This window comes from Zhongshania aquimaris (genome assembly GCF_019312595.1).
Lineage (GTDB): Bacteria > Pseudomonadota > Gammaproteobacteria > Pseudomonadales > Spongiibacteraceae > Spongiibacter > Spongiibacter aquimaris.
Map to the genome: position 1 here is coordinate 173,015 of NZ_JAHWDQ010000001.1, position 57,671 is coordinate 230,685.

Sequence of the window (57,671 nt, forward strand, 5' to 3'; positions counted from 1 at the left end):
TTGCCGATCTTTCTTGGCTTGCACACGCTCTGCAATTAACGCCTCAATAGCGTCAGCCGCTAACTGATCACCGCTACCCGCCTGTAAAAACTCATCGGCTGATAACTGTAAAATACCGAGCACGGCCGCCATGGATTTTAAATTGCGAGCCAAACACGCAACGCGATCCGTTTCGAGTGCTTCTTTTGCGCTATTTAACTCTCTTACCATATCGTAAAGCACCGCCAAGGCAACGGGTGCATTAAAATCGTCTGCCATAGCGGCATCAAATCGATTAACGTAAACATCGTCCTTATCTAGCTCTGCATAAGGTCGCGCGATGACAACATCCAATCCTTTAAAGGCGTGATAAAAACGCTCCAGGTTTTGCTTGGCAATAAGTAAATTATCTTCTGAATAATTAATAGCGCTGCGGTAGTGGCTGGAAATAAGAAAATAACGCACCACTTCCGGATGATAGCGATCGAGAATTTCACGAATGGTGAAAAAATTCCCCAACGATTTCGACATTTTCTCATTATCGACCCGCACCGCGCCGGCATGCATCCACGTTTGCGCGTAGCGCTGTCCTGTTGCCGCCTCAGACTGCGCTATCTCGTTTTCATGATGCGGGAAAACCAAATCCGGCCCACCACCATGTATGTCGAAGGTATTTCCCAAGCAGCAAGTAGACATAGCTGAACATTCAATATGCCAGCCCGGGCGGCCCTTCCCCCAAGGCGACGGCCAGCTCACTCCATCGTCTTTAACCGCTTTCCACAATGCAAAGTCACGGGGGTCATCTTTGGCTTCATCGACCGCAATACGCGCGCCAGATAACAACTCATCCGGGTTTTTACCCGATAACTTTCCGTAGTCGGCAAATGCAGTGACCCGATAATACACATCGCCATTTGCAGCGGTATAGGCGAAGCCCTTTTCTATCAACGTGGCGATCATGGTCAAGATATCAGCGATATGAGCGGTCGCTCTGGGCTCCATATCTGGCGGCATAATATCCAGCCGCGCGGCATCTTCGTGCATGGCCTTAATAAAACGCTCAGTTAACGCTTCAAAGGGCTCATTATTTTCATCCGCCCTGCGCAATATTTTGTCGTCGATATCAGTGATATTGCGCACGTAGTTGACATCAAAACCCTTGCCACGCAAATACCGTGTAATGACGTCAAACGCCACCAACACCCGCGCATGTCCGAGATGACAGAAGTCGTATACCGTCATACCGCAGACGTACATATTAATTTTGCCGTCCTGCAATGGCACAAGAGGCTGCTTGCTACGGCTGAGGGTGTTGTAGATTTGAATCGTCATAAATGATCGCTTAATGCTGGACGGGGGACGGGAAATGCAACGTCAAAATCAACCCAAGCCCGTTATAAAAATTTGATTATATCCATCAGCTGCCAGGCTTCAGACTCGAAGCGGGAAAACAGCTTTTGCGTCTCCCCTCTCCGGTCTAGCATCTAGCGCCATCGCTTTCGACAGACATCCGACCTCAGACGTCCGACTCCTTGCCCCACGTATCACGAAGGGCAATCGTGCGGTTAAATACCGGCGCACCGCTTGTGTGCTCAAGCTTGTCGGCAACAAAATAGCCCGTTCGCTCAAATTGAAAACTCGCCTCTGGCGCCGCGTCGGCAAGGCTCGGTTCAATCCAACAATGCTCAATGATGCTCAATGACGCTGGATTAACATGATCAAGAAACTCTTCCCCGCCTCTATCTGGCGATTCATGAGTAAATAGACGATCATATAAACGCACTGTCGCCTGCTTACCGTGACTTGCCGATACCCAGTGAATAACGCCTTTTGGCTTTATACCGTCTTCTGGGTCAGCACCGTGGGATGCGGCATCGTAGCTGCAATGCACTTCTACAATATTACCGGCAGCGTCTTTAACAACGGATTCAGCCAACAGTACATAAGCACTGCGCAAACGCACTTTTTTACCTAATACCAAACGTTTGAATTTTTTATTGGCCTCCTCGCGGAAGTCTTCGCGCTCTATATAAACTTCGCGGCTGAAAGGCAGGCTGCGCTCACCCAAATCATCACGATTGGGGTGACCCGGCGCATTTAACCACTCGACTTTGTCGTCGGGATAGTTAGTAATAATAATTTTAAGCGGGTCCATTACGCACATGGCGCGCGGTGCATTTTTATCAAGATCATCTCGGATTGCGTGTTCGAGCATGGCGACATCTACCACACCTTCACTGCGTGCAACACCGACCATATCGCAGAAATTTCTGAGCGCAGCCGCCGTAAATCCGCGGCGGCGCATTCCCGCGATCGTCGGCATTCGGGGATCATCCCAACCGTCTACCACGCTCTCATCAACAAGCATTTTTAATTTACGCTTGCTGGTCACCGTGTAATTTACATTCAAACGCGCAAACTCATACTGCTTGGGCTGCGCTGGCACTGGCAAGTTGGCGATAAACCACTCATATAAAGGACGGTGATCTTCAAACTCCAAGGTGCAGATTGAATGCGTAATGCCTTCCAGCGCATCTGACTGGCCGTGGGTAAAGTCATATGTCGGATAAATACACCATTTATCACCTGTCTGGTGATGACTCACCTTGCGAATACGATAAATGATGGGGTCGCGAAGGTTGATATTTGGCGCTGCCATATCAATTTTTGCGCGCAGTACCCTGCTGCCCTCATCAAATTCGCCATTGCGCATACTGTCAAACAAGGCGAGGTTCTCTTCCACACTGCGGTCGCGATACGGGCTATTTTTACCGGCTTCGGTCAAGGTGCCGCGGTACTCGCGAGCTTGATCCGCACTTAAGTCGCACACATACGCGTTTCCGTTGCGAACCAAATGCAGTGCGTAGTCGTACAAGGTGTCGAAGTAATCCGATGCATAGCGAATCGGACCCGACCACTCAAACCCCAACCAGCGGATATCTTCTTGAATAGCATCTATATATGCCTGCTCTTCTTTTGCCGGGTTGGTGTCGTCAAAACGCAGATGGCAGCGCCCGCCAAACTGCTTGGCAAGACCAAAGTTCAGGCAGATCGATTTAGCGTGACCGATATGTAAAAAACCATTTGGCTCTGGTGGAAAGCGCGTGACGAGCTCACCGCTCAAACGACCCGAGGCGATGTCTTCCTTTACGATAGTACGTAGAAAATTATTGCCGGATACTACATTGTCAGTCATTGATGGGTTCCAAATGTCCAAAATCGGCGAATTACTGCAAACCGCCGCGGCCGCAAGAATCCGCGCGCGATAAACACAAAGGTTTAGCGCCGGTTTCGCCCCGCAGCCAAAAGCCGTATTATAGCGGCTTTAATTTCCGGTTATAAGCGAGATCAGCGTAAATGATTATCTTCACTACAAATTTCGGCGACATTAAGGTTGAGCTGGACTTCGAAAATGCACCAAAAACCTCAGAGAACTTTAAACAGTATGTGCTTGACGGCTATTACGACGGTACTATTTTTCACCGTGTTATCGACGGTTTTATGCTGCAAGGCGGCGGTTTTGAGCCCGGCATGAAACAAAAAACGACCCGCGCCCCTATCGAAAACGAAGCGGATAACGGCTTAAAAAATGATGTAGGCACCCTGTCTATGGCCCGTACATCTGACCCCCACTCAGCCAGTTCACAATTTTTTGTTAACGTGAAGAACAATGACTTCCTAAACCACAGCAGTAAAACCATGCAAGGCTGGGGATACGCGGTATTCGCAAAAGTCGTAGACGGAATGGACGTTGTAAACCAAATCAAAGGCGTTAAAACCACTAGCGTAGCCGGCCATCAAGATGTACCAGCAGAAGATGTGATCATTGAAAAAGCGGTTTGGATAGACTGATATCGCTATGAGCACTTTATTTATCTCAGACCTCCATCTGGATGAATCGCGCCCGGAAATCACCCGGGCGTTTTTTTCATTTTTAAAAACCACCGCCAGCGATGCCAGCGACCTCTATATCCTTGGGGATTTTTTTGAAAGCTGGGTCGGTGATGACGACGAATCACCATTTATTAACTCGGTAAAGCAAGCCCTCAAAGATTTTACCGATCACGGCGCGTCACTCTATTTTATGCACGGCAATCGCGACTTTTTAATCGGCGATACATTTTGTCGCGACGTCGGCGCCGAACTTCTCCCCGACCCAAGCGTTATCTCTCTAGCGGGAGAACAAACCTTATTAATGCACGGCGATAGTTTATGTACTGATGACAAGGACTATATGCAGTTCAGGAAAATGGCGCGAGACCCTCTCTGGCAGCAAGATGCACTCAGGAAATCCCTTGCGGAACGCCGTGCGATAGCCAAACACATGCGAATGGTAAGCGGCGAATCAAATAGCAATAAAGCCGAAGATATAATGGATGTGAATGCGTCTGCAGTTAACACCGAAATGGCGAAGCACAGCTGCACAAGACTAATCCACGGACACACGCATCGCCCTAATCGTCACTCGATTACCACCACAAAAGGAATCGCAGAGCGCATTGTCCTCGGCGACTGGGGTCACCAATTGTGGTATTTAAAAATAGACAACGACGACATCAACTTAAACTCCGCAGCTATTTAAGCTAGTCCATACCCTTCACTTAGAGAAGGCTCGCACCAAATCAAAGCAATCTTGTGCAAATGAAATAGCGCACCATACCCGAAATCCGCCTCAGAGCAGTGCACGGACGCCCCTCGCCAATAAGCAAAAAATCACGCTAAGACTATGATATAAATAGACTTATTCCTTATGGCATAGCTATTGCTATTAACTCCTCAGAACGTTCTACGCCCCTTGCATCGAGCATATATTCGACATGCATAGAACCGATGGCAAGCATCAATGCTGATCACGTCGATGCCTGGCATTAACTACTTTGGAGACGAACCGATGCCTCGGTATCACAGCCTGTTTACCCGCACCATAAGCGCAATCGCATTAACAACAAGTTGCGTTGCCATAGCAGCAGAACCGGAAAAAGAAGAGCTAAAATTTGGCTTTATTAAGTTAACAGACATGGCTCCGCTGGCTGTCGCTTACGAAAAAGGCTACTTCGAAGACGAAGGTCTGTATGTGTCCCTCGAAGCACAAGCTAACTGGAAAGTATTGCTCGACCGCGTAATAGACGGTGAATTAGACGGCGCCCATATGCTAGCGGGACAGCCGCTGGGTGCCACCATTGGCTTTGGCACCCAGGCACATATCATCACTGCCTTTAGCATGGATTTAAACGGCAATGGCATCACCGTCTCCAATAGCGTTTGGGAGGAGATGAAAAAGAATATTCCAAGGCAAGCTGATGGCAAACCTGTTCACCCTATTAAAGCTGACGCCTTAAAGCCGGTTATCGACAAGTACAAAAGTGAAGGCAAGCCCTTCAAGATGGGTATGGTATTCCCAGTCTCCACACACAACTATGAATTGCGCTACTGGCTAGCTGCGGGCGGCATTCACCCCGGTTACTACGCGCCGTTGAAAGGCCACACCAGCGGCACTATCGACGCTGAGGCCCTACTGTCGGTCACTCCGCCGCCGCAAATGCCAGCCACCCTAGAAGCCGGCACTATTTATGGCTACTGCGTAGGCGAGCCCTGGAACCAGCAAGCCGTGTTTAAAGGCATTGGGGTACCGGTTATTACCGACTACGAGATTTGGAAAAACAATCCCGAGAAAGTGTTTGGCGTTAGTAATGAATGGGCGGAAAAATACCCCAATACTCACATTGCCGTCGTCAAAGCGATGATTCGCGCCGCCAAATGGCTGGATGACAACAACAACGCCAATCGCCCTGAGGCAGTAAAAATTCTATCAAAGTCGAGCTACGTTGGTGCCGACTACGATGTGATCGCCAACTCTATGACAGGCACATTCGAATACGAAAAAGGCGATAAACGCGAAGTCCCCGATTTCAACGTGTTTTTCCGGCACAACGCGACTTACCCCTACTACTCAGATGCCATTTGGTACTTAACCCAGATGCGCCGCTGGGGACAGATTACCGAATACAAGCCTGACAGCTGGTATATGGACATCGCCAAGAAAGTGTATCGCCCCGATATCTATCGACAAGCTGCTGAAGAGCTAATTGCAGAAGGTAAAGTCAGCACCAGCGAATTCCCAAACTTCGCATCTGAAACTGGTTACAAACCACCTCAATCAGAGTTCATAGACAACATCACCTACGACGGTCGCAAGCCCAATGAGTACATCAGCAAATTTAGCATCGGCTTAAAAGCTAAAGACCTACTGAAGTAATCATCCTGCCCCGCCGTGGCGGGGCAATTTTGGAGCACATATGTTGAAACAAAATACCCTACATTACTTGAGTGTGGCGGGCTTTCGCTGGATGGTGCCGGTAATAAAACTCGCCTTCTGGGAAAACCCTCGCGAACAAGGGCAGGAAATCGTTAGATTAATTGCATTACCGCTATTTGCCATTCTCGTTTTTTTAGCAATCTGGTCCACTGCCGCTTCAAAAATCGATACCAGCCTCGGTAGCTTTCCAGGGCCAGGTGTTGTCGCATCAGCCGCCAGTGGCTTATATCAGGAACATTTAGCGGAACGAGAAAAAGCCGAGGCGTTTTACCAGCGACAAGAGGACCGCAACAAAGTCAAATTGGCAAAAAATCCCGACGCAGAAGTTAAAATTCGTGATTACACTGGTAAACCAACCTACTTCGATCAAATTTTTACGAGTTTAATCACTGTTTTCACGGGCTTCCTTGTCGCATCTATTATCGCCATTCCCATTGGGATCGCCTGCGGACTTAGCCCGCTGCTCAATACAGCGATTGCACCAATTATCCAAATATTAAAACCGGTGTCGCCACTGGCGTGGTTACCACTGGTTACCATGGTTGTCAGCGCTGTTTACGTGAGTGATGATCCCGCGTTTTCCAAATCGTTTATCAACTCAGCGATTACCGTCACGCTGTATTGCATGTGGCCAACTCTCATTAATACTGCCGTTGGCGTTGCCAATATTGATAAAGACCTCATCAATGTCGGCCGAGTCATTCAACTTGGCTGGTTTACTCAGGTAACGAAAATCGCCATACCAGCCGCACTACCAATGATATTTACTGGCCTTCGAATTTCATTGGGCATTGGCTGGATGGTCCTCATCGCAGCTGAAATGCTCGCCCAAAACCCCGGCTTGGGAAAGTTTGTTTGGGATGAATTCCAAAATGGCAGCTCCGAATCCCTCGCCCGCATAATGGTCGCTGTTGTGACCATAGGCTTTATAGGCTTCATATTGGACTCGTTCATGCATACCCTCCACAAAATGATAGCCCACGACGACGCTGGCGCTTAAGGAATACGACATGTCTACCTATTTAGATATTTCACAAATTAGTATCGACTTCCCCACCAAAACAGGCCCCTTTAGAGCATTAGAAAAAGTTGACCTTAAAATAGCCAGAGGGGAATTCATATCACTTATCGGCCACTCGGGCTGTGGTAAATCAACCGTGCTAAATATTGTCGCCGGCCTTTATCAAGCTACCGAAGGCGCTGTTGTTTTAGAGTCTAAAGAAGTCAACCAACCTGGCCCAGATCGTGCTGTAGTGTTCCAAAATCATTCTCTATTCCCATGGTTAACGGTTTACCAAAATGTCGAATTGGCGGTCAAACAAGTGTTTAAGGGCAGAAAGTCCAAGGCTGAAATACGACATTGGGTTGAGTACAATCTAGGCTTAGTACAAATGTCACACGCCAGCCACAAGCTGCCTGGAGAAATCTCTGGCGGAATGAAACAACGAGTCGGAATTGCTAGGGCACTGGCGATGGAGCCCAAAGTGCTGCTTATGGACGAGCCTTTTGGGGCACTAGACGCACTTACGCGAGCACACTTACAAGACGCCCTAATGGAAATTCAAGCCGAATTGAACAATACCGTTATTCTCATCACTCACGACGTCGACGAAGCCGTTTTACTATCTGATCGAATTGTAATGATGACCAACGGCCCTGCCGCTACTGTGGGGGAGATACTCAGCATTGATTTACCGCGTCCAAGAGAACGATTGACGCTAGCAGACAACGTAGATTACAACCACTACCGCGCAGCAGTACTGACATTCCTGCACCAAAAGCAAGCGAAGTCAGATCACAAAGCGAGCACAAAAAAGCCGCATGAATTACGGCTAGCCGACACCAACAAACCAGCAGAAGTAGCACTTAAAAAAGCAACAGGAGCTTAAAATGCCCGCAATCAATAATAAAAACGGTATTCGCCTGGAAAAAACCGACATTAGTCTCGGCTTTATTCCGTTAACGGATTGCGCACCATTGGTAATCGCTCTCGAAAAAGGCTATTTCCGCAACGAAGGACTGAATGTAACCCTCTCTAGGGAAGCATCTTGGGCGGGCATTCGCGACAAAGTGGGCCTAGGTATACTCGACGGCGCACAAATGCTCGCCTCTATTCCGGTCGCCTCCCGCCTGGGTGTTGGCGGGCCAAAAATAGATATGATCAGCGCCATGGTTCTGGACTTAAATGGCAATGCTATCACTGTCAATAATGACCTATACGACCACCTGTTTAGCATTGATCCGCGCAGCGAGTTCAGCCCATTGATTGCCGCCCAGGCACTGCAGTGCGTCGTTGAAGAAAATAAACGCGCCAAGCGGCCAAAGTTACGTTTCGGCGTCGTTTACCCCTGCTCCACCCAAAGTTATGAACTGCGCTACTGGTTAGCTAGTGCCGGTATCGACCCAGATAGAGACATCGAGATTGTGGTCATTCCGCCCTCAAAAATGGTAACCGCCATGACCGATGGTGATATACACGGATTTTGTGTCGGAGAACCCTGGAACACCTTAGCGGTGCAGCAACAACTTGGTCACGTGGTAGCTACAAAATACCAACTTTGGAATAACAGCCCTGAAAAAGTGTTTGCAGTTAGCGAGAGCTGGGCAAATGAAAATCCTGCCACCCATCAAGCAATTTTACGAGCCTTAATCAAAGCGTGCATTTGGCTCGATAAAAAAGAGAATCGTAAAACCGCAGCAAAAATGATCAGCCAGGCACCTTATATTGCCCTACCCGAAGAAACCGTTGCGCTCTCCCTTATGGGCTTGTCTTTGAAGCATTTTGGACAGATGCCAGAAAAAGTTGACGATTTTCATGTCTTCCACCGCTACTCAGCAAACTTTCCATGGCTCAACCATGCCGAGTGGTTTATTTCCCAAATGTACCGCTGGGGCCAGCTAACCACACCGATTAACATCGAGGAGACCGTTGCCGCCGTATACAAGCCATCGCTATTCCGCATCGCTGCCGAAGCCGTTGGTTTAGAAAGCCCAAGCATAGACCGAAAAACCGAAGGCAATTTACATGAGAAAAACATGCTAATGAAGTCGCTACAAATAGGGCCTAATCAATTTTTAGATGGTCAGGTAATTAGCGTTGGCGGCATTATTAAATACCTTGAACAACAAAGCCTATCGAAGGCCGACATCCCCGCGCTGCGACTTATTAATGTGCAAAAAGAGGCCTGAAAGCGCAAATGAAAGTATTACTGATTGATATTGATGATAGCCGCGCGAATAAAATTGACTCTATTTTGGCATCGGCCGGTATCGAGTTAATCAATTTCAACAATCAACATGCCGACATCTATCACATTGTGGGTGAAATGCACCCGGAAATCATTTTAGTCGATACCAACTCAAGCAATCGAGACACACTTGAGCATCTAGCGCAGCTGAACAAAGAATATCCGCGTACAGTAATTAAACTCGGTAATAATCGCTCCGAAAGTATTAATCGACTTGCGGCTGACGCGGGCATCAGCATTTACGCCATAGACAATATACCGCCGCGCTTGCTGCAGTCACTTATCGATATTACCTTGAGCTTTTTCCACAGTATTGATCGCTTGCGGGCTGAGGTGCTGGCACTGAAACCTGAAATAGATGCGCGCCAAATTTTAAACAGTGCCAAAAAGTTCATCGTTGACACGTATGGCCTTACCGACGAGCAAGCCACCGACCTACTCAATAAGAACGCCAATCGCCAAGGGCGCTCTATTACTGATGTTGCTCGCCAGCTAATGGAGACGGGGGCTTTTGTCTAACAAATATAGCAGCGAGCAAACTTAAGCCGCCAAGGGCCCACTGTGGAAACGAAATATCTCGTCAGCGGTTTCAATCAACTCTTGTTCTTTTTGTTTAAACACCGCAATTCGCGGCGTAATATCTTCGGTAGCGTAGCGCTCAGCCAAGTTCAAATAATCTTTGAAATGGCGACTTTCAGATTTTAATAAGGAGTTATAAAAGGCGCTTAACTCGGTATCTAACAGTGGCGCAATGCGGGCAAATCGCTCGCAAGAGCGCGCCTCAATCAAGGCGCCAATAATTAAAATATCGATGAGTTTATGCGGTTCGCTAGTGCGTGCCTCAGCGCGTAAACCGTTGGCATAGCGTGCCGACGATAAATGCCGGTATTCAATCCCACGCTTCTTCATAATGGCCATGACCTGTTCAAAATGACGCAGCTCTTCACGCGCGAGCTTAGACATGCGATTCATTAGGTCAGGCTTGTCGACATAGCGAAAAATCAAATTTAATGCAGTGCCCGCTGCTTTTTTTTCACAATTGGCGTGATCAATCAGCATTTCTTCGGGATGAGCCAAGGCAGCGTCAACCCATCCCTGTGGGGTTTCACAGGGCAAAAACGCTAAAATTTCGCTAATATCAACTGACATTGAAGTGTATCCGGCTTAATAAAACCGCCGCAGTATACCAAAATCCGACGCGGGATCAGAACCGGGTAGTGCTCGCGTCACCAAAAAGAACTACTTCTCGGCGTGAAGATACATGCCTATATAGCGCTGATAATGCGCTTCCGAAAGAAGATAAAACTCTTTGTCTATCATGTCTCGCAGCTGTAAGAGGGGCACATCCCGATACTGCGAATCAAGTACAAAGCCAAACTGCGCAGGGTCGCTAATCTGGCCAGCGCCGGCCCGAAGTAACTGGAACAGCCAAATATACGGGCTCTTATGAGCTGGATAGCGAACCCGCTGAACCTGGCACTGCCACAGCAAAATACGGGTATCGCGAATACTTAATTTATTCGACATCACCTGTATTAAGAACCCATCTAGGCGTTCATCAATAATCTGCTTCTGCTGATCGGTATAACTATTCCAGTCGATTACCTCGTGACTATATCGTTTGCAGCCGCGACACACATCATCGCCCAGCGCGGTAGAACAGACGCCGGTACAGGGTGTAATGACACGGGGAATAGCGGTCGACAAATCTAGCTCCAATTCTGACAGCAGGCTTAGGCGCAAAGATTAAGCTACCCTCAAAGCACAGGCAAGCGCGCTTATTCACTTAAGGCAACTGTGATTAATTCGGTGACGCCTCAGGCTTAGCCAAAAATGGCTCGGCAAGGCGCCGTACCCACAGCACTCGCTACGCTCATGGGGCAGGCTCTCATGCAGGAAGGCTGGCTGCCTTTCAAATGGCGGCAACACAGCGGAGTCCTTTTTGGCTAAGCCCCGAAGGGCGGGCCTCTGGCGCACACTGGACTGCGTTGCGACGCCGAAACGTCGGACCGTCATCAAGGACAAGCAGCCTTGATCTCGGCAACTGCTCCTGCGTTGCTCTACCTCCTGCATCCCTGCAGTCGTTCGCGTCGCGCCTTACCAGTGCGCGCCAGAGGCTCCGCTAAGACATTACCGAATTAATCACAGTTGCCTTAACCTATGTAGGGTTTTTCAGTATACTTGCAGCCCCCTATTTCGCATCGATGATGGGCATCGATAGCCCCGGCCCCGGCGATCCCGGTGGATACGGGTACCGAAACTGAAAAGAGGAGTTACACTGTGCTCGAAGCATATCGGAAACACGTCGACGAACGCGCCGCGCAAGGCATTGTTCCCCAGCCACTCAACGCTGAACAAGTCGCGGGCCTAATCGAGTTGCTCAAAAATCCGCCTGCTGGCGAAGAAGCAACCCTTGTTGACCTGATCTCCAACCGTGTACCACCAGGCGTTGACGAAGCCGCCTATGTTAAAGCAGGTTTCCTCGCCGCTCTGGTAAAAGACGAAGCAAGCAGCCCGCTAATCAGCAAAGAAGTTGCCGTTAAGCTCTTAGGCAATATGCACGGCGGCTATAACATTATCACCTTGGTAGAACTCCTCGACCACGCTGATTTAGCTAAACTCGCCGCCGAAGAACTCAAGCACACCCTGCTGATGTTTGATGCCTTCCACGATGTAGAAGAAAAATCGAAAGCCGGAAATGCACTGGCGAAAGAAGTTATACAAAGCTGGGCCAATGCTGAGTGGTTCACGAATCGCCCCGAAGTACCAGAAAGCATAGTAAATACCGTTTTTAAAGTCACTGGCGAAACCAATACCGATGACTTATCACCAGCACCAGACGCATGGTCACGCCCAGACATCCCGCTGCACGCATTGGCGATGTTCAAAATGGAACGCGACGGCATCAAGCCAGACGTCCAAGGCAGTGTTGGCCCACTAACGCTGATCAAAGAACTAGAGAAAAAAGGCCACCCTATCTCCTTCGTTGGCGATGTTGTCGGTACGGGTTCTTCGCGTAAATCAGCAACCAACTCGGTACTGTGGTTCTTCGGCGACGACATGCCCGGCGTACCTAACAAGCGCTCTGGTGGTGTTTGTATTGGCAGCAAAGTGGCACCGATCTTCTACAACACCATGGAAGACGCTGGTGCATTGGTTTTCGAAGCTCCGGTTGACGACCTAAGCATGGGCGACGTCATTGAAATCCGCCCATACGACGGCGTGATCAAAAATGTTGAAACAGGTGCGACACTGAGCACCTTCGAACTGAAGTCGCCTGTACTGTTAGACGAAGTTCGCGCTGGCGGCCGTATCAACCTGATTATCGGTCGCGGCCTAACGGCTAAAGCTCGCGAATCACTAGGCCTTCCTAACTCTACCCTGTTCCGTCTGCCAGAGCAGCCCGTCGACACAGGTAAAGGCTATACCTTAGCGCAAAAAATGGTTGGTCGCGCTTGCGGTCTGCCTGAAGGCGAAGGTATTCGTCCAGGCACGTACTGCGAACCGAAAATGACCACCGTGGGTTCACAGGACACCACTGGCCCAATGACCCGTGACGAGTTGAAAGATCTGGCCTGCCTTGGCTTTTCTGCCGATCTGACCATGCAGTCTTTCTGCCACACCGCGGCCTACCCCAAGCCAATCGATATCGACACCCAGCATAATCTGCCTGACTTCATCATGACCCGTGGCGGTGTATCGCTGCGCCCAGGCGACGGCATCATCCACAGCTGGCTGAACCGTATGCTGCTGCCTGACACGGTCGGTACCGGTGGCGACTCACACACTCGCTTCCCCATGGGTATCTCTTTCCCGGCGGGTTCTGGTCTGGTTGCCTTCGCTGCAGCTACCGGCGTTATGCCACTGGATATGCCTGAATCTGTATTGGTTCGCTTTAAAGGCAAAATGCAGCCCGGTATTACCCTGCGCGATCTGGTTCACGCCATTCCTTACCAAGCCATTAAAGAAGGTCATCTGACCGTTGAGAAAAAGGGCAAGAAGAACATCTTCTCTGGCCGTATTCTCGAAATCGAAGGTTTGGCCGGTCTGACCGTTGAGCAGGCATTTGAATTGTCTGACGCCTCTGCAGAGCGCTCTGCAGCCGGCTGTACTATCAAACAAGGCATTCCAGAAATTTCTGAATACCTACGCTCGAACATCACCCTGCTTCGCTGGATGGTAAGCGAAGGCTACGGCGACAAGCGTACCTTGGAGCGTCGCGCTGCCAATATGGAAGCGTGGCTGGCCAACCCGAGCCTGCTTGAAGGCGATGCCGACGCCGAGTACGCCGCGGTTATTGAAATCGATCTAGACCAGCTAAAAGAGCCCGTTGTGTGCTGCCCTAACGACCCAGATGATGCGAAATTATTGTCTGAAGTTGCCGGCGACAAAGTCGACGAAGTTTTCATCGGTAGCTGCATGACCAACATCGGTCATTTCCGCGCCGCCGGTAAACTGCTAGACGCTAACAAAGGCAGCTTGTCCACCCGTTTGTGGTTATCACCACCAACTAAAATGGACCAGCACACTCTAATGGAAGAAGGTTATTACAATATCTTCGGCGCATCTGGTGCTCGTATGGAAATGCCTGGTTGCTCATTGTGCATGGGTAACCAGGCACGTGTGGCCGACGGCTCAACCGTACTTTCTACGTCTACGCGTAACTTCCCCAACCGTCTCGGTAACGGCGCCAATGTCTACCTAACCTCTGCTGAATTGGCATCAGTTGGCGCAATCTTGGGCCGCCTGCCAACACCGGCTGAGTATATGGAATACTGCAAAGATCTGGATGCGATGTCTGGCGAAATTTATCGCTACATGAACTTCGATCAAATTGCGTCTTTCCAGAAAGGTGCGGAAGAAGGCAAGCGTATTGCATCGGTAGAAATTACTGAAGTAACTATGTGAGTGCGATGCAAGTCTTTGACTTAACTCGTTAAAAGGAAGCCGCCTTCGGGCGGCTTTTTAACGTCTGCGATTTATATAAACTCAAACAACTAAAAAAATGATGTCTTTCTAAAGGATTGAACGATAAACACGCCAGCTAAACTTCATGTGTTTTTTTAAAAATCCTTCTAAACAAGCATAAAACACAGCCCTAAAAAATACTCAAAACGTCATTATTATCTTGGCAATTGTTAGAATGACTTAGGTGCGTAACCGGTAACTTCCGTTATGCCCATCTCCTTACCTAATGCCGTCAAAGGATGAACAACGATAAGGCCGCGTATAGACTTTTTAAACTTGCCCATATCGGCCTGCTCGACTTTAGTAAGCACTCGATTAAAAGCCAGCGCCTTCAAAGCTTCAACCTGAGCAGAATTATTACGACTCTGCATACCTTTAATACTGGCGATCTTCTTGTTCACTGTTGCCAGCTCACGCTTAAACTGAAGAACCAGAGGCTGATTATCCTTGGCCTTCGCGTCATCTAATTTCCGTCGAAGAAGGTCTAATTTATTGTTTAACTGCTGGATATCTTTGTTTAAATTCATTGTCCGCTCTCATTAAATTTTTACATGACACAGTGAACGCACTTTCGACATGTATCACTAATGGCGGCAGTATAACAATATCCAGGAAACAAACCGCGATAAAGCACCGAGGTTATCGTAACGTTCGCCCATGTCGCTAAGGAGCCTAGCCGAAAAAGTTCGATATCGGTGCTAGAAATGCAAACCAGTACTTACACGCTTGAGAAGCAAACTAACTGGCATCGGCACCCGATCTTTGCGGCAAGTACTTCAGCACGTAAGGCTTTCGCAGCACCAAAAACGCGGCGGGCACAAAGAACAACGACAAAATGGTGGTTAACACCGTACCGCCTGCGAGTACCACGGCAAACGGTGGCCAAAAACCGCCGCCTGACAAAATCAAAGGAATCAGTCCCGCAACGGTGGTAATTGTTGTCGAACTAATGTGCTTCGTGCACACCGACACAATATCTACAATCTCAGCCTTATCGCCAGCCATAGCCAAAGGCGACGCTTTGAGCTCGGTCAAGATCACAATGGCAGCGTTCACTGCCAGCCCCATCAAACCCATCAAACCGATAATTGCTGTAAAGCCAAAAGGATACTGGCCAATCCACAAACTTAGCATCCCCATTCCCGCCGACTGAAACGCGACCGCGAACACCAAGGCCGATAATCGGAAGGAGTCAAACGCCATCACCACGGTAACTATGAGCAGAACAAAAATGATACCAACGCTGCCCATGAGGTTACCAACTGCCTCATTACGGCTTTCCGATTCACCACCAATTTCGAGTGTGTAGCCCGTTGGTACTTCAAAATTTTCCACCGCTAATCGCGCTTTTATGCGATCCAGAACCTCTGAGGGGAGTACATCATCTCGAATAAATATCCCCACCATATTTACCCGCCGGCCATCGCGTCGAGATATTTTAGCCTGCGCGGGCCGCAACTCCACATTGGCCAGCGCTGATAACGGCCTTGGACCCGTTGGCAGTGCCAGTGGAAAGGTCATCAATCTATCGATACTGGTGGCTTTCACACCAGCACCGGATACACGTACCGGTAACTGCTGAGTACCGTCCAACATACTACTGCTCACCACGCCGTCAATACTCGCTGCGAGTAATGATGACACATCTTTCAGCCCAACTTGGCTACGCTGAGCTTCACTCTCGTCAATATCCAACCACACTTTCGGCACTACTTGGCCAAGTGTGTCCTGCACGTGAACAACACCTTCGGTCTCCTGTGCGATTAGGCGTAGCTCATCACCCAGGGACTTTAAACGCGGTAAACTGCTGCCATACAAACGGAGCTCGACCGGGGCATTGGCCGGCGGGCCTTGAGAAAGACGCTGCACGATAATTTGATAGTCGGGAAAGGCCTCATCCAGCTCCCCCTGCAATACGGCGATTAGGCGGTTGGCCTGTGCAAAGTCCACCATCGTCATCATGCTCTGCGCATAGCTAGATTCGCCGTCTTTGGTATTGGTTAAATTGTAATAAAACGACAATGCACTGCGGCCGATAAACCAATGCAAGGAAGTCACTTCCGGGTGGCGATTTATCACTTCAGCCACTTGCTCTGTCGCCCGCCGCGTATGCTCAATACTACTGCCAGCTGGCAGGTAAATTTCGAGGTTTATCATGTCGCGGTCCGACGGCGGAAAAAACTGTTCTGGCAGAGTTTGAATGGTAATAAAGCCCAGCACAGGTAATATGCAAGCCACGATCATCATCCGTCGAGGCCGGAGTAACACCCACGACAATAAGCGACGGAACCAAGTATTTAAGCGCGGAGCAGCTATTCCGCTGGCCTGATTATTTGATAGCCATTTTCCTGCCACGGGCGCGATAATGAAGAGGGAAATTACCCAGGAACCAAGCAGTGAAAATATAACCGCGCGAGCTAATGGCCCGATAAATTCACCTGCCGGTCCCGGCATCAGGACCACCGGCATAAAGGTTAATATCGTTGTTAACGTTGACCCAAGTAAAGGAACCCATAGATGACGGAGCGCTTTTGTGGCTGCTGCTGCAGCGGAATAACCATCGCGGCGATAACGCATTACGGTATCAGCTACGACAATCGCATTGTCGACCATGATCCCCAAAGCCACTATCAGACCTGTCACCGACATCTGATGGATAGGGAGGTCAGTCATCCTCATACAAGCCAGAGAAAACAGCATCGTCAATGGTAGAGACAGGGCGACAATCACAGCTGATCGCCAACCTAGGGTGACAAGCAGGATAGCGAAAATGAACACAAAACCGAGCAAGATATTATTTATTAAATCGCCCAAACGCACATAGTTATAGCGCTCTTGAACAAAAAGCTCTTTTAGTTTGACCTCATCCGGCAATGTTGTCGCAAAATTATCGACCTCTGCTTGCAGCGCGGCGGTCCAGCGATCACCCCGCATATCAGGCAGCATCCGAGACCCAATTGCGATGGCACGCTCGCCACTCACTATTGCCATATTCCTCGGGACGTCTGGCTGCCCATGGTAAACCTGGGCAATATCCTGCAGCTGGAGGGATCCGCCACCAGGAAAGGTCAATATTGGGGTGCGCTTAATGCGCTCAACGGCATCAAACCCGCCAATTAACTCAATAGAGATACGCTGCTGGTCATTGGTCAGCTCGCCGGCCGCCGTTTTCGCGTCACTGTCACGCAGTATTGCTGCGATTCTGGGTACATCCAAGCCAACCGCCGCCGCCTTAACAACATCTACCTTGACTTGTACTTCTTCTGCCGGGGCACCAACAATCTCCACAATGTCTGTACCGGTCAAGTTTCTCAACCTGCTCGCCAACTCATCGGAGTAGCGGCCCAAGCGTAATAAATCTGCCGGCCCGCTTCCCTCCCACATTAACGCGCCAATCCACGTAAACGCCGAGTGGCGGTCGGTGTCTAAATACGGCTCGCCCGCGCCATCAGGGAGTCGACGTGCAGTCTGTTGAATTTTGTCTCTTAACTCCGCCCAGAGTTGATCTCCATCCTCCTGCATTACAGCATCTTCTAGCTGCACAACAATCACAGACACACCGCCACTAGAATGGGCGGTGATATGACGCACCTCAGGCACCGTACGAATAGCATTTTCAAGTGGTTCAGCAATCAGACTTTCCACGCGCTCTGCGCTGGCGCCGGGAAAGGGTGTCACTAGTATTGCGTGACGATTTACAAGATGGGGATCCTCAAGTCGCGGCAAACTGGCCACAGCAGCAAGGCCAGCCACCAGAATCAAGGCGATCAGAAGCGCAACCATGCGAGGATTAGTCAGCATTTTAGAGATCATATCGAATTACTCAGCCGCTAAACTGACATGCAGCCCCGGCGAAAGGCCGTGTAGACCTGCCGTAACCACCCTATCGCCGGTCTGTAACTCACCATCGACGTAGACCCGACCTTGGTATTGAAAGACCGGCTGCACCGAACGCTTTCTTAATTGATACAAACCGTCATCTGCGGGAGCGAGAAAATAGACGGCCCAGGTTCCCCGGACGTCTTCTAACAGAGCCGACAATGGCAGCCAAAATCCAGCAACCTGCCTCTTTTCAGGGAAATGCAAATAGGTAGTATTGCCATCAACCGCTGACGTCTCGGGCGGTAATTGAACCCGCACGGTACGTGTCTGAGTTCGCCAGTCTAAATTTTGAGCTACGGAAATGACTGATACCGGCCACCGGCCAAAGTCACCAGAAATCACTAACTGTTGACCATAGGTAAGGTTTCGACCTAAACGATCTGAGATACCAAACACCGCCTCGGTACTACCAGTAACAACTACCTGCATCAAGGGCTGTCCGGCGCTGACCAACACACCCTCGTCTAAATTCTGAGTAGATACCTCGCCGCTAAAGGGTGCCGTCATGCGAGACTTTTTCATTCGCAAGGCCACACCTCTTAGACGCGCATCAACCTGTGACAACTGAGCCTCGGTCGCACTGCGCCTAGAAGTTAACTCATCAAGCTGGCCTGCCGATACGTAGCCACTCTCACGCAAATTACGAAACCGAGTAACGTCTTTATCTAATTGTTCTAATCTCGCGCTAACTTCTCGTTGCGCGGCAAGCAATTCTGACTTTTCTATTTCTAGAGATCGAGTATCAAGGCGCGCAAGGACATCCCCTGCCTTTACTTGTTGGCCGTCTTCCACCAAGACCTCGGCAACTTTCCCGTCGAGCTCAAAGCCAATATCAGCCCGCTGACTGCCCACTACTCTGCCTGCAAATAAGCGCTGTGCCTCGTACGCCGGTAGCCGCTCTATTACTTCGCTACTAACACGATGAACGGTGATTTCAGCGAGTGCGCCGGGTGGCGTGAGCCAAGCTGTCGCGAAAAAACACGCCAACATAATAAAACGCTGCATAAACAAAACTCGATATAGTGTGAACCGCTCGAATATAAATAAACCATACTGGACTGTCTAGTCTATTTTAGATAAATTAGTATTACAGTTCAGCAACATCCGTCGTCGCGCAACATATTGAAAGAAGGCAAACAACACCGTGCAAGAAAAACGCGTTAGACTAAAAAGCGAAGAAAAGCGTAATCAGATTATTGACGCTGCAGGAGCGCTATTCATCGTGAATGGCTTTGAAAAAGTAAGCATGGAGGAAATCGCCAAATCAGCGGGCGTATCAAAGCAAACGGTGTACAGCCATTTTGGAAATAAACAGCAATTGTTTACCGCCGCCATTGACTGTAAATGTGAAGAATACGACCTTGCGCCCAACAAAATACCAAGCGCAATGCACTGCGAAGAATACTTGCGTTTTTTTTGCACTCACCTCGCCGCCCTACTCATAAGTGACGATGCAATCGGTATGTTTAGGGTTTGTGTCGCCGAGGCCGGACGTTCAGAAGTGAGCGACTTATATTGGCAGGCAGGACCTCAAAAAATAAGAAGCCAGCTCAGCGCCTATTTAGCGGAGCAAAACAAATTATCAACTTTAAAAATCGACGATATTGACACGGCGGCAAGCCAACTTATCGCCATGGTGGTATGTGAGTCTCAATTTCGCAGTCTACTTGGCTTAGAAAGGCTAAATTCAGATTCCGACCTACATCACTACGCGGAAAAGTGCGCAGATATGTTTTACAAATCCTACCGAGCATAGCAAGCACAAGTGAGGTTATCAGAGTGGCCACCACAGCATTACTCGGGACTCATAGCGAGTATCAATAAGCCGTTAATGATTAACACTTATCTTCGCTGAAAGCTTCAACCTCAGTACTTTTAGAACCGTTTAGCTGAATCACAGCCTTTTGTAGAATAATACTATTTGGATAGGTTACTGTGCTGCCGTCATCTCGGCGAATCAGCACATGAAACAGCGCTATTTCCACAATTTTGCCGCTAATATCATCATCCTTGTCGACAACTTTGATTCGATCGCCGATACGATAAGGGAAGGCAAAAAAGATAATCACACCTGCCGTAATATTGCTGAGAATCGACCATTGCGCTACGAGAGCAATACCCAACACAGCCAAAAAAGACGACATAAATATAAAAACTTGTTGATAGCCCAAGCCAAAAAGAAAACAAGTGAAAATAAAGCCCATCAGTAAAAAACCGATGTTCACCGCTTTTCTCACATAGCCCAAACGCAGTGCAGATATTCGATTTTTATTTGCAAACTGCAGCAGTATACCGGTCACAATTCGATTTAAATAAATCATCAGCGCAACAACGACGATAACAAGTACTACTTTGGTAATCACTTCACTCACCCTCTAATGCTTTAATAGCTGACTTGTCCAACCATTTTCGCGGACGTCGATATGTTTTCAACTTTCGCAAACTCCGCTGATAATTTTCACCACCAGCTAAAGAATAACTACACTCACTAAATAAACGTGTTTGCACCGCCAGCCATTCATACCAAACGGGATGTTCAAGCATCACTCTGCGCAAAAAATCCTCGGGGGTTTCGCCAGCCAATCTTGGAACACCACGTCTCGCCAAGGCCCTGCAGCTCGCCAAGTAATATCGCGCAGCCAAATCCTCACTCTGCCTCGTAGGTAGGCGCAAACTGAAAAAGGCGACAATCGCTAACGGTAAACCACCCACTAGCATAACCGCAATCAACATACGCTGGGGACTAATTTCCCCAAGCACTCCCCGCAAAAAATTGTTTTGGATATTGCTGTCAAAATTCAACACCCATCGGGCCCAAGCATAATTCATATTATCGACAAAATAACGCAGGCGAGTGGCCCACTCAAACCGTCTTAGCGACAACGGTGAGTCTTGTAAATAGCCGCTCTGTCTACTCAATAGTGCTTCGGCACCGAGGCGTATTCGAGAAGGGGCAACTGTCGCCGTAGGGTCAACTCTCACCCACCCTTCGTCCTCGTACCAAACCTCAGCCCATGCATGAGCGTCAGATTGATGCACCAGTAAATAGCCATCGCGCTTATTGAACTCACCGCCGTGATAACCAACTACAATCCGTGCAGGCACACCCGCAGCTCGCATTAAATAGACAAAGCTGCCAGCAAAATGCTCGCAATAGCCCTGCTGAGTATTGAACAAAAACTCATCAACGTTATTTTGCCCCAACAACGGCGGAGTCAGAGTATACACAAAGGGAGTTGCTTTATAGAACGCAATCGCGGCACTCACTCTACCCCTTGGGTCGGAAAATTCTTCTTGCCATTGCGCAGCTAAAGCACGCGCTTGAGAATTGTCTGAACGGCTGCCCAGCTGTAAATTTTGACGCTGACCGCCCGAGTCATCCATAAGCGGCTGATCAAAATTACTCTTAGCAGAATATTCTACGCGACCGTTAATAGGCTTTTTACTTAGCCACTGATGCTGAGCTGAATAGTACACGTCGTCGCGATCAATCTTGCCTAATGGTAAGACGTAAAACCACTGGTGCAAGGCAGATTCCAGGGTCACTGTGTAAGATACAAAAGATTCTGAGAGAGCAGCTTGCGACATTTTATTTCGGGCTGACCATGTATTTCGGCTCCAGCGTCGACCATCAAACTCATCAAGAACCAATCCACGCCAATACAGCGATGCTAAATCCGGCAGCTCTCCGTCAAAACGAACTCGAAAAGCCAACTCGCCAGACTGACTTAATTTTGCGATGTCACCAAATTCTAAGGAGTCTGACATACCGACTTTGCCCTGCCCTCCGGGCAATGGCATTGTCCAGAGCGGCCCGATGCGCGGAAAAATCACAAATAGGAGTAACATCAACGGCAGAGATTGCAGCGCCATCAGCCCTACCGATCGCAACATCGTAGTGACTGCTGTTTTATCTCGATTCATAGTTTGCTGAGCAACGAGTAAGGCCGCGACCTGTAGCAAACTGAGTAAGACATCAATTATTTGCTGGGAAAATAGCAAATTGCAGGCAACTACAAAATAACTGAGCATAAGCACTAGCCAGTGATCTCGCTCGGTTTTGAGTTCCAGCAACTTTAAAATGACAGCGAGGACAAGTATTGCCACCATCGCCTCAATGGCAAAAAGCGACGCAAACGAAAAATAAACACCGGCGATGGCTGCGAGAGCCAACAAGCCTTTCACTGCCCCTATGGGGAACGACCACCCCGCCGAAATTATCCGCCAATACCACCACGCTGACGCCACCCACACGGCAATAATCCACAGCGGCAGTACCGCGACTAAAGGAAGTATCGCCAATAATTGTGCGAGCAATAACCAGACAACAGCATGACGATTTTCAGCTGCGTTCATGGTCTTTGCCTCGTTCCAGTTAAGGTATTCACGCTAGTACAAAGCCAATGCACGTAAAACACGGGTCAACTGGTCGCCGCCACTTGCTGCCGAGATCTTTACTCCAGGCATTTGCAGGCCGAACGATAGCCCTCGGGTATTACAATCCAGAGCCCACGCACACAAGGTACTCAATCGCTCCTCTACCCCAAGGCCGTCAAGCTCATTCCAATCCAGTATTAATTCATCAGATTGCGATTGTTCAAACTGCTTGGTCTGCAAAACCTGGCCTTTGGCATAAGCCTTCCAAAAAATTCGGCGGGGTGGCTGACCGGGCTGATAAAGCTGGAAGCCAGTAAATTCATCTCCGTCTCGGCTAATATCGGGAATACTGCCCTCACCTTCTGTAGCGCTATTCACTAAAGGCCGCAACAGCCGCGCCTGGGGATAAACAAGACAATGCCAGTCAAGTTTAGGCGCACTCCAGCAGCGCAATATACCTAAAGGATAACGGGTGGTAATAGTCATACGACTCGGCCGCATGGCACCGCGTTTAAGCGCTGGGTACTTTAAAATTACACTGCTCCCCCCTTTTTTGGCATCGAGGCTACACGTCACCGCTGCCTGCTCGGTAAACCCCAAATGTAATCGATGCCTATCCCGCCCGCCCGCCTCCAGATGTAAGTGAAACGAAGCTAATTGACCGGCAAACACCGGCTCCGCTGCTCCGGCGCGCAGGGTTATCCCAGATAGATTCGCAAAGGTGTGAAGAATCGCGACCAGAAGAAGACTGAAGAGCCAGAAGGTCAGCGCAAAAATCAGATTATTTTGGTAGTTGATAGCCAGTATAAGGAGGCAGAGAAGCATAAGCAGGTAGGCAGCGCCGCCGCGGGAGGGAATAATAAAAATTCGGCGTTGATTGAGCTCTACGTGACTACAAGGTGGGCTGCGCTTTTCTAACCAAGCGTCAAAGCGGCGACGAACAAACGCTGTCATTTTGCCCGCCATAATTACACCACTACCGGCACCTGTGACAACAAACGCCGTATTAAATCAGGGCCATCATTTTGATTGTCCGCCGCTGGTTTTAAACGGTGAGCGGCGACCGGTTCCAATAAAAATTGAATATCATCCGGCAAAACGTATTCGCGCCCCTCTAACATTGCCCACGCTTTTGCCGCTTGTATCAATGCCAGTGCGGCGCGAGTAGAAAGCCCGAAAGCATAATGGGAATCTTGCCGAGTGAACGCGATTAGCCTCTGTACATAGGATATAACACTATCGCGAATCTCAACTTTATCGACCATCGCCTGTAGGGTAATAATTTTTTCTGCGCTGAGTAAGGCCCGCAATTGGCCAATAATGGCACGGGGGTCACCACCTGCAAGTAACTGTCGCTCTGACAATTCATCCGGGTAACCCAGCGAGATGCGCATTAAAAAACGATCTAGCTGAGATTCCGGCAATGGAAATGTACCCGATTGAAACCACGGATTTTGCGTTGCCATAACGAAAAATGGGGCAGGTAAAATTCGCGTCTCGCCTTCAATGGTAACCTGCTTCTCAGCCATTGCTTCTAGCAGAGCACTTTGGGTTTTCGGGCTTGCGCGGTTTATCTCATCGACTAATAGAAATTGGGTAAAAACCGGGCCTGCATGAAAGTGAAAGGCGTTGCTGTTTCGATCAAAAATAGACACCCCAAGAATATCAGAGGGCAATAGATCACTGGTAAATTGCATACGCTGATAATCTAGCCCCGTCACTTTAGCGAAAGCTTGCGACAAGGTTGTCTTACCTACACCAGGCACATCTTCTATCAGTAAGTGCCCTCTCGCCAGCAGACAGCAAAGTGCCTGGCGCACCTGCCTATCTTTGCCCAGCACAACTTTAGATATCTCTTGGATAACCTGCGCAAAGATATCCATGTATTACAGCGCGCCCAAACCGCGCTGCATATCTTTTCGCAAATCGTCAATATCTTCCAAACCGACGGACACTCGAATCAAATTATCAGCAATGCCAGCCTGCTGACGCTGCTCGGGACTAAGGCGCCCGTGAGTGGTTGTTGCCGGATGAACAATAGTGGTCTTCGCATCCCCCAAATTAGCCGTTATAGAAACTAAACGGGTCGCATCTATAAATCGCCAAGCGGCATCTTTGTCACTGCCAACTTCAAAGGACAGCACACCGCCAAACGCCTTTTGCTGCGATGCCGCAAGCGCATGTTGAGGATGATCGGGCAGTCCGGAGTAATACACTTTTTTGACACCAGCTTGCTCTTGCAACCACGTCGCCAATGCAAGTGCACTAGCGCTGTGTGCCGTCATTCGCAAGCGCAAGGTCTCTAGACCTTTTAAGAAAACCCATGCATTGAATGGGCTCATACTAGGACCGGCTGTACGAATAAAACCAAGCACTTCATTCATCTGTTCTCGGCGACCGACGACCGCACCACCCACAGCGCGCCCCTGCCCATCGAGATACTTGGTCGCAGAATGCACAACGATATCAGCACCCAGTGCCAAGGGTTGTTGCAGTGCCGGAGTACAAAAACAATTATCAACGACTAGCCACGCGTTGTGTTGATGAGCTACGTCCGCCAAGGCGCGGATATCAGCAATCTCAGACAGCGGGTTGGAAGGCGTTTCCAACAGTAATATTTTAGTGTTCGGGCGTATCGCATCGCGCCATTGCTGCACATCAATCGGCGACACAAAGCTCGCGTCAATACCTAACTTAGCAAGATACTTTGTCAGTAAAACGGTGGTCGTACCAAATACGCTGCGCGAACACACTATATGATCGCCTGACTGAAGCAAGGCCATGCAGGTACTTAGTATTGCGGCCATACCCGAGGCAGTGGCGACGCCCATTTCCGCGCCTTCCAAAGCGGCTATGCGCTCTTCAAACGTCCGCACGGTAGGATTGGTATAACGCGAGTAGACGTTGCCGGCTTGTTCGCCAGAGAATCGTGCGGCCGCCTCAGCTGCTGATGCGAACACATAGCTTGAGGTCATAAAAATAGGCTCAGCGTGTTCGCCCTCGGCGGTGCGTACCTGACCTGCGCGCACCGCGCGCGTGTCAAGCTCAGCCTCTGCCAATACCGCTTGGCGCTGCGCCAGATAGTCTTGCTCGGTCATTATTGTTGCTCTCTCCGCCACTCAGCTCGCAATATTACGTCGTCTCTTATGATACGTCGTTGTGCAGGCCAATCAAGGCGCCTTCACCGATAACCGCATTTCGCTCACTTTGAGAGTCGTCATTGCGATCTGCTGCAAGCTTATCCAAATAGGCCTGATCAACATCACCGGTGACGTAATTGCCGTCAAATACCGAACACTCGAAATGCGTAATTTTGGGATTACCTTCCGAGGAACAACTCACCAAATCATCAAGGTCCTGATAGAGCAGCCAGTCGGCGCCAATTTCCGTCTGCACCTCTTCTGGCGTGCGGCCGTGTGCAATGAGCTCCTCAGCTGAGGGCATATCAATACCGTAAACATTGGGGTAACGCACCGGCGGCGCGGCGGAAGCAAAATACACTTTGCGTGCGCCCGCATCGCGTGCCATTTCTATAATTTGCTGGCAAGTCGTGCCGCGGACGATAGAATCATCTACCAACATGACGTTCTTGTCTTTAAACTCCAAACCAATGGCGTTCAATTTTTGTTTGACTGATTTTTTGCGTGCACTTTGGCCTGGCATGATAAACGTGCGACCAATGTAGCGATTTTTCACCAGACCTTCGCGGAATTTAACACCTAACTTTGCCGCCATAGACTGAGCAGCGATACGACTGGAATCTGGAATCGGCACGATAACATCGATGTCATGATCCGGATATTCGCGCAAAATCTTCTCTGCTAAACGCTCGCCCTGACGTAAGCGAGACTTATAAACGGAGATGCCATCCATGATCGAGTCTGGTCTTGCGAAGTAGACGTGTTCAAAAATACAGGGGCGGTAATCGCTAATTTCTGCGCAACGGCGAACATGAATTTCCCCATTGGTTTCGATATAGACCGCCTCGCCGGGTGCAACATCGCCAATTAATTTATAACCTAGACCATCGAGAGCCACACTCTCAGACGCCAGCATATACTCTTTACCTAGCGCAGATTCGCGCACTCCATAAACCAAGGGGCGAATACCATTGGGGTCCCTAAAGCCAATAATGCCGTAGTTTGCGATCATCGCGACAACCGCATAACCACCTTTACACCGATAATGCACACCACTAACCGCAGCAAACACATCGTCAGCAGTCGGCACTAACTTACCCAATTTTTGCAGCTCATGAGCGAACACGTTCAGCAATACTTCAGAGTCAGACTCGGTATTCAAGTGGCGCAAATCAGATTGGAATAATTCTTTTGACAGCTCAGCGGCATTGGTTAAATTGCCGTTGTGGGCAAGGCTGATTCCATATGGCGAGTTAACGTAAAAAGGCTGCGCCAAGGCGGGACTTGAACTACCCGCAGTTGGATAACGCACATGGCCAATACCGATATTGCCCAATAGACGCTGCATATGCCGCGTGTGAAAAACATCTTTAACTAAACCATTGCCTTTGCGTTGATTTAATTTCCCATGCTCAAAAGTCACGATGCCAGCAGCATCTTGACCACGGTGCTGCAGCACCGTTAATGCATCGTACAAATCCTGGTTTACATTAGTCTTAGCGACTATACCCGCGATGCCACACATGCAGTACTACCTCATTAGGACGAAGATCAAACGCGATTAATTACTCTGACTGGCCAGTAATGACGAGCCCCAGTTAACCACATCATTGAAGCTCTGCTCTGACCAGTCCTTCATCAACAGAAACTCGGGGACCAGCTGAGACTCCTTCCACCACTGATCATTTTCAACACCCGTCAACAGCGACGGTAATAAAACCAAGACTGCCAACACCACAATTAAACCTCGGGCGGTACCAAAGATCATGCCGAGCAAGCGATCGGTACCACTTAAACCCGTGCGTTTCACCATGACAGCAATTATATGAGTGATTAAACTGCCCACCACTAAGGTGGTAATAAAGACGAGAATATAGGCGAGTATTTCGCGCATATATATTTTGTCGATTAAGGGCTCGAGCAAAGCAACTGCTTGAGGATGAAAGGCAACAGCGACAAAAAATGCGATAGCCCAGGTCAACAAAGACAGCGCTTCTTTTACAAAACCACGTATCAAACTGATAAGTGCCGAGGCTGTCACAATGCCAAGAATGGCCCAGTCAGCCCAGTTAAACGTGCTTAGCACTGTAAGCGGCTCCCGCAAGAATTCGAGACGCGAATTCTAACAAGCCCAGCGCCGCATCCCAAGTAAGATTTTGCTTTAAGTACCAACTAAGGCTCAAAACGGTTAACAATTGACTTAACATTAAAGCGCTTATTGATAGCAGCTTGCTGCGATACAGCTTTCTCGTTGCTAATTACCGGCCCCACTAACACACGATAGAGCGGCTTTGAATTTCGCTGAATTTTATCAATAAATGCCTTGTAGCCTGCGCCCTGCAGGGATTTCAGTAACGCTTCTGCATTCGACTCGCTGCCAAAAACCCCAACCTGCACGACCCATGCCGGTGGCAAGCCATTAGCGTCTAACTTTTCCTTGCCAAGCGGCGTAGGCGCTGACTTTTTCACCGCAACAGGTTTCGGCTTAGCAACCACAGCTGGTGATGCCGTATCGCTAGCACTAGGTTCAGGAACATTCGCCGCTTCCGCCCGCACTGCAGCCCCCTTTTCGGAGTCTTCATCGGCAATAGGCATATTTGGCTGTTCCGGCACCAGCTGAGTATCTGCCGGCATAACGCCGTCGGGTTTCTGCGGCGGCGTATCGATTACCGGGTCAACCAAGGGTGCGTCTGGAATCTGCGTATCTCTGTCTAATTTGTACGCTGCAGGGCCTGTAAATAACAGTGACCAAAGTATCACCCCGCCACATAGCAAAACGAGTGCACCGACCAAGCGTTGTCTCATCATGTCGTATCCCCTACTACTTATTCTGCGCTGAGCCGGTCAGCGAATTCTGCCATGGCAGCGGCCACAGTGAAAAATGAACCAAAAACCACTAAGCGATCACCTGCCGACAGACTCGACAAAGCGCTATCCAAGTTTTCGCCAAACGAATCGCCAACTGACACCTGAGCAACCCCCTGCGCTTGCAGCGCCACTTTTACTTCTTCAGCTGTTGCCGCTCGATCATTCCCTAGCAGCGGCACCAAAGTCCAGTGTGCAAAACAGGGTTTGACTATGGCTATAATCTGGTCAATCGCCTTGTCTGCCATCACGGCAAACAAACACGTCGTCCGACCGCCAATAGGATTGGCAACCAAGTGATCGTAAAGTATTTGCACCGATGCGGGATTGTGCGCCACATCCAACACAACATCGATACCGCGATAATTGATATGCTCGCAGCGGCCGGAAATGTTAACCGTGCTCAACCCCTGCCGTATGGCTTCTTCAGATAGGGGTAAGTCAATATATTGCAAGGCCTGCAACACGGTCGCAGCGTTGTCTATGAGCAAGGTCGAACGAGGTAAGTCCTTATATTCACAGCGCTCACCATTTTTTGCTAGGCCTTGCCACGACCAGGTGGAGCCAGTCTGCTCTGTAATGCTAAAATCGTCGTCGCGACAAACGAGCGTTGCCCCCAGCTGCAAGCCATAATCTAAAAGGGCCCGCGGAGGCTGAGGATCACCAATAATTGCCGGCCGGCCAGATCTAAAGATCCCCGCCTTTTCACGGCCAATCATTTCTCGATCAGAGCCCAACCAAGCTTCGTGATCGATGGCAATAGAGCTGACTATGGCAACATCAGCGTCAACTATATTCACGGCATCTAAACGACCGCCCAAACCAACCTCAAGCACCGCAACGTCCACAGCCTGCTGCTCAAAAATGAGCAGCGCAGCCAAGGTGCCGAACTCAAAGTACGTCAGCGAGATCTCGCCTCGGGCTTCATCTATCGCAGCAAACGCACTGCACAGGGTCTCGTCGTCGACATTGTTACCTGCGACAACAATGCGCTCTTGATAATGAATGATATGGGGGGAAGTATAAGCGCCGACTCGATAGCCCTGCTGACCAAGTATCGACGACAGCAGAGCCACACAGGAACCTTTGCCATTAGTACCGGCAACGGTAATTACCGGCATATTAAGCGTGATATTAAGTTGCTGTGCGACTCGCGCGATGCGCTCAAGACCGAGATCGATATCGCGGGGATGCTGAGTTTCCATCCACCGCAACCAATCGCCGACCTGTGTGTACCTCATATAGTGTAATTAGCGCTGATAGTGCATCAAGCCGCCCAGCACCCGACCGAGGGTGTCACGCATATCCGCGCGACGAACAATCATATCGATAGCGCCATGTGCCAGCAAAAACTCGCTGCGCTGGAATCCCGGCGGCAATTTTTGACGGATCGTTTGCTCGATAATATTAGGACCAGCAAAGCCCGCACGCGCACCAGGCTCCGCAACATTTATGTCGCCCAGCAAGGCCAGACTCGCGGAAACCCCACCGTAAATTGGGTCGGTCATAACCGATATATAGGGAACACTATTTTGCTTCAACCGCTCCAGTACCGCGCTGGTTTTAGCCATCTGCATAAGAGAGATAAGCGCTTCCTGCATACGAGCACCACCCGACGCAGAAAAACAAATCAGCGGGCAGCGTTCCTTAAGCGCAACATTTGCCGCTTGCGTGAATTTCTCGCCCACCGCAGACCCCATCGAGCCGCCGTGAAAATTAAACTCAAAGGCAACAACCACTACCGGTAAATCTTTTACCTTACCTTTAAAAGCAATTAGGGCGTCTTTCTCGCCTGTCGCTTTTTGCGCCGCGGTTAAACGATCGCGATACTTCTTTTTGTCTTTGAATTTGAGTCGGTCTACGGGTTCGATATGGCTAAGAATTTCTTCGCGGCCCGTCTCGTCTAAAAACAACGCAATTCGACGTCGCGCGCCAATACGCATGTGATGATCACATTTAGGGCAAACGTCTTGGTTACTTTCTAGTTCGGGACGATAAAGTACCGCTTCACACTTAACGCATTTCTTCCAAAGCCCTTCGGGTACAACACCTTTTGCACCTCGACGCTCATCCGAATCAACACGTCGCACTCCCGAGGGAAGAATCTTATCAACCCAACTCATAATCCATTCCTGTAGTCATTTTTAATCTGTTTATAAAATGCACGCAGGCATTAGCTGTGCATTACTTTACCCTATAAACCCTGCCAACATACAATAGGCTAAGGCGATAATTCTCAGGCATCGATTGCTGAGCGAATCTCGGCGATCAATGCAGCAGCCAATGCTGCTCGCTGCTCTACTGTCTTGTCGGCATCCGTCGCAACCAACCGCTCGATTAGCGCGCTTCCGACAACCACACCTTCACATAACGGCGCTAAGGCGGCCGCAGACACGCCGTCTTTAATACCAAAGCCCACTGTTATTGGCAGGTCTGTGAAGCGTTTAATACTCGCTAACTTTTCAGAGACGGCCTTGATATCCAAATTCCCGGCGCCGGTTACCCCGTTCAAGGACACGCAGTACAAATAGCCGCTTGCCAAGGACACGATTTTCTTAATTCTGTCTTCACTGCTTGTCGGTGCAAGCAGAAAAATATTATCGATGCCGGCGGCGCGCAGAATCCGGGTCGGCTGCTCTGCTTCTTCTGGCGGCATATCAACGGTCAACAAGCCATCTACACCGGCTGACGCAGCTCGGTCAGCAAATACTTGATAACCCATGCGCTCAATCGGGTTGGCATACCCCATCAACACCAATGGCGTGTCTTGGTCGGACTTGCGAAACTCGGTAACCAGCTCAAGCACCATCGTCAAGGTAACCTTATTCGCTAAAGCGCGCTCATGCGCAAGCTGAATTACCGGACCTTCGGCCATGGGATCTGAAAAAGGCACGCCGATTTCTAAAATATCAGCACCTTGTCGCACTAATTCGTGCATTAGCGGCACAGTCAGTGCGGGCGAAGGATCGCCCGCAACGATATACGGTACCAATGCCTTGCGGCCGTTTTTTTCTAATTTTGCAAATACTGCAGCTAAACGACTCAAAGTACTTCCCCGTTATTCAATGCCAATACCGTCAATAGTCGCGACGGTATGAATATCTTTGTCACCACGACCAGACAAGTTGACAACGATGCTTTGCTCTGGACTCATGGTTTTGGCCAGCTTCTCTGCATAGGCCACCGCATGGGCTGACTCTAAGGCAGGCATGATGCCCTCCACAAGCGTTAGCTTACGAAACGCTGCCAGCGCCTCATCGTCGTTAATGGCGACGTAGTTCACGCGCCCCAAGTCCTTGAGCCATGAATGTTCTGGACCGACGCCGGGATAATCCAAGCCGGCGGAGACCGAGTGCGTCTCGATAATCTGACCGCCTTCATCCTGCATTAAATAAGTGCGGTTGCCATGCAATATGCCAGGAATGCCGTCATTTAACGGGGCGGCATGACGGCCTGTGTCAACGCCGTCGCCACCCGCCTCGACACCGTACATCGCGACGTCTTCATCGTCTAAGAAAGGATGGAAAAGACCAATAGCATTTGAGCCGCCACCAACACAGGCAACCAGCGCGTCGGGCAGACGTCCATTTTGAGTCAAACATTGTTCCCGCGCTTCGCGGCCTATCACTGATTGAAAATCTCTCACCAACATCGGATAGGGATGCGGGCCAGCGGCGGTGCCAATGATATAAAACGTATCTTCAACATTTGTAACCCAGTAGCGCATCGCCTCATTCATAGCGTCTTTCAAGGTTTTAGAGCCCGATTTAACTGAGATCACCTCAGCGCCGAGCAACTTCATACGATATACATTCAAAGCTTGGCGATGAATATCATCCTCACCCATAAATACTTTGCAGCTCATCCCTAAACGAGCCGCAACCGTCGCAGATGCGACACCGTGCTGCCCCGCACCGGTCTCCGCAATCACGTGCTTTTTACCCATGTATTTCGCGAGCAGCGCCTGCCCGACGGTGTTGTTAACCTTGTGCGCGCCAGTGTGATTCAAGTCTTCGCGCTTGAGGTAAATCTGAGCGCCACCCACTTCCGTGGACCAGCGCTTGGCGTGATACAGCGGTGAAGGACGACCCACGTAATGCGCCAAGTCATGATCAAACTCGGCTTGAAAGTCCGGGTCTTTGCGAAGCCGCTGATAGGCTGCCTCCAATTCATCCAGGGCGAACACCAAGGTTTCCGAAACAAAGCGACCACCGTAGATACCAAAATGCCCGGAGGCATCTGGAAACTGGCTAAAATCAGCTTTAGCTACTTTACTACTCACTCAATCCTCCCGTCGATCAGCACGGCTGACCGCCTTAATAAATTCTGTCATTTTTTGCGTACATTTTTTGCCGGGCGCCTTCTCCACCCCGCCACTCACATCCATGGCAAAAGGATGGCAGGCCGCTATCGCTGCACCGGCATTGCTCGGGGTTAGTCCACCCGCTAGCACAATCGGGAGCGCCAATTCACGGGGTACTCTATCCCAATCAAAAGATTCACCAGTCCCACCGGGAATACCTGGCTTATAGCTGTCCAACAATAGCGCGCTTGCTGAAGAATAAGCCTGCGCAGCCGCAGCCACATCCAGACCATCTCGCATACGTAGCGCTTTCATATAAGGCACGGAAAACAAGTTGCAAAAATCAGGGGTCTCATCGCCGTGAAATTGAATGAGATCAAGCGAACAGCTCGTTAGTACATTCTGAATTTCCGCCTCACTAGCATCCACAAACAAGCCTACTTTGCTTACAAATGGCGGTAACAACGACATGATACTAGCTGCTAGTTCAACACTGACCGCACGCGGACTGCGCGGGTAAAATACAAACCCCAAAGCATCAGCACCGGCATCAATTGCTGCAAGCGCATCTTCAGCTTGAGTGATACCACAAATTTTTACGCGAGTACGAAACACTTGGATGTACAGCCAGACAATTAACCGGAACGAATACTAACAAATAACTGCATTATTTGTCTGTAGATGTGGTCGCTAACCGGGAACAAAATCAGGGCCGACGCGCGATTCCGGCAATTCGAAGTGCGCGGGATAGCTTACATCGACCAAATACAAGCCGTGTGGTTTAGCCGTCACCCCACCTTGATTGCGATCACGGCTATTCAAAACTTGCTGGGTCCACCCCACCGGCATCTGCCCACTTCCCACCGCGATAAGAACCCCGGCAATATTTCGGACCATATGATGCAAGAATGCATTGCCCGCAATATCCAGCACAATATAGCGACCGTAGCGACTCACATTGGCATGGTGGATATTGCGCATAGCGGTCTTTGACTGACAAGAAGCCGCGCGAAACGCGCTAAAATCTTGCTCACCGAGTAATACCTGAGCCTCTTGATGCATTAAGCCTGCATCGAGAGGCTGGTCAATCAAGGTCACGCCCTTAGCTAAATGCGCGGAACGACGCGCCTGGTTCAAAATAATATAGCGATAACGCCGTGCCGTAGCGGAAAACCGAGCATGAAAATCATTACTGACAGGCTTAGCCCACTGCACAGCAATGTCTTCTGGAAGCTTGGCGTTTACACCTGCAACCCAGGCCTTTAATGAACGGGAAACGGTGGCGTCAAAATGGACTATTTGATGGGTGGCGTGCACACCGGCGTCAGTGCGACCAGCACAAATTACCGTCACTGTCGTCGCGGCAATAGAAGAAATAGCGGCTTGGAGTGAATCCTGAACGGTGGCGACACGCGGTTTATCTTGGCTTTGCCAGCCTCGGTAAGCGCTGCCCTGATATTCCACCGCCATCGCAATACGGCAACCGACCGGCAAGGGCTTGTCCTCAAACCGGTCGAAACAATCTACATCTGCAGTCACAGGAATTTACAGCCAGTATTATCCGATATTGTTTAAAAGTGTCTGTGCATCGCTTTGCTGCTGAATGTCGCCCTCTTGAAGGACTTCTTCCAACATTTCGCGAGCACCTTCACTATCACCCATATCGATGTAGGCGCGGGCCAAGTCCAGCTTGGTCGCAACTGACTCAGCATCTACCAGCGCGTCAAACCCTTCGGCTTCTTCCTCACCAGCATCAAACTCGTCAAACACGAGATCCTCAACAGAGATTGCTTCGTCAACAGGTGACGCCTCTTCGGACGATGTTGACGATGACTCTGCCGGCGCATCACTTTCTTGAGCAGGCGTTTCAGCAAACTCTAAGCTAGCGTCTGAATTCGCGTCATCTTCGGTAAAGAAGGTCTCATCAATGTCGAGCTCATCATCAACAGAGGAAACCGGCTCTGTGCTTGCAACTTCTTCAAGCGGCATATCAAAGTCAGAAAGCTCGAGATCGATCTCATCTTCATCATCTTGTAAATCTGACAACGAAGGAGTCTGCGCTGGCTCCGCCAAATCCATATCCAGGTCAGAAAGGTCCAAATCAACGCTTTCTTCTTCAGCCAGTGGCTCTAGCACCTGCTCTGGCTGCCCTTCAAGACCTGCGCTTAATTCATCGCTAGATGCCTTTACGTCAGCGAGTTCGGAATCACCTAAGCCAGAGGCACCGATATCAAATTCCAGCGTGTCTTCGTCGCCAGACTTTGGCTCGCTGGAGGCGAGATCATCCAATTCAAAACTGCTAAGTTCGTCTTCGTCGAAAGAAATAACATCATCGTCTTCGGCATCGACTGTTTCGGCAACAGGAGCATCGTCCTCTAAAGCAAGCGGATTTGGCGTGGAAACGTCCTCAACAACCTCTTCGCTCACACCGGAGGCGCCACCGAAATCGCCGTCAAAATCAAAATCTAAATCCGCTAGATCAACATCTAAGGATTCCAAGGTGTCAGAGTCAGCGCCCGACTCGATATCATCAATTGTGCCTGATTCATTGATATTGCTGATCGGACTTGGCTCAAGCAGAGAAGCATTAGCCTCCGGCTCATCTAGCTCAAAATCAATATCATTGTCACTGAGACTGCGAATTTCTTCCTCTGCATCACCACCGATATCAAAATCCAAGTCATCCGCCGCGTCGACTGCAACACTCGCTCGGCTTACATCAACCGTATTATCTGACGCCTGAGATTCGTCACCCAGCCAGTGGCTAACACCCTCAATAGCTGACATCGACTCTTTAACACGGGCAACTGCCGAATCGTTATTCAAGCTAAGCAGGTCTTGGTAGGCCAGCTCAAAATTATCTTGATCACGGGTGTCTAGATAAATATCGATTAGCTTTAAACGGAGTTCGGCATTTTCTGGATCCTGAGAAATGGCCGTTTTAAGTAAACTCGCGGCTTGGTCATAGCGGCCATAGGCCACATAAATTTCTGCTTCAGCAACGACATCACCGGTTTGTGGTATTACCGCATCTGCAGCTGTTACCGCGCCTTCCGATTCATCCTGACCGTCCAAATCAGCGTCATCAGCCAACATCACTTCATCGGAATCAGTCGATTCCGCATTCGACAGTGCATCGCCCCCTAAATCATCAAAATTAAAGTCGTCGGAGCTGAATACCGCCTCAGGGTCGTCGTCGGCCTCTACTGCACCAAATGCCTTCGACGAATCGCGATCAAACTCACCGCCGCTAGCAAACAATACCGGAGACTCGATTGAATCCCTATCGCTTAAATCGTCATCAAATGCCGCCAAATCTGCATCATCCTCAGCCGAATTACGGCGTCGAATGAATAAAACTAACAGCGCCAATAAGCCAAGTACAAAGCCGAGAACCAACATGAGGTTTTCGCTTAACCAATTTTGGGCCTGGGCGACTGGTGTTTTCGCGGCAGCAGGCTTGTTAGCAGCTGGCTTTTCCGTTGCCGGCTTGGCGTCGGCCTCGACTTTGGGGACGGCGACAGCGACATCCGTCGCAGAATCAGTTTCGGCGCTGGCGTCACTAGCCACAGCGGGAGCCATTGCCTCAGCTTCCGCCTCATCGCTAATCGCTGAAGAATCTGGCACTTGCTGCCCATTTTGCAAGGCAGCCAACTGGCTATTCTTGAGCTCAATTAAGCTCTGCAGTGTCTGAATCTGCTTTTCCATTTCTACAACACGATTTTGCATCGCACTGTTTTCAAGCTGGGTTTTTTCTAAATTTTCTTTCTCTACACGAATTTGATCACGCATGGCATCAAGTTCGTCTCCGCTGTCGGTGCTACCAGCACTGCCCAGGGAGAATTTAACCGCCGTATCTGTATCTGACGTCGGTTCGCTAGGGGATTTTGCGGTTGCGTCAATTTGCGGCGCCATTGGCGTCGCCGACGACGATGGAGCTGTCTCAGCCGAAGCGGTTTTAGGTGTCGTGGATCTGGCGACTCTCTCGCCGCGCCACTCCTTTGCTTGTAACTGTATTTCCTCCACAGCTTCTTGGTGATCAACTTGGCGAACTTCGTCTTCAGTTGGCAGGCGTAAAACATAGCCCGACTTAATCTGATTCACATTGCCATTCACAAAAGCTTGCGGGTTCTTTTTAACTAAAGCCAGCATAGTTTGCTGAGTTGTCACATACGAACTTGGACGCAATTTGCCCGCTATTCGCCACATCGTATCGTGGTGTTGAACTCGGTATTCAGTGGCGGGGCTATCTGCGGGAGGCAACTCTTGTAGACGATCAACACTGCGCGCTGTTGGCGGAGCACGATCCACCGCGCCAATGGCGCCGCCTAACTCACGCGCCGGTGCCTGGCTTTGCACTGGTGTACTAAGCAAAGATTTCGGCGCTGATGCTGCAACGCTTGGATTCACTGCTCGCGCGGGACTATCATCAGCATAGACCGGTAAATCCAGCAACACCGTGTATTCGCGTATCATTTTGCCATTGGGCCATCTCGCTTCAACAATGAAATCAAGATAGGGTTCAACGACCGCTTTTTCTGTGGTGACAATAATACGGCCGCTTCCACTCCCGATTACTTCAATCTGAAACTGCAAGCTAGATAGAAATTGACTCCTATCAACCCCCGCATTTTCAAACGCACTGGCATCAGCCAGCTGCACTTTTATCTGTGCTACGTCTAACTCACCAATATCTCGGAGTGGGATTTCAGCGCGAAAAGGCTGGTTCAGAGTAGAATCCAGTGTTAACTCACCAAGGCCGAGTGCACTGACTAAACCGCTGTGCAGGGCACCAACTGTCAGTACCGCTTTTGCCAGCCTATTCCGCATCATAATGTCACCGTTTGTGTATTACCGCGCCTATTTGGTATTGGCCAAACGGGCTGCGCTTTTATAAAGAATCTCCGCAGGGCAGATACTGCCCATGACGATGTATCGCCATTTCTCTAAACAACATGCGTAGATATAAGCTAGATATTGATTTTTATCAAGATTTTAAGCAGAGCAATTATGTTAATCACCGCACCATTACGAAGATTATCACCGACAACAGTACAACGAAAGACCGTTTCATCCTGCCTATCAACACTTAGTGCCGAAATATCAATCGTATCGCTACCTTGTAAATTAACTGGCGTCGCTTCTGAGGTATCGTCTGATGGAAACAGCCTGAAGAGCTCACTTTCCGCCAATTGCCGCTTTACTTTCGCAAGTTCAACTTTGTCGACACAGCTGACTCGCAGCATCGCAGTGTGACCGTAAAAGACAGGAACCAACATCTCGCTAGCGGAAACAGCAACAGGGCTACCGCCCAAATCTAACAAACTGGCCAAGCTGTGCTCCAATGCGGCACTGTGCTCTTGGCGTGCAAGCACGTTGAACGCCAATTGCTGACCAAACGAGGACTCTTCAGGAACTTGGCCATTCAGTAAACGTGCCGTTTCTGCCGCCAGAGTCTCAACGCCTGAACGGCCCCACACTGAAACTGGCTGGGCAACAGCGACGTTAACCGAGCGAATACTCGCCTGCGGCAACAAGCGTAGCACCGCCGCGACATGGCTACTGACTGCGTCGGCGATCGCGAACAATCGACCACCTTCAATATCTGCAAAACTGTTGCAGTAAATGGCCACATCACCACGCTGGGCCAATGTATCGGTACAGTCGAGAACGACAACACCGGCATCTTCCGCCAAGTCGATCAAGCTAAGGTCGCTAAAACCTTCTGTTAACATAATAGCGACATCAACACCGTTAAAATCCGCCGCGCTTGAATCGTGAACGGCGACGGGTCTGCCGCGATACATCACGGTTTCCCCTTCGCCGTCATCGGCATAGGCTTTGATACTGTCAACGCCAAGTTCAGCATCGGCCAGTGCTGTTAGCAGCAACTCGCCTTCGAGACCGCAGGCACCGAATACTGCAACACACTTATATGCCATTACTTAATATCACCAAGTAGGATTCGCAGCATGCGGCGCAGCGGTTCTGCCGCGCCCCATAATAGTTGGTCGCCCACGGTAAACGCAGACAAGTATTGCTCACCCATATTTAATTTACGCAAACGCCCTACGGGTACATGCAACTTGCCTGTCACTGCCGTTGGCGTTAATTTCGCCAGCGTTTCTGCACGATCATTTGGCACCACTTGCACCCAATCGTTGGCAGAGGCAAGAATGCCTTCAATCTCAGCAACTGCGACATTTTTAGTCAGCTTGATGGTCATCGCTTGGCTGTGGCAGCGCATAGCGCCAATACGCACACAGTTACCGTCGATAGCGATAGGCGAATCTGCGCGACCTAGAATCTTATTGGTCTCAGCCTGGCCCTTCCACTCCTCTCGGCTTTGGCCATTTTCCAATTGAGTGTCAATCCACGGCAGCAAGCTACCGGCCAGTGCGTGACCAAAATTATCTTTCGGGAAGCTGTCGCTACGCATTGCTTCTGCCACTTTGCGATCGATGTCTAAAATATTAGATCGGGGATCGGCGAGTTCGGTGGCAACACAATCGCGCACCGACCCCATTTGATTAATCAGCTCACGCATATTCTGCGCGCCAGCGCCACTCGCCGCTTGATAGGTTTGAGCGCTCACCCACTCCACCAAGCCTTCGCGGAATAGCCCGCCAATCGCCATCAACATCAAACTCACGGTGCAATTACCGCCGATGAAGTTTTTAACACCGCGGCTCAAACCTTCTTTAATCACATCGAGATTAACCGGATCGAGAATAATAATGGCATCATCATCCATCCGCAGCGATGAAGCGGCATCTATCCAATAGCCATCCCAACCACTGCTGCGCAGGGCTGGGAAAACCGATTTCGTGTAATCGCCGCCCTGACAGGAGATAATAATATCCATCGCCGCTAGCTCAGCAATATCACTAGCGTCTTTCAATGTGTCGATATCGCGACCAATCGCCGGGCCCTGCCCACCTACATTCGAGGTGGTAAAAAATACTGGCTCAATACCATCAAAGTCTTTTTCTTCTAACATGCGGCCCATCAATACTGAACCGACCATACCGCGCCAACCGACAAAACCTACCTTTTTCATAATATCTCCTGAATTCTGTTGTGCTGAATTTACGCTGATGCCAGGGCGGCGATAACCGCATCGCCCATTTCAACGGTGCCGACCAAATTATTGCCTTCTGAGAAAATATCGGCCGTGCGAAAACCCTGATCTAAAACCGTACTCACTGCATCTTCAATACGCTGCGCCGCCGCAGGCTCATTAAGCGAATAACGCAGCATCATCGCCACTGACAAGATAGTCGCCAGCGGGTTGGCCTTATTTTGGCCAGCAATATCTGGTGCAGAACCATGACACGGCTCGTACATACCGCGGCCATTCACATCCAATGATGCTGACGGCAACATGCCAATAGAGCCGGTTAACATAGCTGCGGCGTCGGACAAAATATCGCCAAACATATTGCCAGTGACCACTACGTCAAACTGCTTTGGCGCGCGAATAAGCTGCATCGCCGCATTATCGACATACATATGACTTAGCTCGACGTCAGGATAGTCTTTCGCCATCTCGTCCATCACTTCACGCCATAACATAGTCACTTCTAAGACATTCGCCTTATCAACTGAACATAAACGTCCACCGCGCTTTTGCGCCAACTCAAATGCTACTTTGCCGATCCGACGAATTTGCGATTCGTTATACACGTATGTGTTGTAACCCTCGCGCTCACCATTTTCTAATTCACGAATACCACGCGGCTGACCAAAGTAAATTCCACCCGTCAATTCGCGGACAATAAGAATATCTAAACCTGATACAAGCTCCGGTTTCAGCGAAGAAGCACCAGCGAGCTGCGGATATAAAATAGCGGGACGCAAGTTACCAAATAGATCCAAACGTTTTCGAATTTCAAGGAGGCCACCTTTCTCTGGACGATCTGCTGGCGGCAATTTATCCCACTTTGGGCCACCCACTGCACCAAGCAATATCGCGTCAGCCTTTTCGCAAATAGCGAAGGTTTCCGCAGGCAAGGCACTTCCGTGGGCGTCTATTGCAGCTCCGCCCACTAGCGCATGCTGTAGGACCAGCCCAAGGCCTTCGGACTCATTAACCCACTCCAATACCTTTGCTGCCTCTGCCATGATTTCATGGCCGATGCCGTCACCGGGTAATATGGCAATATTTCTTTGCTGACGTTCTGTCACGTTAAATTCCTTCCAAAAAATAATATGGTTTCGGGCCCGTTGGACGGCGCGTTAAACACCGTGCTCGCGGAATAACCAAGGGGATTTTTGCTGCCACTTAGATTCAAAAATCCGAATATCGTCGGCGTCTTCCAAGGTTAAACCAATGTCGTCTAGGCCATTCAGCAAGCAGTGTTTGCGGAAGCTATCTACGTCGAAACTAATTGCCTCACCCGCAGGCGTAACAATTTGCTGGGCGGCCAAATCAATCTTTAATGTAAACCCTTCATCGGCGTACATCGCTTTAAACAGCTCGTTCACCTTGTCTGCCGCGAGAACAATCGGTAATACGCCATTTTTAAAGCAGTTATTAAAGAAAATATCGGCAAAGCTCGGCGCAATCACGCAGCGAAACCCATAGTCTTCTAGCGCCCACGGCGCGTGCTCGCGACTGGAACCGCAGCCAAAATTTTCGCGCGCGATTAGAATAGACGCATTGCTGTAGCGCGGAAAATTAAGCGGAAAATCAGGGTTTAAAGGCCGCACAGAATTATCTTGGCCGGGCTGCCCCTCATCTAAATAACGCAGCTCATCAAACAGATTGGGGCCAAAACCACTGCGCTTTATTGACTTCAAAAACTGCTTGGGAATAATCATATCGGTATCGACATTGGCGCGATCCATCGGTGCTACGATACCGTCAAGAACTGTAAATGCTTTCATCATAAACTCCTTAGATCCAATCCCGCACGTCGACAAAATGGCCCGCAATCGCCGCGGCTGCCGCCATCGCCGGACTCACCAAGTGGGTGCGCCCACCAAAGCCCTGACGACCTTCAAAATTGCGGTTAGATGTTGACGCGCAGTGTTCGCCTGCGCCAAGTTTATCGGCGTTCATTGCCAAACACATTGAGCAGCCAGGTTCACGCCACAGCAAACCCGCGTCCAAAAATATTTTATCTAATCCTTCCGCTTCCGCCTGTTTTTTAACCAAACCAGACCCAGGCACAACCATGGCTTCTTTCACATTGGCCGCCACTGTTTTACCGCGAACTACCGCCGCCGCTTCGCGCAGATCCTCGATACGCGAATTTGTGCAAGAACCGATAAACACCCGATCAAGCTTAATATCGGTAATCGCTTGACCGGCGGTCAGCCCCATATATTGCAAGGCGCGCTCGCAGCCACTGCGCTGTGCGGGATCGGTGTAATCATTGGGGCTGGGCACAATACCACTCACCGGCAATACCATCTCGGGGCTGGTGCCCCACGTTACTTGCGGCAAAATATCTGCGCCGTTAAGTACAACGGTTTTATCGAAAACAGCATCGTCATCGCTATGCAGAGTATTCCAATATTCCAGCGCCAGCTGCCACTCGCCGTCATTCGGCGCGAACGGGCGACCTTTAACGTAGTCGATAGTGACGTCATCAACCGCCACCATCCCAACCCGGGCACCACCTTCGATGGCCATATTACAAATGGTCATACGACCTTCCATCGACAGCTTGCGGATAACCTCACCGCCAAATTCAATGGCGTAACCAGTGCCACCGGCGGTGCCGATTTTACCGATAATGGCCAACACCACATCCTTTGCCGTAATACCCGCACCGAGTTCACCGTCCACTCGCACCAGCATGTTTTTACTTTTCTTTTGTATCAAACACTGCGTAGCAAGCACATGCTCTACTTCAGAGGTGCCAATACCGTGCGCCAAAGCCCCTAATGCGCCGTGGGTTGCAGTATGAGAATCGCCACACACCACCGTCATACCTGGTAGCGTTGCGCCCTGCTCAGGGCCAACCACGTGCACAATTCCTTGGCGCACATCATTGATTGAAAATTCGGTGATACCAAACTCATCGCAGTTTTCATCTAAGGTGCGCACTTGTATCCGCGACACTTCGTCTGCAATGGCCTCTACGCCGCCGCTGCGCTCAACTAGCTCAGTCGGCACATTATGGTCAGGCGTTGCGATATTCGCGCCGATGCGCCATGGTTTACGGCCAGCTAAACGAAGACCTTCAAAAGCCTGCGGCGAAGTTACTTCATGCACCAAATGACGGTCGATATAAAGCAACGCCGTGCCATCATCGCGCTCCTTTACCAGATGCGCATTCCACAGTTTGTCGTAAAGCGTTTGTCCAGCCATAATCCCCTGCCCCATCTCATCGCACGCTTTGTGAATTAAGCGTATTTACCCAGTCTGCGATAGCCAAACTACTGGTGTAGTCAGTTATCAGAACCGCAATACTACGCAGCACAATCAAATAACACAAATTCATATTTTTCATTATTTGCATTCCAACATGGAATGATAATATCCTAACACCCATGGATACCGACTCTTTAAAAGCTTTTCTCGCCGTTGCCGAGCAGCAGTCATTTTCACTTGCCGCAGAACAGCTATACATCACCCAACCCGCGGTGAGTAAACGCATTGCCGCCTTGGAATCTCAGCTGAACTGCAAATTATTTGACCGCATTGGTCGCAAGGTGCACCTGACCGAAGCCGGCCAAGCACTGCTTCCGCAAAGCCGGCGGATATTGCAAGACATCAAAGAAGCCGTTCGGAGTATTCATGATCTGCGCGGCCAAGTTAGCGGCCGCTTGTCGATGGGAATAAGTCATCATATTGGTCTTCACCGCCTACCCCCGATACTGCGAAAATACAGCCAGCTATACCCGGCGGTTAAACTCGATATCGACTTTATGGATTCGGAGCAGGCACATCAGCTTATTTTGCACGGCGAAATGGATTTAGCCGTCATCACACTGTCACCTACCGGTGAACAGCAATTGCAATCTATGCCGGTGTGGGAAGATCCACTGGCGGTCACCGTTGCGCATAACCACCCCTTAGCACAGCACAGCAGCGTTAATGCCGAAATGCTTAGTCAGCACACAGCCCTTCCACCTGGTCTAAATACCTACACCGGGCAAATCATCAAGGATTTGTTTGATCAGCGCGGACTCAATATGAATATTGGTATGTCGACCAACTACCTTGAAACCATTAAGGTCATGGTTAGTATTGGACTAGGCTGGAGCATTTTACCGTTAACGCTTTTGGACGACAGCGTGGTTGCGCTGAACTGGGAAGGACAAACCCTGAGTAGAACACTCGGCTGCGTTCATCACCGCAACCGCAGCCTCTCCAATGCGGCAGAAGCCTTTATCGATTTATTAAGTGCCGCCAGCGACAAAAATAAGATGGGGAGTAAATCTTAACGCAGCACCGGGCGAAGCTTTAATAGCAAAGCAGACATCTGCTCTGGGGTATCAGCATCGAGACAAATGCCCTCGTCATTCAACTCAATAATATCAACAAATTCGCTCCGTGCTGACGCAATAACACTACGTCCGCCTTCATCGCCACTCAACTTACTCAAAGCCGGCCAATATTCCCGCCCGAAAGCAATCGGATGACCACGCTTAGCCTCAAAAGTAGGAATGACGATACGCTGTACGGCCGTACGCTCGGCAACTCGGCGTAGTGATTCTACCCGCAGCAGGGGCAAATCCGCCGGCATAATCAAAAGCGCCTCTGCGTCAGAACGCTCCGCAAAAATGCCAACAGCATCGGCAATGCTCGCACCCATCCCGACACCGGCATTCGGCGCAAAAATACAGGGCGCATCTATCTGCGCCGAAACATCATCCGCGGGATCAAGCACCACATACACGTCCAATCCCGCTTTTCGCCCGCGACGCACTAACGCGTTAATTAACTCACCGCCATGAGGCAATGCGGTAAAACGTTTGTCCTCGCTGCCAAACCGCCTACTTTTACCGGCGGCTAATATCAGTAACGGTAAAGCTAGGGTTTGCTCAGCCACCGCGAACCACCTTCATGGACGAGGAACGCAGCTGAGTTAACTGCGCCATAATTGCCAATGCAATTTCCATCGCCGACTTGCTGCCAATCGCCAAACCCACTGGCGCGTAAAGGCGATCAATTTGTTCGTCGCTAATATCTAATTGTTTGAGACGTTCGCGGCGCTTCGCCGACGTCCTGACAGAGCCCAAAGCACCCACATAAAACAGCGGTTCTATCAGCGCTTGCATCAACGCCATGTCATCGATCCTAGGATCGTGGGTTAAGGTAATCACGGCGGTATACGGGTCAGCAAATTCACTGACCGCCTCATCGGGCATAAAGGCACTTAACTCAGCACCGACGACAGTCCACTGCTCACGCCTATCCTCGCGGGGATCACACACAATCACGCGGTAATCCATGGCCAAGGCAATTTCAGATATACACCGCGCCAGCTCGTTTGCGCCGATTAACAGTAAACGATATCGCGGGCCGAAATCTTGAACCAAGGTTTCGTCGACAATTGCCAGCGGCTCGGCGCTGATCACGGTTTCTAACTGCCACTGACCAGTTATTAAGTTCACCCGCCTGCGCATTGCACGCCGACTGCCAATAGCGTCACTCAGATTCGTGAGCATGTTACAAAAATCGATAGACGCAGACATAGGCTCCACTAAAATCTGCATACGACCACCGCACGGTAAGCCAAAACGTTCATTCTCTTCAGGACTGACACCGTACTCGTATATCTCCGGCCGATCGCTAGCCAAAGCGCCACGCTGCAGTTTCTCCAGCAGCTCATCCTCTATACAGCCGCCTGACAACGATCCAAAGACCTGCCCCTGAGCATCCATAAACAGTAAAGAGCCCAGGGGGCGCGGCGAAGCGCCAAAGGTTTTAACGACGGTGCACAACCAGCCGCTATCACCCTTCGCTAATATTTCAAGTGCTGCGCCAAGGACAATTTGTTCGATGCTCTTCACAGTGTTATTTCTCTATTAAATAAAACCAAAAGACAAAAAAAACGCCGCTTGCGCGGCGTTATTAAATTACCCTAAAGGGCAATCTTAATACCAGCGATATGTTACTTGTAGAGCCGTAGTTCTTGGCGGATCAATAAAACCATAGTGACCGATCGAGCCAAAAGTACTGTTAGATAAAGGCGTGTCATTTGAATAAGAAATGGTGGTTTCATCCGTCAAATTCTTAACCAAAATCGCGGCATCCCAACCAGCAGCAACATCAGCTAAAGAGAGGCGCAAATTAGCTTTAATGTAAGCATCCTGTTCTTGGCTTGGGTCTAAGTTTTGTGAAGAGTTATAAGCGCCGGTAAACACAAAGTCGGCACCGCCACGGAACTCAATATCCTTAGTTACCATGGTGGTGTAAACAAATGTTAGGTTACCCGAGTAATCGGCGACATACTGATTGGTTTTTCCTTTGTAGTCACAGAAAGGATTGCCATTAACCACAAAGTCCACTGGCTGGCCCTGGTAACACTGGCCATTAGCGAACTCTGTAAACTCAAAGTCCAAGAAGGCTAATGCGCCGGTCATCATAAGATTCTCGGTCAACGCCATACGACCATCTAGCTCTAAGCCCATTGTGGTCGCTGCACCGGCGTTACCCACGTTGAAACCCAGCGTCCCATCAAAAATACTTACCTGAAGGTCGTCATATTGGGTATAGAACGCAGCGACGTTGAGCTCTGCTGCACCACCTAGCAATGTTGATTTAGCGCCAAGTTCAAAACTGGTCGCCTGCTCATCATCGTATTCAAAGCTACCGTCAATTTCTGGGGCTGCCGGACGCAATTTACCGCCACCGGGTGACGCGTTTGAACGCGCATCAAATCCGCCAGATTTATAACCAATACTTGCCGTGGCATACAACATGATATCGTCATTCCAATCATGTTGAATATTCAGCGATGGGGCCAAATTACCACCCGTGCGCTTGCCACTCAAATCATGACGCTCAGCTGAAAAGTTTTTTGCCACAACCGTATCGACCTCACCAATAGCGCGACTTTCACCGGTTGTAAGATCGGTTAGATCAAGACTACGGCTGCCCTCTTTCTCCTCATAAGAATAGCGTAAGCCCAGCGTTGCACGAGTATAATCGGTCGCATTCCAAGTGGCTTGAATAAAGCCGGAAATTAACTTGGTATCTGACGAAAAATTACGTGGAGTACCCAAGTTAATTATTTCAGTACCGGCATCGCCAATACCAGACACAGGTAAACCGAGTGGACCACCCAATATGTCACCATCAGCAGGAGTCTCGCCACGCGCGCCGCCCTCTAAGACATCAGCACCGTTCAATAAGATGGGTAAGAGATCACTGTCTACCCGGATACTGTCAAAGAAATCTAACTCGCTTTGCTGATAGAAGGCGCCCGCGATAAATTCAAAGGTCTCACCTACTGGCGACACCCAGCGGATTTCCTGACTGAACTGAGAGTACTCCTCTTCCGCCGCTACGCTGAAGACTTGCGCACCGGTAAAGTCGCAGTCGCACAGCTCAGATGTTTCATAACCTAAAAGACCGGTGATAAAGGTAAATGTGTGGTCGCCCCACGCGTAATCAACATTTAGCGTCGCGTTCTGGGTATCGTTGTAGCTGAAGTCGCCATTTGAAGATCGCTTGAAATCTTGACGGTTATTAAGTACTGAGGGATCAGAGCTAACCGTGCCTAAAAGCCCACCAGGCCCAACCTCAAAATTATTGAGGACTTGAGCATAGGTCCTACCTTCGAATGTCGAATCCGTAGAGGGGTTATCGTTGATAATCTCAATCTGACGACCGTTGACATCAAACTGACCAACTTCAAGCTTCAAAGCGGCAGTCAAATTCGCGGTGGCATCCCATTCAAAAATAGCGCGTATGGTTTGTTCGTCACGCTCTGGCTCATCGCGATTAAGCGTGAGGTTTTCAATATAGCCGTCAGTTAATCGCTTGCGAATCGCGAGACGAGCACCAACGGTATCAGTCAAGGCACCAGACAAAACCAAATCCAGTATCTGCTCATTGGTTTCTTCTTCATAAGTACCTGATACCATGCCCTCAAACTCTTGACCTGGCCGAGCAGAGATAAGGCTTAACGCACCTGCAATACTGTTTTTTCCGAACAAAATGTTCTGCGGACCACGCAACACTTCGACTCGCGCTAAGTCGAGGAACGGTGCCCGTGACAACTGGGCACGACCGTAGCTAACACCATCAAAATACATACCCACTGACTGCTCAAAGCCTGGGTTAATCCCGGAACCGATACCGCGGATATAAATATTGGTACCGATGCCGGTTTCAGACATCGTCAAATTAGGCACATAGGCCTGCAAATCTTCTACTTTACCAATGCCGGCTTCCATCATTTTCTCGCCGGATACAGCATTTACAGAAACGGGGACGTCTTGCAGACTTTCCGCCCTAATGGTGGCAGTAACAATCACCTCTTCGAGAACAGGAGCCGCCACGGAATAGGACGAACATAATAAAATAGCGCTTGCTAGGGTAGAACGACGGAAAACAGATACAGGACTTATTAAGGTCATGAGACCTCCAGGTGCGATAGTTTTATATTTATAGTGCCGCCAAATACATCACGTGTTATTGACGACCTAAACTCAAGGTAGCTCATATTATACATATACGCCAAAATGTGTGCATTGAAAACATATCTTAATATCGAAAATAGTTCAATGACTTAGCATTGATCTCATCCATATCAAGTATAAAAAGTCTTAGCCGAAATGCAAAAAAGCGCGACCGTTAAGATCGCGCTTTCTCGTTAAGCCTTCCTATAATTAGTTTATGAAAACCAGCTTACCAGCGATAAGCCACCTGCACAGCAACACTGCGAGGACGCTCAATAAAGGCGTAATGGCCAATGCTACCGAAGCTGCTATTAGCTAAAGGTACGTCATTCGAATAAGAAACAACGTCTTCATCAGTTAAGTTTTTACCTACGATTGCCACTTCCCAGCCCGATTTCACATCGGCCACAGCCAAACGCATATTTACTTCAACATAGCCATCTTGTTCCTGGCTAGGATCAAGGTTTTGCGACGAGTTGTAGTCATCGGTAAAGGTAAAGTCGGTTGCTGCACGAAACTCCATGGCGTCACCGAACTCCTGGGTGTAAACAAAGCCCACATTGCCGGAGTAGTCAGCTACGTACTGGTTTGTTTTACCTTTGTAGTCACAGAAATTAGCGGTCGGCGTGACTTGATCAGGTGTTTGCCCCTGATAACACTGGCCTTTTTCAAAGTCAGTAAACTCAAAGTCTAGAAACGCTAATGCCGCTGTCATTAACAAATTATCCGTTAATGCAAAACGACCGTCCAACTCGATACCTTTGGTTTCAGCTGCACCGGCATTACCTACGTTGAAACCAAGAGTACCGTCAAAAATACTCACTTGTAGGTCATCGTATTTGGTGAAGAAAGCCGCTACATTTAACTCACCTCGACCATCCAAGAAACTGGTCTTAGCACCCACTTCAAAGCTGGTCGCCTTTTCTTCATCGTACTCAAAAGAGCCATCAATTGTACCGCCTGGGGAGGCATTGGAACGGGCGTCAAAACCACCAGATTTATTACCCACGCTGACAGTCGCATAAGCCATTACGTCGTCATTGACGTCAAACTGAACATTCAGAGACGGTGCTAAATTTCCGCCTTTTTGCGTACCCTCAAGATCATGTCTCTCAACTTTGAATACCGCCGCTAAGAGAAAATCAATGCCAGTAAAGGTGGTTCCATCCAACGGATTCGAAACACCATTTAAATCAGCAGAGTCCAAGTTTCGCGTCCCCTCCTTCTCTTCGTACGAGTACCGCAAACCCAATGTCGCTCGCAAGCGATCACTCGCATTCCAAGTAGTCTGCCAAAATACTGAGTACAATTCTGCGTCGCTCGTAAAATAACGCGGAGTTGTCGTGTTGGAAATTGCAGCACTCGCCGCAGCTGCAGCCCCAGCCGCTTGCGCTGGCGATAGTCCCGCAGCAAGTGCCGCCGAGTTAATTCGGGAACCTACCGCCCCTGGAATTATTCCACTGTCTATTACTATGGAATCAAAGAAATCGAGCTCACTCTTTTGAAAGTAAGCACCACCAATGTGTTCAAAGGTACCACCAGCAGCAGAGACCCAACGAATTTCTTGGCTGTATTGATCGTATTCTTCTTCAAATGGCACACTGAACACCGGCGCGCCGGTAAAATCACAGTCGCAAAGCTCATCAAACTCGTAGTGCAAAATGCCAGTAATGAACGTTAAGGTACTTTCGCCCAGCGCGTAATCAACATTTAAAGTTACATTGCGGGTTCGGTTATTACTGTAATCGCCGTTTGACGTGCGCTTATAATCCTGCGAGGTGTTCAATATCGAGGGATCTGCGCCAAAATTACCCACTAAAGCTTGGGCATAGGTCGGACGAAACGCAGGGCTACCTAGTGTTGTCGACGGTTGATCATTCACAATCTCAACCTGCCGACCCAACACATCGAACTTGCCTAACTCGAACTTCAGCATCGCCGTTAAATCAGGCGTTGCGTCCCAATCCAAAATTGCCCGAATTGTCGATTCATCGCGCTGCGGCTCATCGCGGTTTAATGTTAAATTCTCGATATACCCGCCAAACTCACGCTTGCGAATGGCAACACGCCCACCCAAGGTGTCGGTGATTGGCCCCGAAATCATAAAATCGACGACTTTTTCGTCGTGATCTGGCTCATACAAACCGGAGATCATGCCCTCTTGTTCTTGGCCTGGCCGCGCAGAAACCAAACTCAAGGCACCTGCAATACTGTTTTTACCATAGAGGATATTCTGCGGCCCCCGCAGTACTTCCACGCGAGCCAAGTCTAAAAATGGTGCCCGCGTTAATTGCGCACGGCTATAAGACACGCCGTCAAAGTACATACCTACCGACTGCTCAAAGCCGGGGTTAATGCCTGAGCCGATACCACGAATATATATATTGGTACCTATACCGGTCTCAGACATCGACAAATTGGGGACATAGGCCTGAAGGTCTTCTATTTTATCAATACCCGCTTCCTGCATCTTCTCGCCGGCCATCGCGTTGACCGACACGGGAACATCTTGCAGGCTTTCGGTTCTCAGCGTAGCCGTAACCAACACCTCTTCTAGTGCCGGCGCAGCATACAAAGCCGGATTTGCACACAAGCCAACTGCCAGCACCATAGGCGCGACACGACGATTTACTATGCGCTTTCTTGTCATTAAAGACTCTCCCGATAAAATTTATTTTAATTATTCGCCCCCGCGGGTCTCGCAACTAACAAGCGGCACACCATAGGGGTTGGTAGTGAGTTTAGTCGGTATTTCACAGAAGTAAAATGTGGTTTACCGCTATGCTCGCACATGAATAGTGCCACAAGTGCTACGAATAGTAGTTCGCTTTAGATCAATGCGAACAATCAGAAGTCACAAAACCTGCTGCAAACCAAATTCGGGCTAAAAAACGCCCATACTGAGCCCAGCCGCAAAGGCAGCGCCCAGCTCCTCAGCCTTGTTAATGTGTTCAGAATTGGGGGCTCCAGTCGTAATTAACGGTTCGCTCACGCAACGCCATGAATAGCCTTTAGCTATGCGCTCCAAGTGCCGCAAGGCGTTACTGCCATCATTGCCCGTGCAAATCAAAACACCGAAGGGGCGAACAATTTGTCGATCTATGACCGGATAGAATGTGCGATCAAAGAAATCCTTCATACCGCCAGCAATAACACCGAAATTTTCGGGGAAGATTAGCAGCAAGCCATCACTCCAGGCGATGTCCCTCGTGCCCGCTTCGGCCGCTCGCAGCAGCCGCACTTCTACTTCCGATTCAGCTTCCCGTGCTGCTCGGCATGCAGCGTAAGCTAAACTTTCATTTCTGCCCGACTGGCTGTGATATACAATCAGCAAATGTTTTTGTTTAGTCTCAGACACAAATAGCCGCTCGCTGTTATCAAAAACATGAATTAAAACATTCAATCAAAACCCGCAACTACCACCATAGAAGCACAGCCCTGCTCCTATGCAAAGCGCAGCGTAAGATTTTCCCCCAAGGAGTAAAGGCACGATTATGAAATATCTTCACACCATGATTCGCGTTAAAGACTTAGATGCGTCCATGCATTTTTATTGCGAGCTATTAGGACTGAAAGAAGTAAAACGCTACGACAGCGAAAAAGGCCGTTTCAGCCTGATATACCTAGCCGCACCGGATGACTATGACGCGGCAAAAATCAGCCAAACGCCGACTATTGAGCTGACCTATAACTGGGACAGCGAAAATTATGGCGGCGGTCGAAATTTTGGCCACCTGGCATTTGCCGTAGATGATATTTATGCAAGCTGCCAAAAACTTATGGATGCAGGCATAACAATTAGCAGGCCGCCCCGTGACGGCCACATGGCTTTTGTGCGCTCTCCGGACTTAATATCCATTGAATTGTTGCAGCGCGGCGACGCCCTTCCACCACAAGAACCCTGGTTGTCGATGGCAAATACCGGGGAATGGTAGTTGGCCACCTGCTTAAAAAATACCGAAAAACCAGCCGCCGCGTTTAAGGTCTTTCTCACAGCGGCTGAGTTGAGTGCCGTAGGTCGCTGCGCGCGAAGACACTTTCCCAGCAACCCTTTTTAACCAGGGCTTGCTGTCAAAACTGCGTTTTTTAAAACCGCCATGGCCCTCGTGGTAAGCCATATATAAACTATAAACGTCGGTATTACTGATGCCATTTATTTTATTACTGGTATTGTTATACCAGCCTACGAAGTCGATGGCATCAGCAAAGTCATCGCGATCTGCCCCCCAGTTCCCGGATTTATCTACATACCATTTCCAGGTACCGTCTTTGGCCTGGGCATAACCGTAGGCATCTGACATCCGACCTGCGGGAATAAACCCTAACCAATACTTTTTAGGAGGCTTGGCATTGGCAACAAAGCGTGACTCCTGATACATAATGGCCATCATTATTGGGATGGGTGATTTCCATTTATCAGACGCGTCTTTAGCATCACCGTACCAATCATCTTTCTCGCGGAAAATTGAGCATATATCGCCAGGGTTGCGCGGCGGCGAGGTAGTACACGCTGACATCACAAGTGTGACGAGGACAACAAATAAAATTCTCATACCGCGCCACCTTCACTTGCGAAAACAGCAAGCAGCCCCTGCTCATCAAGCACCCTGACACCCAAGGCCTCTGCTTTCGCTAATTTTGAACCTGCGCTGGCACCCGCCACTACACAATCCGTTTTCGCCGACACACTGCCAGCAACTTTCGCCCCAAGTGCCTGCAATTTTTCTTTGGCCTCACTGCGGGTCATCGATTCAAGATTACCCGTAAGCACCCATGCTTGCCCCGCCAAAGGTTGTTCGCCGCCCTGTTTTTGCGCCGCCGGCCAATTCACGCCGCGATCACTCAACTGGGCAACTACCTCACGGTTAAACTCCGTTGCAAAAAATGCGTGAACGTGACTGGCGACAATAGGACCGACATCTTCCACTTCAACTAACATCTCTTCAGTCGCTGCCATCAACTCAGCTAAGCCGCCAAAATGACGCGCCAAATTAAGGGCCGTTGCCTCGCCGACTTCGCGAATACCGAGCGAATACAAAAAGCGCGGTAAGGTGGTCGCTTTAGATTTTTCAAGTGCGGCGATTAAATTCTCCGCTGACTTTTGCCCCATTCGCTCCAAATCAGCGATGGTCTCAACCTTCAACAAATACAGGTCAGCAACGGTTTCAATTAATCCCGCGTCTACAAACTGCTCAACAAGCTTGTCGCCAAGGCCATCAATATCCATGGCTTTGCGACTGGCAAAATGCTTGATCGCCTCTTTGCGCTGGGCACCGCAAACCAAACCACCGCTGCAACGCAACACCGCCTCACCGGGCGCACGCTCAAGGGCACTTCCACAAACTGGGCAGTCTTCGGGAGCAATGATACTAGTGGCGTTCTCAGGGCGGCAGTCTAAAACCACTTGAACGACCTGTGGAATAACATCTCCCGCGCGGCGAACAATGACATAGTCACCCACCATCACTCCGAGGCGTTCAATTTCGTCAAAATTATGCAAGGACGCATTGCTGACGGTCACACCACCGACAAACACCGGCTCTAATTTGGCAACTGGTGTAACTGCGCCGGTTCGACCAACCTGAAATTCAACGTCGCGGAGCAAAGTGATTTCTTCCTGCGCTGGAAATTTATGCGCAATTGCCCAGCGCGGTGCGCGGGACACAAAACCGAGCTGCCCCTGCAGCGCAAGGGAATCTACTTTAAAGACAATGCCGTCAATGTCGTAAGCCAAGGCATCTCGGCGCGCTAATAAATCCTGATAGTAAGCAAGACATCCCGCAATAGAGTCGACCACCCGCAGTTCCGGGCTAACCAAAAAGCCCCACTCACGCAATCGCTGCAGGCCTTCGCTATGGGTGGCAAAAAGTGACTCGTCCTCCTGCTGGGCGATACCGTAGCAACTCATTTCCAGCGGGCGCTTGGCCGTAATTCGACTATCGAGCTGACGTAAACTGCCCGCCGCTGCATTTCTGGGGTTCACAAACACCTTGCCATCGGTGTCTCGACCAAGGGCGTTTATGCGCTCAAAACCAGCGCGAGGCATGTAGATTTCACCCCGTACTTCCAATTCATCTGGCCAATCGTTGCCACGCAGGCGCAAGGGAATTGAGGTGATGGTTTTGACATTCTGAGTGATGTCTTCGCCCACCCTGCCATCGCCACGGGTAGCGCCGCGAATCAATACGCCGTCTACGTAGAGCAAGCTTACCGCAATGCCGTCCAATTTTGGCTCACAGGCATAACTAACGGCAACGCCCTCTTCTAAACGTGATTTGAGCCTGCGATCAAAATCCAGCAGCTCTTGTTCAGAAAATACATTATCAAGCGATAACATCGGGGTTTCATGGCGAACCTGGCTGAATGCCGGCAAAGGGGCAGCGCCAACTCGCTGCGACGGCGAGTCGGCACTTTGCCACTCGGGGTGTGCCTTCTCAATACTCAGAAGCTCGTTAAATAGTCGATCGTACTCAGCATCCGGAATTTGCGGCGCGTCGAGCACATAATATTGATAGCTATGGTGGTGGAGCTGGTCGCGGAGCGCCGTTAAGCGCTCGCGCAGGGAACTGTCAGACATTCAAAACGCCGTTATTATCATGCACCGCGATTACATCAGGGTTAGCTGACGACGCTCAAAATCCCGGATGCGTTGTTTATAATGTTCAAGGGTTTGCTTGGTCGCTACGCTGTGAGTCTGATCGCGCAGCTCACCCTCAAGATTTTTTACTAGACAACGCGCGGTTTCAACCATCGCTTCGTAGGCTTTGATGCTTTCTTTAGGACCCGGCAGGTGCATAAAGAATACAACACCTGGGGTGGTAAATTCATCGATTTCATCAAGATTGAAATTTCCAGGCTCGACCAAATTAGCCACGCTGAATTGAATTTCGCCAGTACCATCCGTTTTTTCATAACGGTGGAAAATATTCATTTTTCCGTAGCGAACATCGCAGGCCATCAAAATTTGCAATAGGTCGTTGCCTTTGAATGGCTTCCCTTCAGGCGCCATGGCATTAATGACAAGCAGCTCGTGATGTTCTGTCGGAGCGCTATCGTCCTTAGTCGGAGGGCCTTTATCAGCATCCCCAGCAACGATATGTTCGGGTGCATCGTCTGCTTGCGCCCGCAACGGCTCATCATCATAATCATCGCCGGAATGGGAAGACCAACCCGCTACGATTTCGTCTTCGTCGTCATCCTCTTCGGGAGTTTTAGAGCGATACTCGTCAGCCGGATCAGTAAACAAGATATTGTCGTCGAGCGCCTTGATTGCGTCATGACCATCATCATCGTACGCATTGTCTGCAAAACTATCTTCGTCATAACTATCATTTTTATCGTCATCGACTTCGACGTCCTCTACTGCGAATTCAGGTTCGCGACGTTGCTTTGGTGCTGGCGTATGGGCGCGCTTTACGTGCAAGCTCGGCGTTTCCCTCACCGCCACCACACGAGCTGTACCCGATGGTAATTCAGGATTAGACAGGTCGACTTCGTCCTGTCGATTTCTAGACCGTAATCGAATAGTATCCTGGCGGTCTTTGCGCATGCGCCGAAAGCCGTCAAGTAGCACCGCCGTCGCCAGCAAAGCGCCAATAATAATTAACCAATCTCTCACATTGAGATCCATTACCTAGCCCTTAAATTAGCCGCAGTGGCCGTGTCCTCGAAAATTTGCTGTGGCGTTGGATAAAGTTCTGTCGCCATTGTTCCACGCGATTTAGGAAATATCCAGATTTTAGCCCGTTTACGCTATTTTACATCGCTGCCATTTCTGCCGCTTTTTCAAGATCTACCGAAACAAGGCGTGAAACCCCCGGCTCGTGCATAGTCACACCCATAAGCTGGTGCGCCATTTCCATCGCTATTTTGTTGTGGCTAATATAAATAAATTGCACTTCGGAAGACATCTCCTTCACCAGACGAGCGTAACGTCCGACATTGGCATCATCTAGCGGTGCATCAACTTCATCGAGCATACAAAATGGCGCGGGATTAAGTCGGAAAATCGAGAATACCAGCGCAATAGCCGTTAATGCTTTTTCGCCGCCCGACAGCAAATGAATTGTGCTATTACGCTTGCCCGGTGGCCGCGCCATTATCGAAATACCGGTATTCAACAAGTCGTCGCCGGTCATTTCAAGTGAGGCGCTCCCGCCACCAAACACTTTCGGAAACAGATCCTGCAAACCGCCGTTTACCTTATCAAAGGTTTCCTTGAAACGGTTGCGAGTTTCTTTGTCGATCCGACGAATAGCGCCCTCTAAGGTTTCTAGGGCCTCGACCAGATCGCTGTTCTGCGAATCCAGGTAATTTTTGCGCTCAGATTGCTGCTTATACTCTTCAATCGCCGCTAGGTTTATGGGGCCGAGCCGAGCAATACGTCTGCCCGCTTGCTCTAAGGACTCTAGCCACTCAGCTTCATTGGCATTTTCAGGCAGGCTTTCGAGCACTGACTGAAGATCAAACTGCGCTTCTTGCAGCTGATCCTGTAAACCCTTGCGCCTAACTTGCAGCCCCTGATTTTCTACCCTAGCCTGCTCCAAGCTATTGCGCACAGCTTGCAAACGTAAATCAATACCGTGACGCTTTTGCTCGTTCTCTCTAAGTTGGTGGTCGACCACTTCAAGCGCGCGGCGGGATTCAGCCAATTCCTCTTCAACCGCTAAGCGCTGTTCGAGACGGGCTTCTAATTCTATTTTTAAATCATCTATCGGCGCGTCGTTTTCATCCAAGCTCGCCGCTAGTTGCTCGCGACGCTCCTGCAATTGAGCCAATTGCTCTTCGGTACGGCCAATATTCTGTAATACGGAATCGCGTTGGGTGCGCAGTGACTGATGGCGCATCGCGAGTTGGTGAGCGTGATCCTTGCTCTGCCTAGCCGTTTGCCGAGCCGCATCGAGAATAGTGCGATTGTTATCGCGCTCGCTAAGCAGAGCTTCGCGTTTACCCGAGTCTTGCTCCATAGATTCAATCGCTTCTTGCAAGGTCATTCTCGCTTCGGC

48 protein-coding genes (2 of these 48 running past the window's edge) are annotated in these 57,671 nt (G+C 49.8%); 11 read left to right on the forward strand and 37 right to left on the reverse strand.

The window, feature by feature from the left end; all coding sequences use genetic code 11:
* Nucleotides 1–1,311, reverse strand: the 5' portion of a protein-coding gene (cysS, locus tag KXJ70_RS00900) for a cysteine--tRNA ligase (protein WP_219041584.1). 93 nt of this gene lie to the left of the window's left edge; only the first 1,311 of its 1,404 coding nucleotides appear in the window; its start codon is at nt 1,309–1,311; its stop codon lies off the left edge, out of view.
* A 184-nt stretch (nt 1,312–1,495) separates the two neighbouring features.
* Complete coding sequence (locus KXJ70_RS00905) at nt 1,496–3,175, reverse strand: glutamine--tRNA ligase/YqeY domain fusion protein (protein ID WP_219041585.1); 1,680 nt, start codon at nt 3,173–3,175, stop codon at nt 1,496–1,498.
* Between the two features lie 161 nt (nt 3,176–3,336).
* Between KXJ70_RS00905 and KXJ70_RS00910 the strand changes: the two genes are divergently transcribed.
* From KXJ70_RS00910 to KXJ70_RS00940, 7 genes are all read left to right on the forward strand, one after another.
* A complete protein-coding gene (locus KXJ70_RS00910) occupies nt 3,337–3,831 on the forward strand; it encodes a peptidylprolyl isomerase (protein ID WP_219041586.1) in 495 nt (164 codons plus the stop codon).
* Between the two features lie 7 nt (nt 3,832–3,838).
* Entirely contained in the window at nt 3,839–4,561 is a 723-nt protein-coding gene (locus tag KXJ70_RS00915; RefSeq protein ID WP_219041587.1) for a UDP-2,3-diacylglucosamine diphosphatase, read from the forward strand.
* Between the two features lie 309 nt (nt 4,562–4,870).
* The gene (locus tag KXJ70_RS00920; RefSeq protein ID WP_219043045.1) at nt 4,871–6,235 is read left to right on the forward strand and encodes a CmpA/NrtA family ABC transporter substrate-binding protein; all 1,365 of its coding nucleotides are present in this window, start codon (nt 4,871–4,873) and stop codon (nt 6,233–6,235) included.
* A 40-nt stretch (nt 6,236–6,275) separates the two neighbouring features.
* Nucleotides 6,276–7,295: an ABC transporter permease gene (locus KXJ70_RS00925; RefSeq protein ID WP_219041588.1), complete on the forward strand. Its 1,020-nt coding sequence runs from the start codon at nt 6,276–6,278 to the stop codon at nt 7,293–7,295.
* A gap of 10 nt (nt 7,296–7,305) precedes the next feature.
* A complete protein-coding gene (locus KXJ70_RS00930; RefSeq protein WP_255558149.1) occupies nt 7,306–8,184 on the forward strand; it encodes an ABC transporter ATP-binding protein in 879 nt (292 codons plus the stop codon).
* 1 nt (nt 8,185) lies between these two features.
* Nucleotides 8,186–9,484, forward strand: a complete 1,299-nt coding sequence (locus KXJ70_RS00935) for a CmpA/NrtA family ABC transporter substrate-binding protein (protein ID WP_219041589.1) — start codon at nt 8,186–8,188, stop codon at nt 9,482–9,484.
* Between the two features lie 8 nt (nt 9,485–9,492).
* Nucleotides 9,493–10,062 carry an ANTAR domain-containing response regulator gene (locus KXJ70_RS00940; protein ID WP_219041590.1) on the forward strand — a complete coding sequence of 190 codons (570 nt, stop codon included), beginning with the start codon at nt 9,493–9,495 and terminating at the stop codon, nt 10,060–10,062.
* A gap of 21 nt (nt 10,063–10,083) precedes the next feature.
* Here KXJ70_RS00940 and KXJ70_RS00945 read toward each other — a convergent pair whose 3' ends face one another.
* Together KXJ70_RS00945 and KXJ70_RS00950 are read right to left on the reverse strand one after the other, a co-directional pair.
* Nucleotides 10,084–10,692 (reverse strand): MiaE family protein, encoded by a 609-nt coding sequence (locus tag KXJ70_RS00945; RefSeq protein WP_219041591.1) that lies wholly within the window; start codon nt 10,690–10,692, stop codon nt 10,084–10,086.
* Nucleotides 10,693–10,782: 90 nt separating this feature from the next.
* Nucleotides 10,783–11,286 carry a DUF1289 domain-containing protein gene (locus KXJ70_RS00950; RefSeq protein WP_255558150.1) on the reverse strand — a complete coding sequence of 168 codons (504 nt, stop codon included), beginning with the start codon at nt 11,284–11,286 and terminating at the stop codon, nt 10,783–10,785.
* Nucleotides 11,287–11,823: 537 nt separating this feature from the next.
* On the opposite strand from KXJ70_RS00950, the gene acnB reads away from it, so the two are divergent.
* On the forward strand, nt 11,824–14,451 hold the full coding sequence (gene acnB, locus KXJ70_RS00955; protein WP_219041592.1) for a bifunctional aconitate hydratase 2/2-methylisocitrate dehydratase: 2,628 nt from the start codon (nt 11,824–11,826) through the stop codon (nt 14,449–14,451).
* Nucleotides 14,452–14,681: 230 nt separating this feature from the next.
* Here acnB and KXJ70_RS00960 read toward each other — a convergent pair whose 3' ends face one another.
* The 3 genes from KXJ70_RS00960 to KXJ70_RS00970 all read right to left on the reverse strand — a co-directional run bounded on the left by KXJ70_RS00960 (nt 14,682) and on the right by KXJ70_RS00970 (nt 19,398).
* On the reverse strand, nt 14,682–15,038 hold the full coding sequence (locus KXJ70_RS00960; RefSeq protein WP_219041593.1) for a YibL family ribosome-associated protein: 357 nt from the start codon (nt 15,036–15,038) through the stop codon (nt 14,682–14,684).
* Nucleotides 15,039–15,249: 211 nt separating this feature from the next.
* Nucleotides 15,250–18,312: an efflux RND transporter permease subunit gene (locus KXJ70_RS00965; protein WP_255558151.1), complete on the reverse strand. Its 3,063-nt coding sequence runs from the start codon at nt 18,310–18,312 to the stop codon at nt 15,250–15,252.
* An 18-nt stretch (nt 18,313–18,330) separates the two neighbouring features.
* Nucleotides 18,331–19,398: an efflux RND transporter periplasmic adaptor subunit gene (locus tag KXJ70_RS00970; RefSeq protein ID WP_219041595.1), complete on the reverse strand. Its 1,068-nt coding sequence runs from the start codon at nt 19,396–19,398 to the stop codon at nt 18,331–18,333.
* Nucleotides 19,399–19,537: 139 nt separating this feature from the next.
* Between KXJ70_RS00970 and KXJ70_RS19480 the strand changes: the two genes are divergently transcribed.
* Nucleotides 19,538–20,149, forward strand: coding sequence for a TetR/AcrR family transcriptional regulator (locus KXJ70_RS19480; protein WP_219041596.1), 612 nt, complete (start codon nt 19,538–19,540; stop codon nt 20,147–20,149).
* A 79-nt stretch (nt 20,150–20,228) separates the two neighbouring features.
* On the opposite strand, the gene KXJ70_RS00980 is transcribed toward KXJ70_RS19480, so the two are convergent.
* The 21 genes from KXJ70_RS00980 to KXJ70_RS19220 form a co-directional block, all read right to left on the reverse strand.
* A complete protein-coding gene (locus KXJ70_RS00980; protein WP_369409736.1) occupies nt 20,229–20,756 on the reverse strand; it encodes a mechanosensitive ion channel domain-containing protein in 528 nt (175 codons plus the stop codon).
* Nucleotide 20,757: 1 nt separating this feature from the next.
* Nucleotides 20,758–22,749 carry a transglutaminase TgpA family protein gene (locus KXJ70_RS00985; protein ID WP_219041597.1) on the reverse strand — a complete coding sequence of 664 codons (1,992 nt, stop codon included), beginning with the start codon at nt 22,747–22,749 and terminating at the stop codon, nt 20,758–20,760.
* A gap of 33 nt (nt 22,750–22,782) precedes the next feature.
* Entirely contained in the window at nt 22,783–23,724 is a 942-nt protein-coding gene (locus tag KXJ70_RS00990; protein ID WP_219041598.1) for a DUF58 domain-containing protein, read from the reverse strand.
* A gap of 14 nt (nt 23,725–23,738) precedes the next feature.
* A complete protein-coding gene (locus tag KXJ70_RS00995) occupies nt 23,739–24,653 on the reverse strand; it encodes an AAA family ATPase (RefSeq protein ID WP_219041599.1) in 915 nt (304 codons plus the stop codon).
* Between the two features lie 3 nt (nt 24,654–24,656).
* Entirely contained in the window at nt 24,657–25,868 is a 1,212-nt protein-coding gene (locus tag KXJ70_RS01000; protein ID WP_219041600.1) for an O-succinylhomoserine sulfhydrylase, read from the reverse strand.
* Between the two features lie 46 nt (nt 25,869–25,914).
* Nucleotides 25,915–27,435, reverse strand: coding sequence for an amidophosphoribosyltransferase (purF, locus tag KXJ70_RS01005; RefSeq protein WP_219041601.1), 1,521 nt, complete (start codon nt 27,433–27,435; stop codon nt 25,915–25,917).
* Between the two features lie 36 nt (nt 27,436–27,471).
* Nucleotides 27,472–27,996, reverse strand: a complete 525-nt coding sequence (locus KXJ70_RS01010) for a CvpA family protein (RefSeq protein WP_219041602.1) — start codon at nt 27,994–27,996, stop codon at nt 27,472–27,474.
* An 86-nt stretch (nt 27,997–28,082) separates the two neighbouring features.
* Nucleotides 28,083–28,718: an SPOR domain-containing protein gene (locus tag KXJ70_RS01015; protein WP_219041603.1), complete on the reverse strand. Its 636-nt coding sequence runs from the start codon at nt 28,716–28,718 to the stop codon at nt 28,083–28,085.
* Between the two features lie 17 nt (nt 28,719–28,735).
* Nucleotides 28,736–30,016, reverse strand: a complete 1,281-nt coding sequence (gene folC / locus KXJ70_RS01020) for a bifunctional tetrahydrofolate synthase/dihydrofolate synthase (protein ID WP_219041604.1) — start codon at nt 30,014–30,016, stop codon at nt 28,736–28,738.
* A 9-nt stretch (nt 30,017–30,025) separates the two neighbouring features.
* On the reverse strand, nt 30,026–30,898 hold the full coding sequence (gene accD / locus KXJ70_RS01025; protein WP_219041605.1) for an acetyl-CoA carboxylase, carboxyltransferase subunit beta: 873 nt from the start codon (nt 30,896–30,898) through the stop codon (nt 30,026–30,028).
* A 113-nt stretch (nt 30,899–31,011) separates the two neighbouring features.
* Nucleotides 31,012–31,821, reverse strand: a complete 810-nt coding sequence (gene trpA, locus KXJ70_RS01030; RefSeq protein WP_219041606.1) for a tryptophan synthase subunit alpha — start codon at nt 31,819–31,821, stop codon at nt 31,012–31,014.
* Nucleotides 31,822–31,833: 12 nt separating this feature from the next.
* Nucleotides 31,834–33,057: a tryptophan synthase subunit beta gene (trpB, locus tag KXJ70_RS01035; protein ID WP_219041607.1), complete on the reverse strand. Its 1,224-nt coding sequence runs from the start codon at nt 33,055–33,057 to the stop codon at nt 31,834–31,836.
* The gene (locus KXJ70_RS01040; RefSeq protein WP_219041608.1) at nt 33,058–33,693 is read right to left on the reverse strand and encodes a phosphoribosylanthranilate isomerase; all 636 of its coding nucleotides are present in this window, start codon (nt 33,691–33,693) and stop codon (nt 33,058–33,060) included. It lies immediately after the preceding gene.
* Nucleotides 33,694–33,768: 75 nt separating this feature from the next.
* Nucleotides 33,769–34,617 (reverse strand): tRNA pseudouridine(38-40) synthase TruA, encoded by an 849-nt coding sequence (truA, locus tag KXJ70_RS01045; protein WP_369409737.1) that lies wholly within the window; start codon nt 34,615–34,617, stop codon nt 33,769–33,771.
* Between the two features lie 18 nt (nt 34,618–34,635).
* Complete coding sequence (locus KXJ70_RS01050; RefSeq protein ID WP_219041609.1) at nt 34,636–37,911, reverse strand: FimV/HubP family polar landmark protein; 3,276 nt, start codon at nt 37,909–37,911, stop codon at nt 34,636–34,638.
* Between the two features lie 137 nt (nt 37,912–38,048).
* Nucleotides 38,049–39,020, reverse strand: a complete 972-nt coding sequence (locus tag KXJ70_RS01055; protein ID WP_219041610.1) for an Asd/ArgC dimerization domain-containing protein — start codon at nt 39,018–39,020, stop codon at nt 38,049–38,051.
* The gene (gene asd / locus KXJ70_RS01060; protein WP_219041611.1) at nt 39,020–40,138 is read right to left on the reverse strand and encodes an aspartate-semialdehyde dehydrogenase; all 1,119 of its coding nucleotides are present in this window, start codon (nt 40,136–40,138) and stop codon (nt 39,020–39,022) included. Before asd ends, KXJ70_RS01055 begins: the two co-directional genes overlap by 1 nt.
* A gap of 29 nt (nt 40,139–40,167) precedes the next feature.
* Complete coding sequence (leuB, locus tag KXJ70_RS01065) at nt 40,168–41,265, reverse strand: 3-isopropylmalate dehydrogenase (protein ID WP_369409738.1); 1,098 nt, start codon at nt 41,263–41,265, stop codon at nt 40,168–40,170.
* A 51-nt stretch (nt 41,266–41,316) separates the two neighbouring features.
* Nucleotides 41,317–41,967 carry a 3-isopropylmalate dehydratase small subunit gene (leuD, locus tag KXJ70_RS01070; RefSeq protein WP_219041612.1) on the reverse strand — a complete coding sequence of 217 codons (651 nt, stop codon included), beginning with the start codon at nt 41,965–41,967 and terminating at the stop codon, nt 41,317–41,319.
* Nucleotides 41,968–41,977: 10 nt separating this feature from the next.
* On the reverse strand, nt 41,978–43,399 hold the full coding sequence (gene leuC, locus KXJ70_RS01075; protein WP_219041613.1) for a 3-isopropylmalate dehydratase large subunit: 1,422 nt from the start codon (nt 43,397–43,399) through the stop codon (nt 41,978–41,980).
* Nucleotides 43,400–43,415: 16 nt separating this feature from the next.
* A complete protein-coding gene (locus tag KXJ70_RS19220; protein WP_255558153.1) occupies nt 43,416–43,541 on the reverse strand; it encodes a hypothetical protein in 126 nt (41 codons plus the stop codon).
* A 40-nt stretch (nt 43,542–43,581) separates the two neighbouring features.
* On the opposite strand from KXJ70_RS19220, the gene KXJ70_RS01080 reads away from it, so the two are divergent.
* Nucleotides 43,582–44,478, forward strand: coding sequence for a LysR family transcriptional regulator (locus KXJ70_RS01080; protein WP_219041614.1), 897 nt, complete (start codon nt 43,582–43,584; stop codon nt 44,476–44,478).
* Here KXJ70_RS01080 and KXJ70_RS01085 read toward each other — a convergent pair.
* The 5 genes from KXJ70_RS01085 to KXJ70_RS01105 form a co-directional block, all read right to left on the reverse strand.
* A complete protein-coding gene (locus KXJ70_RS01085; RefSeq protein ID WP_219041615.1) occupies nt 44,475–45,086 on the reverse strand; it encodes a nucleotidyltransferase family protein in 612 nt (203 codons plus the stop codon). The genes KXJ70_RS01080 and KXJ70_RS01085 overlap by 4 nt on opposite strands.
* On the reverse strand, nt 45,079–46,050 hold the full coding sequence (locus tag KXJ70_RS19485; protein WP_219041616.1) for an XdhC family protein: 972 nt from the start codon (nt 46,048–46,050) through the stop codon (nt 45,079–45,081). Before KXJ70_RS19485 ends, KXJ70_RS01085 begins: the two co-directional genes overlap by 8 nt.
* Nucleotides 46,051–46,134: 84 nt before the next feature.
* Entirely contained in the window at nt 46,135–48,624 is a 2,490-nt protein-coding gene (locus tag KXJ70_RS01095) for a TonB-dependent receptor (RefSeq protein ID WP_219041617.1), read from the reverse strand.
* 271 nt (nt 48,625–48,895) lie between these two features.
* On the reverse strand, nt 48,896–51,316 hold the full coding sequence (locus tag KXJ70_RS01100; RefSeq protein ID WP_219041618.1) for a TonB-dependent receptor: 2,421 nt from the start codon (nt 51,314–51,316) through the stop codon (nt 48,896–48,898).
* A gap of 234 nt (nt 51,317–51,550) precedes the next feature.
* Nucleotides 51,551–52,024, reverse strand: coding sequence for a flavodoxin family protein (locus tag KXJ70_RS01105; protein WP_219041619.1), 474 nt, complete (start codon nt 52,022–52,024; stop codon nt 51,551–51,553).
* 136 nt (nt 52,025–52,160) lie between these two features.
* Between KXJ70_RS01105 and KXJ70_RS01110 the strand changes: the two genes are divergently transcribed.
* Nucleotides 52,161–52,601 carry a VOC family protein gene (locus KXJ70_RS01110; protein WP_219041620.1) on the forward strand — a complete coding sequence of 147 codons (441 nt, stop codon included), beginning with the start codon at nt 52,161–52,163 and terminating at the stop codon, nt 52,599–52,601.
* 12 nt (nt 52,602–52,613) lie between these two features.
* Here KXJ70_RS01110 and KXJ70_RS01115 read toward each other — a convergent pair whose 3' ends face one another.
* The 4 genes from KXJ70_RS01115 to smc form a co-directional block, all read right to left on the reverse strand.
* Entirely contained in the window at nt 52,614–53,219 is a 606-nt protein-coding gene (locus tag KXJ70_RS01115) for a transglycosylase SLT domain-containing protein (RefSeq protein WP_219041621.1), read from the reverse strand.
* Complete coding sequence (gene ligA / locus KXJ70_RS01120) at nt 53,216–55,243, reverse strand: NAD-dependent DNA ligase LigA (RefSeq protein ID WP_219041622.1); 2,028 nt, start codon at nt 55,241–55,243, stop codon at nt 53,216–53,218. Before ligA ends, KXJ70_RS01115 begins: the two co-directional genes overlap by 4 nt.
* A 30-nt stretch (nt 55,244–55,273) precedes the next feature.
* Complete coding sequence (gene zipA / locus KXJ70_RS01125; RefSeq protein WP_219041623.1) at nt 55,274–56,296, reverse strand: cell division protein ZipA; 1,023 nt, start codon at nt 56,294–56,296, stop codon at nt 55,274–55,276.
* Nucleotides 56,297–56,423: 127 nt separating this feature from the next.
* On the reverse strand, nt 56,424–57,671 hold the end of the coding sequence (smc, locus tag KXJ70_RS01130) for a chromosome segregation protein SMC (protein WP_219041624.1). The gene runs 2,250 nt beyond the window's last position; the window shows 1,248 of its 3,498 coding nt (coding positions 2,251–3,498); its start codon lies beyond the right edge, outside the window — the gene reads right to left on this strand; its stop codon occupies nt 56,424–56,426.

What these genes read in the sequence shown, in the direction of transcription:
- KXJ70_RS00905 (WP_219041585.1), bottom strand. Translation starts at nt 3,175, where the DNA reads ATGACTGACAATGTAGTATCCGGCAATAATTTTCTACGTACTATCGTA.
- KXJ70_RS00910 (WP_219041586.1), top strand. Translation starts at nt 3,337, where the DNA reads ATGATTATCTTCACTACAAATTTCGGCGACATTAAGGTTGAGCTGGAC.
- KXJ70_RS00915 (WP_219041587.1), top strand. Translation starts at nt 3,839, where the DNA reads ATGAGCACTTTATTTATCTCAGACCTCCATCTGGATGAATCGCGCCCG.
- KXJ70_RS00920 (WP_219043045.1), top strand. Translation starts at nt 4,871, where the DNA reads ATGCCTCGGTATCACAGCCTGTTTACCCGCACCATAAGCGCAATCGCA.
- KXJ70_RS00925 (WP_219041588.1), top strand. Translation starts at nt 6,276, where the DNA reads ATGTTGAAACAAAATACCCTACATTACTTGAGTGTGGCGGGCTTTCGC.
- KXJ70_RS00930 (WP_255558149.1), top strand. Translation starts at nt 7,306, where the DNA reads ATGTCTACCTATTTAGATATTTCACAAATTAGTATCGACTTCCCCACC.
- KXJ70_RS00935 (WP_219041589.1), top strand. Translation starts at nt 8,186, where the DNA reads ATGCCCGCAATCAATAATAAAAACGGTATTCGCCTGGAAAAAACCGAC.
- KXJ70_RS00940 (WP_219041590.1), top strand. Translation starts at nt 9,493, where the DNA reads ATGAAAGTATTACTGATTGATATTGATGATAGCCGCGCGAATAAAATT.
- KXJ70_RS00945 (WP_219041591.1), bottom strand. Translation starts at nt 10,692, where the DNA reads ATGTCAGTTGATATTAGCGAAATTTTAGCGTTTTTGCCCTGTGAAACC.
- KXJ70_RS00960 (WP_219041593.1), bottom strand. Translation starts at nt 15,038, where the DNA reads ATGAATTTAAACAAAGATATCCAGCAGTTAAACAATAAATTAGACCTT.
- KXJ70_RS00965 (WP_255558151.1), bottom strand. Translation starts at nt 18,312, where the DNA reads ATGCTGACTAATCCTCGCATGGTTGCGCTTCTGATCGCCTTGATTCTG.
- KXJ70_RS00970 (WP_219041595.1), bottom strand. Translation starts at nt 19,398, where the DNA reads ATGCAGCGTTTTATTATGTTGGCGTGTTTTTTCGCGACAGCTTGGCTC.
- KXJ70_RS00985 (WP_219041597.1), bottom strand. Translation starts at nt 22,749, where the DNA reads ATGAACGCAGCTGAAAATCGTCATGCTGTTGTCTGGTTATTGCTCGCA.
- KXJ70_RS00990 (WP_219041598.1), bottom strand. Translation starts at nt 23,724, where the DNA reads ATGACAGCGTTTGTTCGTCGCCGCTTTGACGCTTGGTTAGAAAAGCGC.
- KXJ70_RS00995 (WP_219041599.1), bottom strand. Translation starts at nt 24,653, where the DNA reads ATGGATATCTTTGCGCAGGTTATCCAAGAGATATCTAAAGTTGTGCTG.
- KXJ70_RS01000 (WP_219041600.1), bottom strand. Translation starts at nt 25,868, where the DNA reads ATGACCGAGCAAGACTATCTGGCGCAGCGCCAAGCGGTATTGGCAGAG.
- purF (WP_219041601.1), bottom strand. Translation starts at nt 27,435, where the DNA reads ATGTGTGGCATCGCGGGTATAGTCGCTAAGACTAATGTAAACCAGGAT.
- KXJ70_RS01015 (WP_219041603.1), bottom strand. Translation starts at nt 28,718, where the DNA reads ATGATGAGACAACGCTTGGTCGGTGCACTCGTTTTGCTATGTGGCGGG.
- folC (WP_219041604.1), bottom strand. Translation starts at nt 30,016, where the DNA reads ATGAGGTACACACAGGTCGGCGATTGGTTGCGGTGGATGGAAACTCAG.
- accD (WP_219041605.1), bottom strand. Translation starts at nt 30,898, where the DNA reads ATGAGTTGGGTTGATAAGATTCTTCCCTCGGGAGTGCGACGTGTTGAT.
- KXJ70_RS01050 (WP_219041609.1), bottom strand. Translation starts at nt 37,911, where the DNA reads ATGATGCGGAATAGGCTGGCAAAAGCGGTACTGACAGTTGGTGCCCTG.
- KXJ70_RS01055 (WP_219041610.1), bottom strand. Translation starts at nt 39,020, where the DNA reads ATGGCATATAAGTGTGTTGCAGTATTCGGTGCCTGCGGTCTCGAAGGC.
- asd (WP_219041611.1), bottom strand. Translation starts at nt 40,138, where the DNA reads ATGAAAAAGGTAGGTTTTGTCGGTTGGCGCGGTATGGTCGGTTCAGTA.
- leuD (WP_219041612.1), bottom strand. Translation starts at nt 41,967, where the DNA reads ATGAAAGCATTTACAGTTCTTGACGGTATCGTAGCACCGATGGATCGC.
- leuC (WP_219041613.1), bottom strand. Translation starts at nt 43,399, where the DNA reads ATGGCTGGACAAACGCTTTACGACAAACTGTGGAATGCGCATCTGGTA.
- KXJ70_RS19220 (WP_255558153.1), bottom strand. Translation starts at nt 43,541, where the DNA reads ATGAAAAATATGAATTTGTGTTATTTGATTGTGCTGCGTAGTATTGCG.
- KXJ70_RS01080 (WP_219041614.1), top strand. Translation starts at nt 43,582, where the DNA reads ATGGATACCGACTCTTTAAAAGCTTTTCTCGCCGTTGCCGAGCAGCAG.
- KXJ70_RS01095 (WP_219041617.1), bottom strand. Translation starts at nt 48,624, where the DNA reads ATGACCTTAATAAGTCCTGTATCTGTTTTCCGTCGTTCTACCCTAGCA.
- KXJ70_RS01100 (WP_219041618.1), bottom strand. Translation starts at nt 51,316, where the DNA reads ATGACAAGAAAGCGCATAGTAAATCGTCGTGTCGCGCCTATGGTGCTG.
- KXJ70_RS01110 (WP_219041620.1), top strand. Translation starts at nt 52,161, where the DNA reads ATGAAATATCTTCACACCATGATTCGCGTTAAAGACTTAGATGCGTCC.
- KXJ70_RS01115 (WP_219041621.1), bottom strand. Translation starts at nt 53,219, where the DNA reads ATGAGAATTTTATTTGTTGTCCTCGTCACACTTGTGATGTCAGCGTGT.
- ligA (WP_219041622.1), bottom strand. Translation starts at nt 55,243, where the DNA reads ATGTCTGACAGTTCCCTGCGCGAGCGCTTAACGGCGCTCCGCGACCAG.
- zipA (WP_219041623.1), bottom strand. Translation starts at nt 56,296, where the DNA reads ATGGATCTCAATGTGAGAGATTGGTTAATTATTATTGGCGCTTTGCTG.